45 protein-coding genes and 2 pseudogenes are annotated in these 50,633 nt (G+C 44.1%); 28 read left to right on the top strand and 19 right to left on the bottom strand.

From position 1 onward, the window contains the following. A partial coding sequence (locus NTW12_01725; GenBank protein ID MCX5845071.1) for a PAS domain S-box protein occupies positions 1-1,155 on the bottom strand: 1,155 nt, incomplete at its 3' end. A gap of 319 nt (positions 1,156-1,474) precedes the next feature. Between NTW12_01725 and NTW12_01730 the strand changes: the two genes are divergently transcribed. Next, a complete protein-coding gene (locus NTW12_01730) occupies positions 1,475-2,293 on the top strand; it encodes a metallophosphoesterase (protein ID MCX5845072.1) in 819 nt (272 codons plus the stop codon). 2 nt (positions 2,294-2,295) lie between these two features. Then, positions 2,296-3,114 (top strand): DUF1460 domain-containing protein, encoded by an 819-nt coding sequence (locus tag NTW12_01735; protein MCX5845073.1) that lies wholly within the window; start codon positions 2,296-2,298, stop codon positions 3,112-3,114. On the opposite strand, the gene NTW12_01740 is transcribed toward NTW12_01735, so the two are convergent. Genes NTW12_01740 through NTW12_01750 form a run of 3 tightly spaced genes read right to left on the bottom strand, consistent with a single transcriptional unit; the run spans position 3,071 to position 6,113 of the window. Further along, positions 3,071-3,619 (bottom strand): M15 family metallopeptidase, encoded by a 549-nt coding sequence (locus NTW12_01740; protein MCX5845074.1) that lies wholly within the window; start codon positions 3,617-3,619, stop codon positions 3,071-3,073. The genes NTW12_01735 and NTW12_01740 overlap by 44 nt on opposite strands. A 6-nt stretch (positions 3,620-3,625) precedes the next feature. Further along, entirely contained in the window at positions 3,626-4,630 is a 1,005-nt protein-coding gene (locus NTW12_01745; GenBank protein MCX5845075.1) for a DUF4922 domain-containing protein, read from the bottom strand. 4 nt (positions 4,631-4,634) lie between these two features. Continuing rightward, the gene (locus tag NTW12_01750; GenBank protein ID MCX5845076.1) at positions 4,635-6,113 is read right to left on the bottom strand and encodes a glycosyltransferase family A protein; all 1,479 of its coding nucleotides are present in this window, start codon (positions 6,111-6,113) and stop codon (positions 4,635-4,637) included. A 221-nt stretch (positions 6,114-6,334) separates the two neighbouring features. Here NTW12_01750 and NTW12_01755 point away from each other — a divergent pair, with 221 nt between their 5' ends. The 4 genes from NTW12_01755 (at position 6,335) to aat (ending at position 10,072) form a co-directional block, all read left to right on the top strand. Continuing rightward, complete coding sequence (locus NTW12_01755; protein MCX5845077.1) at positions 6,335-6,544, top strand: dodecin family protein; 210 nt, start codon at positions 6,335-6,337, stop codon at positions 6,542-6,544. A 213-nt stretch (positions 6,545-6,757) separates the two neighbouring features. Continuing rightward, a complete protein-coding gene (locus tag NTW12_01760) occupies positions 6,758-7,054 on the top strand; it encodes an ATP-dependent Clp protease adaptor ClpS (protein MCX5845078.1) in 297 nt (98 codons plus the stop codon). Between the two features lie 16 nt (positions 7,055-7,070). After that, a complete protein-coding gene (gene clpA / locus NTW12_01765; GenBank protein MCX5845079.1) occupies positions 7,071-9,338 on the top strand; it encodes an ATP-dependent Clp protease ATP-binding subunit ClpA in 2,268 nt (755 codons plus the stop codon). A gap of 41 nt (positions 9,339-9,379) precedes the next feature. Next, positions 9,380-10,072: a leucyl/phenylalanyl-tRNA--protein transferase gene (aat, locus tag NTW12_01770; GenBank protein ID MCX5845080.1), complete on the top strand. Its 693-nt coding sequence runs from the start codon at positions 9,380-9,382 to the stop codon at positions 10,070-10,072. Here the strand turns inward: aat and NTW12_01775 are convergent. From NTW12_01775 to menA, 6 genes are all read right to left on the bottom strand, one after another. After that, positions 10,065-11,255 carry a nucleoside-diphosphate kinase gene (locus NTW12_01775; GenBank protein ID MCX5845081.1) on the bottom strand — a complete coding sequence of 397 codons (1,191 nt, stop codon included), beginning with the start codon at positions 11,253-11,255 and terminating at the stop codon, positions 10,065-10,067. The genes aat and NTW12_01775 overlap by 8 nt on opposite strands. Before the next feature lie 248 nt (positions 11,256-11,503). Next, the gene (locus NTW12_01780; GenBank protein MCX5845082.1) at positions 11,504-12,520 is read right to left on the bottom strand and encodes a phosphotransferase; all 1,017 of its coding nucleotides are present in this window, start codon (positions 12,518-12,520) and stop codon (positions 11,504-11,506) included. Between the two features lie 127 nt (positions 12,521-12,647). Then, positions 12,648-13,373, bottom strand: a complete 726-nt coding sequence (locus NTW12_01785; GenBank protein ID MCX5845083.1) for a nucleotidyltransferase family protein — start codon at positions 13,371-13,373, stop codon at positions 12,648-12,650. Between the two features lie 10 nt (positions 13,374-13,383). Next, positions 13,384-14,718: a SpoIID/LytB domain-containing protein gene (locus NTW12_01790; protein MCX5845084.1), complete on the bottom strand. Its 1,335-nt coding sequence runs from the start codon at positions 14,716-14,718 to the stop codon at positions 13,384-13,386. Positions 14,719-14,830: 112 nt separating this feature from the next. Continuing rightward, positions 14,831-15,202: a DUF2784 domain-containing protein gene (locus NTW12_01795; GenBank protein ID MCX5845085.1), complete on the bottom strand. Its 372-nt coding sequence runs from the start codon at positions 15,200-15,202 to the stop codon at positions 14,831-14,833. A gap of 282 nt (positions 15,203-15,484) precedes the next feature. Next, positions 15,485-16,381, bottom strand: coding sequence for a 1,4-dihydroxy-2-naphthoate octaprenyltransferase (gene menA / locus NTW12_01800; GenBank protein MCX5845086.1), 897 nt, complete (start codon positions 16,379-16,381; stop codon positions 15,485-15,487). A gap of 314 nt (positions 16,382-16,695) precedes the next feature. Between menA and NTW12_01805 the strand changes: the two genes are divergently transcribed. Both NTW12_01805 and NTW12_01810 read left to right on the top strand, forming a co-directional pair. Next, the gene (locus NTW12_01805) at positions 16,696-17,298 is read left to right on the top strand and encodes a flavin reductase family protein (protein ID MCX5845087.1); all 603 of its coding nucleotides are present in this window, start codon (positions 16,696-16,698) and stop codon (positions 17,296-17,298) included. A gap of 299 nt (positions 17,299-17,597) precedes the next feature. Beyond that, positions 17,598-18,851 (top strand): DEAD/DEAH box helicase, encoded by a 1,254-nt coding sequence (locus NTW12_01810; GenBank protein ID MCX5845088.1) that lies wholly within the window; start codon positions 17,598-17,600, stop codon positions 18,849-18,851. A 155-nt stretch (positions 18,852-19,006) separates the two neighbouring features. On the opposite strand, the gene nadB is transcribed toward NTW12_01810, so the two are convergent. Beyond that, positions 19,007-20,638 (bottom strand): L-aspartate oxidase, encoded by a 1,632-nt coding sequence (nadB, locus tag NTW12_01815; protein MCX5845089.1) that lies wholly within the window; start codon positions 20,636-20,638, stop codon positions 19,007-19,009. A gap of 115 nt (positions 20,639-20,753) precedes the next feature. On the opposite strand from nadB, the gene tsaD reads away from it, so the two are divergent. The 7 genes from tsaD (at position 20,754) to ahcY (ending at position 27,663) form a co-directional block, all read left to right on the top strand. Beyond that, on the top strand, positions 20,754-21,773 hold the full coding sequence (gene tsaD / locus NTW12_01820) for a tRNA (adenosine(37)-N6)-threonylcarbamoyltransferase complex transferase subunit TsaD (GenBank protein ID MCX5845090.1): 1,020 nt from the start codon (positions 20,754-20,756) through the stop codon (positions 21,771-21,773). Between the two features lie 51 nt (positions 21,774-21,824). Continuing rightward, a complete protein-coding gene (gene rsmA / locus NTW12_01825; GenBank protein MCX5845091.1) occupies positions 21,825-22,676 on the top strand; it encodes a 16S rRNA (adenine(1518)-N(6)/adenine(1519)-N(6))-dimethyltransferase RsmA in 852 nt (283 codons plus the stop codon). Between the two features lie 149 nt (positions 22,677-22,825). Further along, the gene (gene panC / locus NTW12_01830; GenBank protein MCX5845092.1) at positions 22,826-23,683 is read left to right on the top strand and encodes a pantoate--beta-alanine ligase; all 858 of its coding nucleotides are present in this window, start codon (positions 22,826-22,828) and stop codon (positions 23,681-23,683) included. 48 nt (positions 23,684-23,731) lie between these two features. After that, positions 23,732-24,088 (top strand): aspartate 1-decarboxylase, encoded by a 357-nt coding sequence (locus tag NTW12_01835; protein ID MCX5845093.1) that lies wholly within the window; start codon positions 23,732-23,734, stop codon positions 24,086-24,088. Positions 24,089-24,226: 138 nt separating this feature from the next. Continuing rightward, on the top strand, positions 24,227-24,895 hold the full coding sequence (locus NTW12_01840; GenBank protein MCX5845094.1) for a DUF502 domain-containing protein: 669 nt from the start codon (positions 24,227-24,229) through the stop codon (positions 24,893-24,895). Between the two features lie 21 nt (positions 24,896-24,916). Next, positions 24,917-26,095: a methionine adenosyltransferase gene (gene metK, locus NTW12_01845; GenBank protein MCX5845095.1), complete on the top strand. Its 1,179-nt coding sequence runs from the start codon at positions 24,917-24,919 to the stop codon at positions 26,093-26,095. Between the two features lie 152 nt (positions 26,096-26,247). Beyond that, the gene (gene ahcY / locus NTW12_01850; protein MCX5845096.1) at positions 26,248-27,663 is read left to right on the top strand and encodes an adenosylhomocysteinase; all 1,416 of its coding nucleotides are present in this window, start codon (positions 26,248-26,250) and stop codon (positions 27,661-27,663) included. A gap of 39 nt (positions 27,664-27,702) precedes the next feature. On the opposite strand, the gene lptG is transcribed toward ahcY, so the two are convergent. Together lptG and lptF are read right to left on the bottom strand one after the other, a co-directional pair. Next, positions 27,703-28,785, bottom strand: a complete 1,083-nt coding sequence (gene lptG / locus NTW12_01855) for an LPS export ABC transporter permease LptG (GenBank protein MCX5845097.1) — start codon at positions 28,783-28,785, stop codon at positions 27,703-27,705. 3 nt (positions 28,786-28,788) lie between these two features. After that, entirely contained in the window at positions 28,789-29,961 is a 1,173-nt protein-coding gene (gene lptF, locus NTW12_01860; protein MCX5845098.1) for an LPS export ABC transporter permease LptF, read from the bottom strand. Positions 29,962-30,006: 45 nt separating this feature from the next. Between lptF and NTW12_01865 the strand changes: the two genes are divergently transcribed. The 6 genes and pseudogenes from NTW12_01865 (at position 30,007) to NTW12_01890 (ending at position 34,662) form a co-directional block, all read left to right on the top strand. Beyond that, complete coding sequence (locus tag NTW12_01865) at positions 30,007-30,138, top strand: hypothetical protein (GenBank protein ID MCX5845099.1); 132 nt, start codon at positions 30,007-30,009, stop codon at positions 30,136-30,138. Positions 30,139-30,397: 259 nt separating this feature from the next. Beyond that, on the top strand, positions 30,398-31,051 hold the full coding sequence (locus tag NTW12_01870) for a histidinol phosphate phosphatase domain-containing protein (protein ID MCX5845100.1): 654 nt from the start codon (positions 30,398-30,400) through the stop codon (positions 31,049-31,051). Between the two features lie 27 nt (positions 31,052-31,078). Next, the gene (locus NTW12_01875; GenBank protein MCX5845101.1) at positions 31,079-32,356 is read left to right on the top strand and encodes a glycosyltransferase family 4 protein; all 1,278 of its coding nucleotides are present in this window, start codon (positions 31,079-31,081) and stop codon (positions 32,354-32,356) included. Further along, positions 32,334-33,041: a methyltransferase domain-containing protein gene (locus tag NTW12_01880; GenBank protein MCX5845102.1), complete on the top strand. Its 708-nt coding sequence runs from the start codon at positions 32,334-32,336 to the stop codon at positions 33,039-33,041. The genes NTW12_01875 and NTW12_01880 overlap by 23 nt, the downstream gene beginning before the upstream one ends. 1 nt (position 33,042) lies before the next feature. Further along, positions 33,043-34,113: a phenyltransferase domain-containing protein gene (locus NTW12_01885; protein ID MCX5845103.1), complete on the top strand. Its 1,071-nt coding sequence runs from the start codon at positions 33,043-33,045 to the stop codon at positions 34,111-34,113. A gap of 432 nt (positions 34,114-34,545) precedes the next feature. After that, positions 34,546-34,662 (top strand): annotated as a pseudogene (locus NTW12_01890) (DapH/DapD/GlmU-related protein). A gap of 224 nt (positions 34,663-34,886) precedes the next feature. Here NTW12_01890 and NTW12_01895 read toward each other — a convergent pair. Beyond that, positions 34,887-35,555, bottom strand: a complete 669-nt coding sequence (locus NTW12_01895) for a class I SAM-dependent methyltransferase (protein MCX5845104.1) — start codon at positions 35,553-35,555, stop codon at positions 34,887-34,889. 233 nt (positions 35,556-35,788) lie between these two features. Here NTW12_01895 and NTW12_01900 point away from each other — a divergent pair, with 233 nt between their 5' ends. Genes NTW12_01900 through NTW12_01910 form a run of 3 tightly spaced genes read left to right on the top strand, consistent with a single transcriptional unit; the run spans position 35,789 to position 40,283 of the window. Further along, a complete protein-coding gene (locus tag NTW12_01900; GenBank protein MCX5845105.1) occupies positions 35,789-37,879 on the top strand; it encodes a ribonucleoside triphosphate reductase in 2,091 nt (696 codons plus the stop codon). A gap of 18 nt (positions 37,880-37,897) precedes the next feature. Beyond that, positions 37,898-38,572: an anaerobic ribonucleoside-triphosphate reductase activating protein gene (locus NTW12_01905; protein ID MCX5845106.1), complete on the top strand. Its 675-nt coding sequence runs from the start codon at positions 37,898-37,900 to the stop codon at positions 38,570-38,572. 40 nt (positions 38,573-38,612) lie between these two features. Beyond that, positions 38,613-40,283, top strand: a complete 1,671-nt coding sequence (locus NTW12_01910; GenBank protein MCX5845107.1) for a GAF domain-containing protein — start codon at positions 38,613-38,615, stop codon at positions 40,281-40,283. 55 nt (positions 40,284-40,338) lie between these two features. Here NTW12_01910 and NTW12_01915 read toward each other — a convergent pair whose 3' ends face one another. Further along, positions 40,339-41,739 carry a M48 family metalloprotease gene (locus NTW12_01915; protein ID MCX5845108.1) on the bottom strand — a complete coding sequence of 467 codons (1,401 nt, stop codon included), beginning with the start codon at positions 41,737-41,739 and terminating at the stop codon, positions 40,339-40,341. A 291-nt stretch (positions 41,740-42,030) separates the two neighbouring features. On the opposite strand from NTW12_01915, the gene cmk reads away from it, so the two are divergent. From cmk to NTW12_01935, 4 genes are all read left to right on the top strand, one after another. Beyond that, the gene (cmk, locus tag NTW12_01920; GenBank protein ID MCX5845109.1) at positions 42,031-42,720 is read left to right on the top strand and encodes a (d)CMP kinase; all 690 of its coding nucleotides are present in this window, start codon (positions 42,031-42,033) and stop codon (positions 42,718-42,720) included. A gap of 199 nt (positions 42,721-42,919) precedes the next feature. Further along, the gene (locus tag NTW12_01925) at positions 42,920-44,674 is read left to right on the top strand and encodes a 30S ribosomal protein S1 (GenBank protein MCX5845110.1); all 1,755 of its coding nucleotides are present in this window, start codon (positions 42,920-42,922) and stop codon (positions 44,672-44,674) included. A gap of 9 nt (positions 44,675-44,683) precedes the next feature. Further along, a complete protein-coding gene (gene sppA, locus NTW12_01930; GenBank protein ID MCX5845111.1) occupies positions 44,684-45,583 on the top strand; it encodes a signal peptide peptidase SppA in 900 nt (299 codons plus the stop codon). Positions 45,584-45,597: 14 nt separating this feature from the next. Beyond that, positions 45,598-45,882, top strand: a complete 285-nt coding sequence (locus NTW12_01935; GenBank protein MCX5845112.1) for an integration host factor subunit beta — start codon at positions 45,598-45,600, stop codon at positions 45,880-45,882. 9 nt (positions 45,883-45,891) lie between these two features. Here the strand turns inward: NTW12_01935 and NTW12_01940 are convergent. The 4 genes and pseudogenes from NTW12_01940 to NTW12_01955 form a co-directional block, all read right to left on the bottom strand. Then, a pseudogene (locus NTW12_01940) lies at positions 45,892-46,041 on the bottom strand (hypothetical protein). Positions 46,042-46,336: 295 nt separating this feature from the next. Continuing rightward, complete coding sequence (locus tag NTW12_01945; GenBank protein ID MCX5845113.1) at positions 46,337-47,644, bottom strand: ribonuclease H-like domain-containing protein; 1,308 nt, start codon at positions 47,642-47,644, stop codon at positions 46,337-46,339. Next, on the bottom strand, positions 47,641-50,013 hold the full coding sequence (locus tag NTW12_01950; protein ID MCX5845114.1) for a DEAD/DEAH box helicase: 2,373 nt from the start codon (positions 50,011-50,013) through the stop codon (positions 47,641-47,643). The genes NTW12_01945 and NTW12_01950 overlap by 4 nt, the downstream gene beginning before the upstream one ends. Positions 50,014-50,485: 472 nt before the next feature. Next, positions 50,486-50,633 (bottom strand): DUF6125 family protein (locus NTW12_01955; protein ID MCX5845115.1); only part of this gene is annotated, 148 nt, incomplete at its 5' end.

A 50,633-nucleotide genomic window follows, 5' to 3' on the forward strand; every position in this document is an offset into this window, starting at 1 on the left:
CAGTTCCGGGAAAAAGTCCGTCGCCTCATATGCCTCATCCAACAAGCGGGACTTCATATACTTTTCAAAATACCATTGAGGAATCGCTTCCAGCGCCTGATCCACCAGCAGGTCAGCCATGCACGGCCTCTCCTTGCCGTAGAATGCCCTCCAATAATGTGTTGTGCCGATGACTTCTTCAGGCTTGATACCACTGAGCTCTTCCAATGCCTTGTTCCAGTAGAGCACCCTGTGGTCCTTCCCGATTACAAAGGTAGGAAGGGGGGAACCCTGAATAACGTTGTACAGTCGCTGTTCGCTTTCCTGGAGTTTTTCCTCTATCTGTTTACGGTCAGTGATATCCTTTGAAACAACAGTTACAGCTACTGTTTTTCCTTCTGTACTTTTAACAGGACTGAATGTCCGGAGAAAATACCTTCTGTCTCTTTCACTTTCATGCTCATGCTGGATAAATGTGCCGGTGTCGAATACATGTTCCACATACTGGGTAAATTCACACGCGTCGTCCTCTGAATGAACCTCACTATACGTTCTCCCTACTACTTGATCCCAGGGAAGACCAAACCTTTCTAAGTGTCTTTCATTCATAAACAGATACTTGCAATCTCTATCTACAAGGTACATTGAATCTGCAGATGATGCCAGGGATCGATATTTCTCCTCAGATTCTCGCAATGCCTCCTCCGTCCGCTTACGTTCGGTTATATTCCTGGCAATCTCAAGACAGGAAACAATTTTCCCGCCGGCGTCTCTGATGGTGTTCGCTGTATTTTCCCAGATGGTAAGTTCTCCGGTCGGCATTATTACTCTTCTTTCGGATGTATGGGCTTTACCGTCTCTGTATGCCATTTTCACCGGACATCCGTCACAAATTGTATCGTTACCTTCGTAGACCCGGTAACATTTTTCCCCCAGTCGGTCTCCGAAAGCGTTCTTCAATACCTCATTTTGATAGATGATATTATAATCTAAATCCTGGATGCTTACACCGGATACCATTGCATCTATAATGGACTGGAGTTTTTCCTTCTCCGCGTACAGTTCTTCTTCCGCCCGCCTGTGCCTCCATTCTCCCGCGTTCAATTCTGAAACAAGCTGGCGCATTTCTTCAAGTTCTTTTATGAGCTGCCTTTTTGTCTTATATTTATCTTTCATCATACATCTCTTTAAGAGAAGCGATTGAATGCTTAAATTATACACTATTTTTAGAATTTTTGTTAATGGTGATTTGTAAATTATTTTCTGAAGGGCTGCTAACTCTTTTTGATAGGTTTTGCAGTTATAAAGGTAATAATTTACAGCAGTTTTATCAGTGGTACAAAATTTTATGTTTGTATGTCCTTTCACTTGTGACTTTATATGATGACATGATAGAATCAATCTAAAGAAGGATTATCAGGCATTTTTATATCGATAACTTTTAAATAATAGCAAACTTTAAGATTATGATCGTTCCTCAATATTTTAAAGAATTATGAAAATCGTTGCAACCGGTGACATCCATTACGACCTGATACGGAACCAGACGGAACAAGAGGCATTCCTTCAATTTATAAAAAGCATGGAAGCTGAAAAACCGGATGTCCTTGTACTGGCGGGCGATACGGTGGGGTTTGGCTCCCCGAAACTGGAAGAATGTTTGAATTATTTCAGAACAATTGCACCAGTGCGACTTGCAGTTTTCGGAAACCACGAATACTGGAGCCATGAAGGTGGTACGATCAGTCATCTTGAATTCATGAAAAACAGAATCAAGGGATGCGGCTTTCAACTCCTGGATGAGAATCCGGAGATTATCGATGATATCGGTTTTGCGGGCAATTGCTCCTGGTATGATTATTCTTTTGCTCCCAAAGAACTTCCACCACGTTCATCATACGAAAAAAAGATATTTGGCGGGCATATTATCTGGAATGATGTCCGTTTTATCAGGCTTGGCAAAACGGACAGTGACTATATGAATGAACTCCTGAAAAAGCTGAAGGAAGATATACGGACGCTTGAATCAGAGGTGGATCAGATTGTTGTCGTTACCCATCACATCGGTTTTGTGGAAATGTTAACATTATTGGACGATTTTCCCGGATTGAATTTCTGCAATGCCTTTATGGGCAGTTATAGACTTGGAGACATGCTCTTACTACATCCCAAGGTAAGATACCACATATGTGCACACACTCACGTTCAGAAAGTGGTAAAAAAAGAACATCTGATTTCGATCAACCCGGGTTCGACGTATGATGAAAAAAAATATCTCACTATGGTAATACCTGAGGATAATGCGGAGGTTTAATAGTGATTTATCGTTCAGCAGATCGTATTATTTATGACGACCTGATTGATTCTGCCTGTCGGAAATGGAAGAGAGCACAATCAATCAGTGAACTGATGCTCAATGTGGGAAAATATTTTCTTGGGTTTCCTTATGTGAGCAATACACTTGAAATTGAAAGTGAGGAGAGCCTTGTCATAAACTTAAGGGGATTCGATTGTTTCACCTTTATCGAAAATGTTGTGGTGCTGGCAAGGCAGATCAGGGAGGAAATATTCACCTTCGAGGACTATGCTGCCGAGTTGGAAAAAATCCGTTACCGCAATGGTATAGTAAACGGATATTCTTCGCGCCTTCATTATTTTTCAGATTGGCTCTTCGATAATGAACGTAAAGGGGTTGTCAAGGATATTACCGGGGAAAAGGGAGGGGAACCTTTTTTAAAAGAAATCAATTTTATGACGATGCATCGGGATGATTATACCGGGTTGAGCACTGATGGATCGTTCCGGGATATGAAGACTGTTGAAATGAACCTGTCCGGCAGGTCGCTGTCCTATATTAAAAAAGCTGAATTAAGACGGTTCGAGAATGGAATTGAGAACGGGGATCTTATCGCCGTTACTACCGGTATCGAGGGATTGGATGTCGTACATGTCGGTCTGGCTGTCCGCATCGGGAGAAGGATTCATCTTTTACATGCATCGAAAATCGAGAAGATGATTGTTCTTTCCGTTACCACTTTGTATCAGTATCTCTCCAGAAGAAAAATGATGACCGGAATTATGGTTGGGCGGGTTAATCCGGTTTGTCAAAATGATGATAATCTATTGATGGCCTGAAATATCCTCCCCACCGCCATCCCCGATTAAGGAATTCCCTCACAATGGAATGGGTTTCGGAAAGAGTTCCTGATCTTTCCGGATCATAGATTGCATCTGGCGGATCAATCCGTCCGTTTTCGTATATGACGGGATTCAGATACGGATTAATATCTACAGCCTTTCCATACGCGTGGTGTGATAACCTTTCCGTGCCCGAAACGAAGCGGTAGTTAAAGGCGGAGGAGTTGTTATCTGCCATTGACATGTCGTCCGACCAATCGTATTTCACAATCGGGACCACCCGGGCTATGGGGAATTTTAACCGTTCGATTATCTCGAAAATCTCGATCACCTCTTTTTCTACACCCCTGTGAACGACAAGTTGCCCCTGGTGTAATCGACCATCGAAAGCCCGGTAGCATACAGTGATAAGGCATAAGGAATCGATAACCTCCTTGGGTGCTTTTGTGCCAAAAACGGCTTCCTCAAAGGTCATACTACTGTCGATTATGGGAATATTCATAAGGCTTTAAAGTGATACGGCTTCAATTGCTTTTTGAATCGTTTCGGGGTCCACGGAAATTTCTTTGTAAATGTTCTGAATCAGCTCATGATCGATGGCGATAAAATCTTTTTCTATCGGGGTTATAATAACCCCTCCCATATCCACCAATCCCGGCGAGATCAGTATCCGTTCACTCCCCGGTAAAAAATAGACGTCGGGACGATGCTTGCGTCGCGGGAAAATCACGACTTGCCATGCATTTCTGTTATATGAGCACAGGAGATTCAGCATCGGCTCATCGGGTGTTGACAGGACACTTTTCAGCGCCGAAATAACGTTCATTAAAGCGGTACTGACGGCGCCATAATTATTTCCTTCAATAATAATAATTTCCCGCCCCACGTTTTTTACTCTCAAGAGGGATATGCCATCTCCACGTTTCATGAGAATCCGTTTGTCGCTGTCCTGAATTTCTTTCTCGATCGGCAGTACCCCGACCGGAGCTGCCTGAATATGCATGTGGTCCGGTGCGGAAGCCCCGCTTTGTGGTCCGTTGTAATATATGTTGAAATCCGGACCGAAATCCTTTGCCAATGACAAAAATGCCGGAAGGGCGCCTTCTGAAGACTGGGGAATATGTCTGATGTGGGAAACTGTAAAATGCTTCGGAAATATCGGATAAGGGTTGCAGAGTATAATAAAATCATGCCGGTATACAATACACCGTTGCGCATCAGGGAGATTTTCGAGACATAGGAAGCATGGCCTTTTATTAATGGATTTTTTATCAACCGGCGCCGCAGTGCTGATAATCCTTGCCGGATTGAACTGGAGCTTTACCGAAAATCCACTGCAACGGAGCTCACGCACACGTATATTGCCCATGGCAATATATCCATGGGAGAGTTCTTGCCACGAAGTTTTCTGCTGTGTGAGCAGTTCGAGGCAAAGGGCAGCTAGTGACGGTTCGGAAGCATTACTGTTGAATGATGTAAAAATTCTTTGTTTCAGCAGGTTGTCGATCAGCATGGTCTTATTTCGCAATCAACTTTTGACGCGCCATGATCTCGATCGTACGAATCTTGTCTTTGAACGCATCATTACGATTAATCTTCTCAATGGACAGTGCGGCGTCGGTATTTCCCTCCCATCGGCGGCAAAAATAGATACTCTCATAAATTCTGCCTATCCGATACTCTCGTGACAGCCGCAGGGCTATCGCATAGTCTTCTCCATAGCCGACATTCAGGAATCCGATAGCGCGAAGAAGCTCAGTGTCAAATGCTCTCGGGGCTCCCAGGCCGTTGATGCGCAACGCATTATTGCGTCCGTTGGCGTCGGTCCATTCCCTGTGGTCGATTAAACCGGGTGGTATTTGCTCCAGCAATTCATTAACGAGCGTATAAGATCCGGTAACCATTGCAAAGTCGCCGTTTCGGAATACGTTGATGATCTTCTGCAACGTCTCAGGACTGCTGTACAAATCGTCTGAGTCTAACTGAACGGCGTAGCGACCGCAAAATTCCGAAAAGACCGCCTCGTTCCAGCACCCTCCGATACTGAGATCGAATCGTGATGGAATGATATGCTTGAGTGCGGGATAACGTTGAGAGAGCTCAACCAGGATTGGTGTTGTGCCATCCGTGGAGTGGTTATCAACAACAATAACATTGAACGGAAAGTTCGTCTCCTGAGACAGAGCACTTTGTACCGCGTTCGTGATTGTTCTTAAACGGTTACGTACCGGAATTACCACACTTGCCTCGACAGGGAATTTGTGCTCTGAGACGGGTACCTTCTTAAAGTACGGTTCGAGGCAGGCGCCGATGTTTTTTAAATGCCGTGTAACAACCTCCTCCATTTCTTTTTGTACGGCTTGGTTGCGGGGGTCGGCATAATCGAACAGGCTTTCACGTGACGATCCCTCTTTGCCCGTTTCGTCTATTTCACCCTTTGTGTAGAGAAATTCCTGAATATGAAAAAGTCGGTGTTCAATGGAGAGCTTCAATCGGAGGTCATATAAACCGGCGTGTTTTACCTCCGGTATGGCGCCGTATTTATTGAATACTCGGATAACTGCGGGGATAGAAAAAAGGATTACAGACCCGAAGTCAAATGCATCACGGATGCTTCCCGATTGATAGTCATTCAGGGGATGTTCAATAAGTTCTCCATTTTTCTTTTCCAAATAGTCACAATAGACCATACCTGCATCTGTCAATTCCGCTACATCGATAAAACGTTCCAGGGCGCCGGGTGTAATATGAATTTCCTGAGATTGAGTGAGTATGAAGAGAAAATCTGTGCTGATTTTTTCGATAAGTTTATTGAGCGCCTTGCCCGAAGTCAGGGATTCGGCTTGCATGCCTTCACATTTCGGCCATGGTGACTTGAATGACGAGTCATGGAGAACGATAACTTTGTCAATCAAGGGTGATTCCATCAAGGGTTGAATCATCCCTGTAAAATATGACTTCGCACTGAACGGAATAACGGCGGTTATCTTGCCCATGGGTTATCTCCTAAAAGCGTATCCTGATTATATCCGCGATAAGTACTATCTTTCTCACCCGTTTCATAGGTATCATTTTTTAACACAGAAATTAATGGATACAAAGATAAAGTTTTTGCCTTATGAACTTACTTGACAAATAGTATCGTTATGCTATCCTTCTTCAAAGTGAGGTGAGGTTAACACGTTTAACACGGTCAAGAGAAAGGAGGGGGCATAGTATGTCAGTATACAAAATTATTGAAATTGTTGGAACAAGTCCCAAATCATGGGAAGATGCTGCCCAGGTCGCCCTGACAACCTCTTCAAAGTCACTCGAAGATTTGAGAGTTGCGGAGGTTGTAAAGCTGGACGTTACCGTTGAAGATGGGAAAATAACGTCCTTCAGGGTAAGACTCAATATCTCATTCAAGTACAAAGAAGGTGCATAGACGGATTGTGTTCACTATAAAATAACATTAAAAAGGCAGAGGGGTCGAAAGACCCCTCTTTATCTTTGATAACACTTCATCATCTACTGCCACAAATAACCCCATTGACAGACTGTCTTCCTTGTCTTATATTATTCAACAAAAGAGTGAATAGAAAACTGCTGATTTACAGTTTGGGAAATTTATATGCCGAAGTACCCTGATCCCGATTCAATGAATGATAGAGATATCAAGCTAGAACCCGACACTGTTCTGCAAGAGCCAAAGATGTATCGGGTTATACTTTATAATGATCATTATACCACGATGGACTTTGTGATAGAAATACTCATGGTTGTGTTCCACAAGCCGGCTGCGGAAGCGACCAAGATCATGCTTGATGTCCATAAAAAAGGGGCGGGTATGTGCGGGGTGTATACGTATGATATTGCCTCCACCAAAGTGGCTCATGTCCATAGCATGGCGAAGAGGAGAGAATTTCCTCTAAAGTGTTCATTGGAGGAGGCCTGACCATCGGGGAAATACTATGAAAATAAGTGAAAGTCTCAATCAAATTATCATGGCCGCTTATGCTGAAGCCAATACGCGGTCTCATGAATTTGTGACACCGGAACACCTTCTGTACGCCGCACTTTTCTTTGATGATGGGGCCGAAATCATCCAAAGATGCGGTGGCGATCCGGAGCATTTAAAAAGAGTATTATCAAAGCATCTCCGAGAGAGCAATCCCGTTGTGGGTGACGCCCAGTCCGTCCAGTCACTGGGATTTCAAAATGTTCTGGAGAGGGCTGTATGGCATACAACCTCAGCACAGAAGAATATCGTGGAATTAGGAGATGTTCTCGTTTCCATTTTTGATGAAAGAGAATCCCATGCCTCATTTTTCCTGAGAAAAGAAGGTGTTACTCGACTTGCTTTGCTTAATTATATCTCTCACGGTGTTTCCATATTACCTGAAGCGACGGATACGCAAAAGCAGGATAGCAAAAGGGATGAAGGTGAATCTGAACAGCCCTCCAGGGAAAAGGATTCAGAGCAAAACAAGATATTAAAGGCATTCACGACTGAACTGACGGCCAAGGCGAGGGCCGGCGAGATAGATCCCCTGATTGGGAGAGAGGATATTCTTGAAAGGACCATTCAGGTGCTGTGCCGGCGATTCAAGAATAACCCGGTACATGTCGGCGAGCCTGGTGTAGGGAAAACGGCTATTACCGAAGGACTTGCGCAGCTCATTGACGATGGAAAGGTTCCGAAACGCCTGAAGGGTTCAAAGATTTATGCCCTGGACATGGGTGCGATCATAGCCGGTACAAGATTCCGGGGAGACTTTGAAGAGCGTATGAAACGGGTGATTGCGGAACTTCAGAAACAGGAAAAGGCAATACTCTTCATTGATGAGATTCATAATATTGTCGGTGCAGGGGCTGTTTCCGGAGGTTCCCTGGATGCGTCCAATATCCTGAAGCCCTCACTGGCTTCGGGAAAGCTCCGATGTATTGGTTCCACAACATACGATGAATACCGTAAATATTTTGAGAAAGATGGAGCCCTGTCCCGCAGGTTCCAGAAAATTGAAGTATCCGAGCCTACAACAGATGAAACCTTCAAGATTCTGCAGGGTCTCAAGAATAAATACGAAGAATATCATCGTGTGTCATATACCGAAGAGGCCCTTCGGGCGGCTGCGGAATTATCCGATAAATATATCAATGACCGCAGGTTGCCGGACAAGGCGATCGATGTGATTGATGAGGCAGGCGCTCTCGCCAATATGAAGGATGCTGATGAATCTACGGAAAAGATTATTAATAACCATGACATTGAGGCGATCGTTGCAAAGATCGCCCGGATTCCTGAGAGAAACGTTTCTTCCTCCGATCTTGACAAGCTGAAGGATCTGGAGACAAGTCTGAAGGGGAGGATCTTTGGGCAGGATCAGGCGATTGATTTTGTGGTAGAGGCAATCAAGCGTTCACGGGTAGGGTTCCGTGAACCTCATAAACCCATTGCCTCTCTTTTGTTTGTGGGGCCGACGGGTGTGGGTAAAACTGAGCTGGCTCGCCAGCTTGCTGATACTCTCGGAGTGCCGCTCAACCGTTATGATATGAGTGAATACCAGGAGAAGCACACCGTGGCAAAGTTTGTGGGGGCGCCTCCGGGCTATGTGGGTTACGAAGAAGGTGGACTCCTTACAGAGGCTATAAGGAAGAACCCGCATTCTGTCCTGCTCCTCGATGAAATCGAGAAGGCCCATACTGATATATTCAACACCCTCCTTCAGGTTATGGACTATGCAACACTGACGGATAACAGCGGAAGAAAAGCGGATTTCCGCAATGTGGTTGTCCTCATGACATCGAATGCGGGAGCGCGTGAGATGGGCAGGCAAACTATCGGATTCGAGGCCAAGACCATCAACCGGGATGCAGTATTTACGGCGGTGGAGCGAATCTTTTCCCCCGAGTTCAGAAACCGACTCGATGGCGTAGTAAATTTCAACGGCCTGACCCATGAAGTGGTTCTCTTGATTGTCAAAAAGGCCATCGGTGAATTTTCAGTTCAGTTGCAGGAGAAAAATGTATCACTGCAGGTTACCGACCAGTGTTATGATTGGCTTGGCCGTAAAGGTTATTCTGAGGAGTTCGGGGCAAGAGAGATTGCCCGGCTCATCCAGGACAAGATAAAACGGTTCTTTGTGGATGAGGTGCTTTTCGGGAAACTGCATAAGGGCGGCACTGCTCTTGCGGATATTGAAAATGATGATGTGGCTTTGCGGGTCATTGAAGGGTAATCATAGTATCCCCTGCCTTTTAAAAAGATATCAACTATCTCATGCCTATTTTTCGACTGGGTGACGAAACCACATTTCCCCCCGTGCACCTTGCATCGGAGAGCGGGATTCTTGCCATCGGCGGCGACCTTTCACCCGGCAGGCTTCTGGAGGCTTATCGCCAGGGGATTTTCCCATGGTATTCCGATGGTGATCCCATTATCTGGTGGTCTCCCAATCAGCGATTCGTATTGTTCCTGGAGGAACTCAAGGTTTCCCGGAGTATGCAGAAGGTATTACGGAAGAACATTTTCAGGGTTACCTATGATCATAACTTCCGTAAAGTAGTCACATTGTGTCAAAAACCGAGGCGGAAACAGAAAGGGACATGGATTACGGATGATATGCTTGAGGCGTATTGTTTTTTACACCAACTGGGGTTTGCTCATTCTGCGGAGGTCTGGTACGGGGAAGAACTCGTCGGCGGTATCTACGGTGTGTCTCTTGGCAGGTGTTTTTTCGGCGAGTCTATGTTTTCGCTCATGAGTAACGCGTCAAAAGCGGCGCTGATCAATTTGGTTTACAAGTTAAAAGAAGTGAAGTTTGAATTCTTAGACTGCCAGGTATATACAGCTCATATGGAAAACATGGGTGCGCGCTATGTTCATCGGAGTGAGTTTATTGACCTGCTCAAAAAAGGATTACAGCATGAGACCCTTCGAGGGAACTGGGAGTACATGCCCGAGTTCAGCTGACAAAAGCCGAACTACTGCCACCATCCTTCAGCCAGTTGAGGATTATTTCCTTGCAGTCGTCACCAGTGTTTTCATAGAGGCCTATAATCTTTCGTTCACGGATGGCGCTCGGGATTGAGTCGGAGGCATGTGCGGCATTCTGGAGGATGTTCTGTCCAAAATCAGAACGAATGGTGCCTGCCTCTGCCTGTGCCGGATCAGTCACACCCAGGCGTTCACGGATTTGTATAACCGCGTTGGGGCCTCGGTACAGAAGCGCCAGCGATCGGTGCATGCCGGGTTTATTGCGGTCACCGGGAGATACCCTGGTCGGATCAACGCCGGTCATATATTTGACAATTAACGAAAACTCGTGCGCGGCGTTCTTATTAGCGATAATGTCGGCCATGGCATTGTATTCTTCAGAGCCTATCTTGAAATCAAAGAGCCCGCTGATCCCTTCACTGATTTTATCCGCGATCCGGAACTTAAGTTTTTTCTTGAACTCATCACGGAGAGCTCCATAGAACTCCTCACCCTGGGCGGCGCTCATCCGAATCACACGGGCGCCAACGAGTCGTAGTCCTGTCTTGGAAAACATGTCGATCATGTTGCCGGGTCGAACCGAATGCTTGAAAAAATTGTCCGGCTTCAAAATTACCAGTGTTGTTTCCCCTTCAGCACACTCATCGTAGATACCGGAGTCGTTGAATCCAAGCCGTGCGAACATCTCCAAATTACTTTTCGCATATTCAGGATTCGTCGGTACCAATACCGCCGGTTCGAAGTATCGGACGGTTCCATCAGGGGTGGTAATATAGTCGCAATAAGTTCCCCGGATGGTTCCGCGAATGGCCTCTGATTCCGCCTCTGTTGTAAGCTTGCCGACAACTTCGTAGATCCGCTCCACGGCATTTTTACCCTCAAACAAAAGGAACAGGCACCGGTTCGCCTGACCGAGGATATTTTCATGTCTGAGGTTCTGATCTATGTAATCGATGAGCGCGTTTTCTACTTTGGGATTAATACTGAGACTCTTAACACGTTTTATATATTCATCGACTAATTCATCGGATGGTCGCATCATCCGAATACCGACAAGATCGCAGCCGGAAAACGACATGAGGCGCGCAATAATATTTCCTGTCCGTGACTTGATGAGGCTATAAGGGGTGATGAGCACATATGTTAATTCGGTTGACATGTAAATTATCCTTTATATTACGGGAGCTTATATTTATGTAAATTCCGGTTATCAGTAATATGTCTGTAATACAGAATCAAAGAAATATTCCCTATTTCAAAGTTATATAGAACGAGAATAGCTGTGTGTCAACGATAAAGAACTTACAATATAGTACCTTATTCCTTTTCAGGTACCCACCCGCCGGTTGTGAAAAAAATTCACAGATCGATAAAATACTATCTTAAAGATGCTTTGTCTGAGGCATATTATCGAATTGATTGTCTGCTTTTCAGAGTGTCCTGACACCTCAAGGCAAGATTTCTCAGTAGTGGGAGTCGGTATGTTCTGGTGGCGGCATCAAGGAGATTTGCAATAGCGTTGGGGATGTGCGAGAGGAATTCTGAAAGGTCACGTTTCAATCCTAAGAATCCATAAGCGCCGAGAGCCTGCATGAGGCGCTGTGCCGATGCCTCCCGAAATTTCTCCTGAAACTCACTCCAGTCATCCCGATCCCAACGCTGGTAGTAACACTGAAGCAGCTCCATCCGTTCACCCTCTGTCAGAGAAACATAAGGATCATAGAGGAGTGATCCCAGGTCATAAAACAAATTGCCGAAGCGCATACCCTGGAAGTCTATAAATACCGGTTCGCCTTTGCAAATCATAATATTCCGGGACTGAAGGTCTCGATGCACAAGTGTGGGTTTTATGTTCTCAAGCCGGTCAGATAAGTCCCTCAATTCATCTTCTAGTTTTTCCCCTTCAGTTAAACTTAACTTGATACCGCAAACCGCCCGAACAAAGTTTTCACAGAAATAATTTCGCTCCCATCGGTAAAGATCCGGACCGAATCCCTCCATCAGGGGAACCTTTTCCGAAGGGAAATCCTCTGCCGGAAAGGAATGGAGTCTGTACGTAATGGCCAGGGTTTTGCGGTAATATGCGCTTCTTGTCGACCATGATTCATGCCGAAAAGACCAAAGATCCACATCTCCCAGGTCTTCCATGACAATGAAGCCCCTTGCAGGATCATGAGCCGCGATCCGGGGCGCCGGTACATCGATCTCCCGGAGGAACTCCGCAATTGCTGCGTAGTAGTTGTTCTCCTCATGATCCCTGTCGTACTGCATAAAGATAACAGAACCATTATTTCCATAACGGACTCTCTGGAACGATCTGCTCGATCCGCCTCCTGTCACTGGCGCCATTTGGACGGTAATCGATTTTCCAAGACCCAGTGTCTGACGTACAAAGGGGAGTATTTCATGGTGTAGGTATTTCATATTATTCCGAAAATAACTTTTTATTCCCCCTTTGGAAAAGGGGGGAAGGGGGGATTTTTTTACAATCCCATTTGAAAAATCCCCCTCAATCCCCTTTTATAAAAGGGGAGCTTGGCATGAAGGTTTACTAAGATTCTTGTCCTGATAGCAAAGCATTCATTTTTTCATATTCCGCCACTGAACCGATATCGTACCAACGTCCTTCGTCAATAAGCACCCCTGCCACCGATCCTGGTTGTTCTCGGATCATCTCAATAAAAATGGGGATGACCGATTCCACTCGACCGGCTTTCAGGCGATTGAGAAAACATTTTTCCACGATATAGATGCCCGTAAAGAGGCAGCTCCTGACGCCCGGGTCGCCCAGGGTGTGTCTCAAGTCGCATATCTGACCGCGGGCATTCAGATTAACATTTAGAAGCGAGCCGCTGCTCCTCAATGCCAGAGTGACTTCCTGTTTCTCTGTATAATGTGTATCGATGAGACGTTGCAATGGCAGGTCCGTAATGGTGTCGCCGTTGTAAATCAGGATCGTTTCGTCATTGTCAAGGAGATCTTCAATGTTCTTAATTCCCCCGGCGGTATCCAGAAGCACCGGTTCGTGACGGAAGATGATGGGCACACTACACCACTGCTGATCCGGGAATATCTGATGATACACGTCTGCGCAATGGTGGGTGTTGATGATGAACCGTTTGATACCCGCCGATGTCAGGTGATCCATGGCATAGGTGATGATCGGACGCCCACCGACAGGCAACAGAGGTTTCGGACAGTTATTGGTCAGGGGGCGGAGACGCTTTCCCAGTCCTGCACCCAGGATAAAAGCGGTTTTAATAGGTGACATTTTCATCGATGGTTTTTCAATATAATTTCTTCAGTTCTGCACTGCAAAAATAGTGTTTTAAAATGGATTCTGCTTGTGATCCTTTCAAAGCCATTACTGCCGCCCCAATCTGACATAGGCCGACACCGTGTCCCCAACCGGCGCCATTCAGGATAAAGCGAATTGGAAGCCCGGAGGAATCACGCTCAACAGAAACAATGAAGGCGCTGCTGTAGAGATGGCTCCGGGAAAGCCAGCGTCGAATATTGAGTTCCTTGCCTATGGTGAGAGTCTTTTTTGATCCCTTGATTTTCAGCCGCATAATCCTGCCTGACGGACCCCGCTCAAGAGGAGCGAGATTCCGGAGATTACCGAAATCCATTCCCGATTTCTCCCGGATGATATCTTCCAGTTCATTACGTGTATACACCACCTTCCACCGGAAGAAATCCGTGGTTTCCTGATCGAAGGAGGGGAGAATCCGCCGCAGGATGTTCCCATCTGTCGTATAACAATATGCTTCAGGATTTGAGAGAATCCATCGCTTGGCTTCGGCTTCCGTGCGAATCGGGTTGTGAAGAATGGCAGAATCGGAAACAGAGGTAAGGTACGGAATTGGCGTATTCTCCCAGGTGTTCTCGAAATTGTCCGTCAGACCGCCGCAGGCTTTATGGTAGCGGGCATCGCAAACCTCGCTGTTATGGACAAGAAATGTACCGCGTGTTGCGTCAACGGCATCCCGGGCGTTTCCTGATATTAATCGGGTAACACCTTGATACCGCTGGCAATGATCGTCCGCACAAACGTCAAAAAGCGTGTGGTCGACTCTATCGTACCAGCGGATACGCTCATCCATGTGCTGGTCCGACCCGGGCGATACCGTATCGGCGCCTTTTACCTTTCGGGCGCGGCTCAGCATGGCCATGAGCCAGCTTCGCGATGTTATCGCGTGGGCCTTCAGAAATTCCAGCGGAGCTTCAGCGCTCATTTCTGACGAAATGACGCTTGCCAGGTAATCTTCTAAAAGGATTTCATTGATGGCAACCAGCGTTTCATCTTTATCAAAAATCAGTCTCAGATCTCCCCGGAACGTCTGTTCCTGTTTCCTTTCCCAGTGGAAATGAACACCGATTGTCACATCAAAGAGGGTGAAGGTGGAATCATTCAAAGGAGTACATCGGATTTCCTTTTGCCGTGCTACCTCGCTGCCGGCGGCATCGTAAAGAATAATATGACACTCTGCAACGCGGACAGTAAATCCTCCATCGAGCAGCCGGTCATTATCAAGGCGATATGGGCCGTTAAAACACCCGTCGACTTTCCTGCATTGCTCGATGATGCCTACTTTTATCTTTGGTTCTTCTGTCATCATACTGTTTTGTCTTGCACCATGCACGCCCATATCAGAAACAGGGTGATAATTCAATGTTTAACCCTTGCTTAGCTGCGACATGGGAACATCTACACTCAGTGTCATTACTCTCTTAATATTTAAACCGGACCGGCCTGAACCAGAACGAGAGCAAAACGACGACAAGAAAAATGATTGTCGCACAGGTTATTTTTTCAAGGGTTAAATCCTCAACATAAATAAGTTTTTCTATGGTATGTATCATGAATTGACCGGGGTAGACCTGGCCGGACGCGCCTTTCGATTTGAGGTAAGCTTCAAGGTACGTCAGGGGGCAGATGGTGCGGGTAAGTTGCATGACAACCATGCCAATCAGTGCCGTCAGATGAATAACCCGCCATTTTGGGAGATTCAAAATGAGGAATAACGGAAATCCCAGGATCACAAAGGCAATCCACAAAAAATGAATGAAGATTACAAAATCAGCCGCTATTCTGTATAACATATCATGCCTGTCATTATCTCTATCGGGTAACAAATATCTTCACTTTTCACTAGTATAGCAAAATATTCGAAGTTATTTAAGAAAATGTATCAGTATGAAATTCTGTGAAAAAACATGACTCCTCCATGTGTACGCGAAAGGAATAATTGAAGATGCAAAGGTGTTTCTCAGGAATAAAGGCGGATGATAAGCACAGAAAAATAAACTTGCCTCAGCATTTTCCCCAGGCCACCCCGAAGGTAAATGCCCGACAGGCGCCGATAAGCAGGATGGCGGCGAAAATCACAGAATAAACTGTGTTTCAAGAAAAATAGCCAGGATGAGAAGAATACCGAAAACGGTGTCAAACTGGGCCGTCAAAGCATCAGCCATATCGGGGATCTTCTCATTGAAGGTTTTTAAAAGACTTACAGCTTTGGGAAGGGAGAGAAAGATCAGCAGTCCCCAGAGGCTCATAATTCCCGTGATAATCATGCCGAGGACATAGGCATAGGCCAGCACGATGAGTCCCGCAAAAAGGGTGTAGCTTTTGCGGCTTCCCAGCATGATGCTTACGGTTTTCACTTTATGGCGTGAATCATAGGCGATATCTCTCATATTGTTGGCAAAGAGAACAAGGGCGACAAGAACCCCGAAGGGAATAGAGATATAGAGAGCCTTCATTGAAAGTGCCTGGCGCTGAACCGCATAAGCTCCTTCAATCATGAGAGGACCCCACATCATAAAGACTGCAAATTCACCGAGGGCGCGATACTTGAACTTAACGGGACCAGCAGTGTAGCAGATGCTTGTAAAAAGTCCGATGATGCCGATCCAGAGAACATGCCATGAACGGACAATGGCTATTGTCAAACCGATAGCAACGGTTAAAACAAGAAGGATGACGGCTTCCCCTAAGACTTGGCGAGGTGTAAGCATCCCGGATAAGATGGGCTGGGGACGATATTTGGCTGTTGGCGAGTCCTCTTGGTCGATCCCGTAGAGGGTGTCAAAGTAATCGTTGATGAGATTGGCCGTGGCGTGGAAAAGGGTAATGCCGATGGCGGTTATGGCAAACCAGGCCCAGGACACAGATCCCTCTTCAGCAGCCAGAAGCGTTCCTACGGAAACGGAAATTAAGGACATGGTGAATGACCATGGACGGGTTGCGATAACATACTTTTTGATATGGTTTAACATACATTAATTTCCAAATCTTTTTTAGTAATTCGCTGAGCAATCTAATTAAAAAGGGCAGTGATGTCAAGTTTATTTGGGCGATGCGATCATCAAAACCCCATATGTTGTGGTCAAACTCCTCTTGACACTCAAAATCCTTCTTCATATACTCCCACCGTGAAAAAGCAATACCTCATCAAAGATTGGCAAAATTCAAGACACGTTAGCAACTCGTTGATAAGACCGGGTGCTGCCCCCTCTTCTATTGACTGCATCGCAATCATGAACCATAATGGAGTATCTCTGACCGTACGCAGACAAGAGGAAATCATACCATGGTGAAGAGCGAGCGCATCAAAAAACAATCCTGGAAACCCGGAAACGTGCTATGGCCCGTTCCGGTGGTTTTGGTAAGTTGCGGCGGGACGCAGGACTGGAAACCGAACCTGATCACGATTGCCTGGGCGGGAAGTGTGTGCAGTGATCCGCCCATGCTGTCGATATCCGTCCGTCCCGAACGGTATTCTCATGCAATTATCCAGGCCACGCATGAGTTTGTGGTGAATATCCCCTCCCCGCGGCAGGCGAAGGCGGTGGACTGGTGCGGGACGGTTTCCGGCCGTAATGTGGACAAGTTCGCCGATACGGGGTTAACGCCGGCGAAGGCATTGAAAGTGCAGTGTCCGATCATTACGGAGTGTTTGCTCAACATCGAATGCCGGGTGCAAAAATGCCTGAAACTGGGTTCGCACACGATGTTTGTGGCGGAGGTGGTTGCCGTGCAGGTTTCTTCCACACTTCTCGACACGAAGGGACGACTCCGTTTGGAGAAAGGCAGCTTGCTCGCGTTTGCACACGGTCAATATTTCGAACTTGGCCGCTGCCTGGGCCATTATGGCTTTTCCGTGCGGAAGCACCCTCGCCAAACCCGTCGCTGATTTCAAATCCTTGTCAGGTGCCGGTATTTGATCCGATGCGGCTGGCGTGCCGCCACGTGTTCGCACATCCCGAACCGGGGAGAGCAGATGGTGCGTTATTACGGATACTACAGCAACGTCTCCCGGGGGAAACGGCAGACCCATATTTTGTGGTCAATATTCCATTGACACACAAGATCCTTCTCCATATACTCCCACCGTGAAACTCAATACCTTATCAATTCAATTTCGCACTCTCCCAAATGACCACTTGCTGTTCCTTACCGAAAATCGGATCCGTTTCCATACATTGAGGGATTATGAAGTTTGAGAAATACCCTATTTCAGAAGAAGTAAAACAAAACCTGTTGCAACTCGGTTTCAAGAGGCCGACGGATATCCAGTTCAAATCCATTCCATCCATAATGAAGGGCGAAGACGTTCTTGCCATCGCCCAGACGGGAACGGGTAAAACGGCGGCATTTGCGATTCCTCTCATCGATCGAATCCACAGGGACAAAAACAGTAAACGCTCCCCCGGCATCAAATGTATGGTTATGGTTCCGACCCGCGAACTGGCTCTGCAGATTGGCGACGTTTTTGCAAGTATTTCAAAGCATACGAAAGTAAAAACGTTTCCCCTGGTAGGCGGTGTCGAGCAGGATGCGCAGATTAAAAAGCTTCAGGACGGCATCGATATTCTGATTACCACTCCGGGAAGGATGTTTGATCTCATCCATCAGGGGTATATTCAACTGGACAGGATCGATACCCTTGTCCTTGATGAAGCCGACCATATGCTTGACCTGGGCTTTATAGAGGATATCAAAGCAGTAAAAAGGAGACTCACGCGAAAGCACCAGACCCTTTTTTTCTCGGCAACTATCAATCAGGAGATCAAAAAGCTTGCATTTTCCCAGGTGAAAAGCTCTGCCATACGCATTCAGATATCGCCGGAAGACCCTGTCTCAAAAAATGTTTCTCACGCGGTCATGTTTGTGGAAATGGATGACAAGCGATTTTTTCTGGAAAGATTTGTAAAGGAAAATCCTGACAGCAGGATCATTGTCTTTGTGAGAACCCGGGTGCGGGCTGAACGCGTCGCAAAAGCACTGGCGAGAGTCGATATTCCTTCGCTGACCATTCATGGTGAAAAGGATCAGGATGAAAGATCCGCTGTGATGAAGAAGTTCAAGGCGTGTGAATGCAATCTGTTGATTGCCACGGACATAAGTGCCCGGGGAATTGATATTCCCGATGTCAACTATGTCATCAACTATGATTTGCCCGAAAAGCCGGAGAACTATGTCCATAGAGTGGGAAGGACCGGACGGGGCGTCAACAAGGGCGTTGCCATTTCCTTCTGCAGCGAAGAGGAGAAAGAGCGCCTTGAGGAGATTCATCAGTTTTTAAATAAAGAAATTGAAGTGATGAAAATCGGTAAAAAAGATTACGTCCGTACGCTTGGTCTTCCCAAAAAGGAACCCGATGTTCAGTCGCTGATCGAGGATCATGAGGCATGGCTGAAGACAAAAAAGCGGAAGAAGCCCAAAAGTAACGGAACACGGCGTTAACTGATGGTACATATTACGGACGTCGATTGTTTTTCATTAATATCAATAAGAAAATCAGATTATATTACGTATAGCAATAAATTATGGATAATCTTTCGGTAAAATCAAGGCATGGATCGGTAGGTGGACGTGCCATGCTCAGGGGTTGAACGTGATCAAGATATTTCTTTACCGGGTTCTTGGTCCTTTGAAATAATGGAGTCTTTTAACCATAATATGTCATCTTTTTCCGGATAATCGATGTTATAGTGAAGACCCCTGCTTTCCTTTCTCATCATGGCACAATGAATAATGAGTTTCGAGACTGTTGCGATATTTCTCAGTTCGATTAAATCCCTCGTTATAATGAAATTTCTGTAGTATTCATCGATTTCACGGCTTACCAGGCAGATTCTCCGATACGCACGATCCAACCGTTTATTGGATCTTACGATGCCCACATAGTTCCACATTAGTCTTCTGATTTCATCCCAGTTGTGGGCTACGACAATAGATTCATCACTTTCCGTGGCGCCTCTTGGATCCCATGCGGGGATGGAGATCGGATCGTCTTTTGTTGCATGAAAAATCTCCGATATTTTAACGAATGACCGATGGGCAAAGACCACTGCTTCCAAAAGCGAGTTGCTCGCAAGGCGGTTGGCGCCATGGAGCCCGGTGCAGGAGACCTCGCCGCAGGCGAAGAGGCGTTCAATATTTGTTTCTCCGAAATTATTTACAAGTGCGCCTCCACACTGGTAGTGAGCAGCAGGAACGACGGGTATCGGATCTTTTGTGATATCTACACCGAACTCGAGGCACTTGTTGTAAATATTGGGAAATCGACTGATAAGAAAGTCATGGTCTTTGTGAGTGATGTCGATCAAAACGTATTCATCCCCTGATTTTTTCAGTTCCGTGTCGATAGCCTTGGCGACAATGTCCCTCGGTGCAAGGCTTTTCATCGGATGATATTTATCCATGAACGGAGAGCCGTTTTTTAATCTCAGAATCCCTCCCTCACCCCGGACAGCTTCACTAATCAGATATGATTTGGCTTCCGGGTGATAGAGGCAGGTTGGATGAAACTGGATGAATTCCATATTGGCAATGAGGGCTCCTGCCCTGTATGCCATGGCAATGCCGTCGCCTGTGGCGATATCCGGATTTGTTGTAATGAGATACACTTTCCCGGTGCCCCCGGTAGCCAGAATGGTAAATTTTGCTTTAAAGGTATGAATTTCGTTACGTTCAGTATCGAGAATATACGCACCGAGACACTTACCCCGGGGGTCGTTTTTTCGATTCAGGATGGTGGATTCCAATATAAGATCGATGCCGATGTGGTTTTCATAAATTGTTATATTTCTTTTTAAGCTCGCTTTCTCATGAAGGGCACGCTCTATTTCCCGGCCTGTCAGGTCTTTTGCATGAAGCACCCGCCGCATGGAATGTCCGCCTTCCCGGCCGAGGTCGTAGGGGGTGGTATTGCTATTTTCCGCTTTTGTAAATTCAACTCCCCACTGCATAAGTTCCTTAATTCTTTCTGGACCATCCATAACAACGAATCTTACGACATCCTCCTTACAAAGGCCGGCTCCACAGACAAGGGTATCGTTAATATGATAGTCAAAGCGGTCCTCTTTATCAAAAACCGCCGCTATCCCGCCTTGAGCCAGATTTGTGTTTGATTCTGATTTATCTTTTTTTGTTACAATGGCTACGGTTCCAAGATCTGCTGCTTTAATGGCAAAGCTTAATCCTGCAATGCCGCTTCCTAATACCAAAAAGTCTGTCGTAAATTCCATGATTTGCTGTTCCTCTGAATATTCTCTAATCTTCGAAAGTTGTTTACAAAGGCAATGTGTTTCTATATATAATTCCCGTCTATTTGTAAAAAGAAATTGTTCCGAGGATGAATATATGCTGGTTTTGGGAATAGAGTCCTCCTGTGATGAGACGGCAGCAGCAGTACTGAGGGATGGACAATTCCTTCAGTCCAATGTTATCGCTTCTCAGGTAGATTTGCATAGGATTTATGGCGGTGTTGTGCCGGAGATAGCGTCACGTAAACATATGGAAATGATCATACCGGTCATATTTCAGGCGCTCAACGATGCGCAGGTAACGTTACGTGACATTGAAGGGATAGCGGTAACCAGGGGGCCGGGATTGGTTGGTTCTCTCCTTGTGGGTTTATCAGTGGCCAAAGCTATTGCGTTTGCCTTAGATATACCATTTGTCGGTGTGAACCATCTCGAGGGCCATATTGCATCCATCTTCCTCAGCGATAATCCTCCAGCGTTTCCCTTCATAGCCCTTGTAGTTTCCGGTGGGCATACGAACGTTTACCGTGTAAATGAATTTCAGAATTTTACACTGCTGGGTCAAACGAGGGACGATGCCGCAGGTGAGGCTTTTGACAAAGCGGCAAAACTTCTCAATATAGGCTATCCTGGCGGCGCCGTAATTGATCAATTGGCAAAAAAGGGAAATAGAGAGTGGATACAATTTCCCAGAGCCATGAAGGACAGTATGGATTTTAGTTTCAGTGGTCTGAAAACATCTCTATTGGTCCACATCAAAAAAAGAGGGCGTCCGTTTACTGAAGACGAACTGCCGGATGTGGCTGCCAGTTATCAAGAGGCTATCATTGATGTCCTTGTAGAAAAAACCCTCAGAGCTGCTCAAATCAACTCCCTATCAAGGGTCGTTGTTTGCGGCGGGGTTGCTGCAAACAGTGGATTGAGAGCCAGATTTACCAGAGAATCAAAACGCAAAGGGATTGATGTATACGTTCCGCCTCCTGTGTTTTGTACCGACAATGCGGCTATGATTGCCGTTGTTGGTGAGAATCTTTTGACAAGAGGTGTCAGAGACTCTTTAGATCTGAATGCAGTTTCCAGATGGCCAATAGACTCCCTTAACAATAATAAGGCATGATTCATCCATTTCATAATTTCAAAAGCTCTAAGGTCTATCGGAAAAACAGGTATGACGACAATTAGAAAAATCCTTAGAGATCACGGTATCAGACCTCTCAAGCGTTTAGGACAGTCGTTTCTTGAGGATATAAATGTCATAAATAAGATAATCAGTATATCCAATATCCAGGAAGATGATACCGTTGTTGAGATAGGTGCGGGTGTGGGGATCATGACGGAACTGATAGCCGAAAAGGTTCGAAAGGTCATCGCCCTCGAAATCGACCCGAGAATGGTCGGTATTTTGAGAGAAAGACTGGCGGGCTATCATCAGGTGGATGTTATCAAGGGCGATGTTCTCAAGTATGATTTTTCTTCAGTGGGTCATGAATTACTATCGCGGAAAATAAAGGTTGTCGGGAATATTCCGTACAACATTTCGTCACAGATATTATTTCATTTATTAGCTTACCGACAACATATCTCATCTATGATCCTCATGTTCCAAAAAGAACTGGCAGACCGGCTCATCGCATCTCCGGGGACAAAGGAGTATGGGATACCGACGGTTTTGGTTTCCATGTATACGGAATGCTTTCGTGAAATGGTAATCCCTCGCAGCTGTTTTTATCCTGAGCCAAAGGTAACTTCATCTGTCATGAAAATAATAATTCGAGAAAAGCCGTTAATGGATTTAAATGATCATGACTTTTTCGTCAAAATTGTGAAGATAGCTTTTTCGAAAAGAAGGAAAACCCTGTTAAATAATCTCAGAAGTTCGCCTTTGTTGGGATATACAGAAAGAGAAGTTGTTACAGCACTGAAGAAATCAGACATCGATGGCGTGAGAAGGGGTGAGACACTGACAGCTGAAGAACTCGGAAAATTAAGTAATGCCCTTTATTCAAGAGAAATACCTTGACAACTTCCGGTTCTTTTGGTAAGAGCGCTCATCTGCTTGGATCCGGCTACGGACTGAGACGGAAGGTTTGGTAAGGTGTATAAACACGGGTTAATTATAAAGCCTCTCGTCTTTGACGTAGGGGCTTTTTTTATGGGTATGGGGAAAAGATGAAGATCATATGTTCCGTAAGAGAGATGCAGTCATTTTCCGAATCCTTGAGGAATAGAGGACAAAAAATAGCCTTCGTTCCTACAATGGGTTATTTTCACGATGGCCATTTGAGTTTGATGAGAGAGGGAAAGCTGCGGGGCGACTGTGTGGCAATCAGCATTTACGTAAACCCGACGCAGTTCGGTCCAAGTGAGGATTTTGAAAGGTATCCAAGAGATTTTGAAAGGGATAAAGCCCTTGCTGAAGGGGTTGGTGTGGATGTTGTTTTCTATCCTGAGAATAAAGAGATGTACCCTGAACATTATCAGACTTATGTTAATGTTGAGAAGGTAACGGAGAATCTCTGCGGAATCTCGAGGCCCGGACATTTCCAAGGTGTTACAACTGTTTGTGCAAAACTTTTCAACATTGTAAAACCCCATTATGCACTATTCGGCAAGAAGGACTTCCAGCAACTTTCAGCCATTAAGAGGATGGTACAGGACCTTAATATGGATCTCGAGATTATCGGTATGCCAATAGTGAGAGAAACCGATGGTCTGGCTATGAGTTCACGAAATGTGTATATCAAGGAAAATGAGAGGAATTCGGCTCTTAGTCTGAGTCGTTCTTTGAAGTTAGCCAAACAGATGTATGACAGAGGAGAAAGGGATGCTTTCAGGATACTGGATGAGGTCAAAATATTTATAGAAGGACACCCCTATGCCAGGATTGATTACGCGAAGATATGCGATACGACGACCCTGAAAGATAGTGAACGTCTGGAGGGGGAATCCGTTTTAGCCCTTGCTGTGATGATTAGCAAAACGAGACTGATAGATAATTACGTATTCGGGGATGTACTTCATCTGTAACGTTTACTGACAAGTAATATTTTTCACAAGGAGAAAGGTAATCACACCATGCAAAGGTTTATGCTCAAATCAAAACTGCACAGGGCGGTAGTGACCGATGCTAACCTCCATTATGAAGGCAGTATCACGATTGACGAAAAGCTGATGAATGCCGCTGATATACTGCCTTATGAGAAAGTGAATATATATAATGTTTCCAATGGAGAGAGGTTCTCGACGTACGCGATAAAGGGTGACCAAAATTCGGGTGTTATATGTCTGAACGGAGCGGCGGCATGGAAAGCAAAAAAGGGTGACATTATCATTATTGCATGCTATGCGCTTCTTGATGATGGTGATGTTAAGAAGTGGCATCCCAAATGTGTCTTTCTGGATGATAAAAATGGGATAAAGAAATTAAAATAGTATTCGTTTAAGAAATCAATCTTATATGGGGCGGGGTGTCGATGCACCTTGCCCCTTTATATTTTAAATAGCGGTTGATAACAGTTCACCTTTTTGTTATGTACACGCAGATTAAGACAGTCTAAAGGTTATTCATCATTGAAAAAAAAACTGAAGCAGATTTTTTTAACGGGTCTTGCCGTTACAATTCCGATAGGATTAACACTTTATATCCTTTTCTTTCTCATAGATATCATGGATGGTCTCCTGAAGATTATCCCCGTCAGGTATCATCCTGATACGTTACTTGGTATTCATATTCCCGGTCTTGGAATTATTGTAACTCTGGCCTTGATCACCATCGCCGGTCTTGTCACGACAAGCTATGTTGGTTATAAGATTGTCCAATCAGGAGAAGACCTCGTTGATAGGATACCGTTTGTGAGGAATATTTACCAGGCTATCAAGAAGATCTCTGACAGCATGTTCATGGATAAGAGAAGCAGCTTTAAAAAGGTTGTACTGGTGGAGTTTCCCAGGAAAGGAGTATATACTATCGGATTTGTGACAGGTGTACCAAGCGGGGAGATTCGTAAAAAGGCGGGACAGAACTGTATCAGTGTATTTTTGCCGACAACGCCCAATCCGACATCGGGGTATCTCATTATCGTGCCGGAAGATGAATTGGTTCCCATGGATATGTCTGTAGAGGAAGCATTGACATTCATCATTTCTGTCGGTATCGTGACTCCATCAGACCGTCCGAAAAGGAGAGAGAAATTGCACCACGAAGGGAATCACATTGATGAATTGAAATCAACTGAATAAAGAATAAAAAGGAGCAACCATATGCTAATAACATCGGAAAGTGTAAAAGTTGGACATCCGGACGTTGTATGCGATTCGATAGCGGCAAATATCATTGCCGCAATTATTGATGAAGAACATAAAATTGGGATGAACGTGGATAACATGCCTCATTGCGGCATCGAGATTTTCCTGGGGAAGGGTCTCTGTATCGTCGGTGGAGAGGTTGCCACCCGTGTTTATGTAGATGTTGAGAAGATCATACGGGATACGGTCCTTAGAATAGGTTATTGCGATTATAGTCTTGGTCTCAATGGAAATTCGATGGGGATTCTCAATACGATTATTGAACAATCTCCTGATATCAATATAGGTACACGGGCTGACATGGGTAAATACAAGGAAATCGGCGCCGGGGATCAGGGGATTATCTATGGATTTGCCTGCGATGAGACGCCGGAATTGCTTCCCCTTCCGTATGTACTGGCTACCAAGATGATGAGAGCCTTTGAGATGTGCGCAAATCCAATATTCGCGCCGGATGGTAAAGGTCAGATAACGGTAGAATATAGTGATGAGGGTGTTCCCTTGCGTGTGGCGACAGTTCTCATGTCCAATGCAGTCGATTACCGTCAAGTTCCTGAAGGTGCAAAAGCCGGTGTAGAACCTCAGGCAAGGCATATTGCTATGGAATGCCTCAAAGACTGGGTGGATGAGAATACCGAATTCCTTTTCAATCCCACAGGGGAATGGCAGGCTATTAATTCATGCAGCGCCGCTGATTCAGGCGTGACGGGCCGTAAGCTTGTTGTTCAGCTTTATGGCGGATATCCGGGCGCTCAAATTGGAGGCGGTTCAATCGTCAATAAATCGCCGGAAAAAGTCGATTGTTCAGCGGTTCTGGGAACCCGCTATGTTGCAAAGAATATTGTCGCCGCAGGTCTTGCAAAGAAGTGTTCCATTCAAATAGCTTATGCCATCGGCATTGCGAGGCCTATTTCCATTTATGTGAATACTTTTGGTACGGGAATAATTTCCAACAACAAGCTCAATGCAATTATTAAAGAATACTTTGACTTATCTCCCAGGGGGATGATTGAAAAATTGGGTCTCCTCAATGGTAATATTTACAGAAAACTGCCAAGGACGTTATTTATGGATGATTATATTTGGGAAAAGACAGATATGGTAGAAGAATTGAAACTGGCTGCAAGCGCATAAGGTCAGCGAAGGACAAAACAATGTTAAAACAAACGACAAATCGGCAATCAAAAAAAAATGATATGAAAACCGGGCAAATCGCCGGATCCATTCCCGCGGCAAGCCGCGAAGGACTTCCTTTACAAACTCGAAGTGGGGGCAACGTAAAATTTATGGAGATTGACAAGAAGTTAAGATATAAAATTGCCGACATCACTCTTGCCGGTTGGGGGCGTAAGGAGATCGAACTCTCCGAAAATGAGATGCCCGGTCTTATGGCTATACGAAAAAAATATGGCCCCAAGAAACCATTAAAGGGGCTTAAGGTTATGGGCAGTCTCCATATGACAATCCAAACGGCAATGCTCATAGAGACATTGAAAGAGCTTGGCGCCGATCTCAGATGGGCATCGTGCAATATTTTTTCGACCCAGGATCACGCTGCTGCCGCTATCGCAAAAGCAGGGACCGCCGCTGTTTTTGCCTGGAAGGGAGAGACGCTTGAAGAGTACTGGTGGTGTACGGAGCAGGCTCTGACATGGCCGGATGGAACTGGCCCTGATTTGATTGTCGATGACGGTGGTGACGCAACACTTTGCATTCATCAGGGCGTCAAGGTGGAAAAAGATCCTTCACTACTTGAGAGGAAATGCGATCATAAAGAGTTTCAGATCATCATGGATCGCTTAAGACATGCCCTGAAGCGAGATCCCCAGCATTGGCATCGGGTAGCTGCAAGTATCCGCGGCGTTTCGGAAGAGACAACCACGGGTGTTCATCGGCTTTACCAAATGGCGCAATCCGGGGAACTTCTCTTTCCTGCAATTAATGTAAATGATTCGGTAACCAAGTCAAAATTCGATAATCTCTATGGCTGCCGGGAATCCCTTGCTGACGGCATCAAGCGGGCGACGGATATCATGGTTGCTGGGAAGGTGGTCGTAATCTGCGGATATGGTGATGTCGGTAAAGGCAGCGCCCAGTCTATGCGCGGTTTTGGCGCCCGCGTCATCATCACCGAGATCGATCCGATCTGTGCCCTCCAGGCTGCCATGGAGGGCTATGAGGTAAAGACCCTGGAAGATGTCGTTTCAAAAGGGGATATTTTTGTATCAGCTACCGGCTGCTGCAATGTCATTACGGGCAGACATATGGAAAAGATGAAAAATGAAGCGATTGTCTGCAATATCGGGCATTTTGATAGTGAAATAGACATGCAGTACTTGGAAAACAACAAGGATTGTAAGAAAGAGAATATCAAACCCCAGGTCGATAAATGGACACTCAAATCGGGGCGTTCCATCATAGTCCTTGCGGAAGGGAGGTTGGTAAACCTCGGCTGCGCAACGGGCCATCCCGGCTTTGTCATGAGTAACAGCTTTACGAATCAGTGCCTTGCACAGATTGAACTTGCAAAAGGGAAATACAAACCCGGTGTATATACATTGCCGAAAAAACTTGATGAAGAAGTTGCGAGACTCCATTTAGGAAGGCTTGGCGCTAAATTATCAAAATTGACCAAGGAACAGGCTGAATATCTTTGTGTTCCTGTACATGGGCCTTTTAAGCCGGATTATTACCGGTACTAATTAGGGGTCCGGGGTCAGGGAACAGGGAAACCTGACCCCTCACGTTTTAACCCGGAGGAACATAATAGCGGAGGCTATGCCCCAGATAATATTTGCAAACCATGCTGATAGAATAGGAGGTATTGTTCCGGAACGTCCCAGAGACAGAGCGAAGGCATGGACAATCCAGTAGGAGAATCCGATGATAATGCCGACTCCGATACTCTGCATGACACCGCCGCTTCGCTCGGTTTTCATGAGAGAAAATGAAATACCAATAGTGACAAGTATGACGCTGACAAAGGTAAACGCGATTTTTCCATGCATATCAACAAGATATCGTGTAGCATCATATCCTTCAGATTGAATCTTTCTTATATATTTTCTGAGCTCCGCATACCCCATTTTTTCGGCTTCGATTTGGACTACACTGAAATCTGATGGCTGCTCCGGAAGGTCTATTACTTTCGTTGAAACATATTCAAGAGATGGGAATTCTTCTGCAGTAAAATGAGTGATTAAAAGGTTGTAAAAGACCCATTGACCATCTTTCCACTCGGCTTTTTCGGCATCGATACGCATCTTCATAGTGAAGTTTTTGTCTAAGTAATTTATTGTAATTCCTTGCAGTGTGTTCGTTTTTGGATCGAACATCTTGAAATTGTAAATACCGCTTTTCCCCCTGTACCAGAGCTGGTTCTGTTTGAAAGTTCCCGCAGGCTCCCTTTTTTGTACCTCTACTAACTTGATATGGTCTGCCTTTTGATTACTTAAAGGTGTAATGAATTCAGAGATGAGAAAGGCGAAGATACAGATTGCGGCAGTTGTAATGATCACGGGCAATGACGTTCTGTAGAGACTGATCCCGTTTGCCTTCATGGCAACGATTTCGCAGTTTTTCGAGAGGGAGCTAAAGGTTATAAGAGAAGCGAGCAATACAGAAACCGGAATAGCCTGTGAAATCATCATCGGGATCCTGAAAAAGAAGTAATATACCATCTGTTGCGGGGAGGCATTATTACTCAGGAACATCCTGATGCGTTCAAAAAAATCAACGATAAGAAAAAGCGAAATGAACAATGCAAGGATGAAAACGCATAACCTGCAGAATTCTTTAGTTATATAACGATCCAATATGGTCATGATTCAATGACCTTTACCTTTAACGAGTATCCTTTTTACATTATTCCAAAATGACTGGATATTGACTGGCCTGTCTTTTCCGGCCATTATCAGAAGATAGATTCCAATCGAGCCAAGAATAATATTCGGAGCCCACGTTCCAATAAAAGGCGAAAGCCTGCCGGTTTCTACGAGGGCATCGCCGCCAAGGCGGAGGATGTAATAAATAAAGACTGTAAAGAGACCCACGGTGAACCCTCTCGATTTTACCGCTCTGTGTGATCTGATTCCTAAAGGAATTCCCAGAATACCAAAAACAATGCATGAAAGAGGGGTAGTAATTGTTTTATGAAATTCAATGGCTATTTCCCTGATTGCTGCTTCTTCTAATCCGGCCGTTTTTAGTTTTTCAGCAAGTTCCCGGATGGTAAGCTCGGTGCTGTCTTTCGTTTTAAGTTTCTTTTCTTCAGCGATAGACGATTCAATGTCGAGATTTACGTCATACACACTGAAATCCATTTTTCGATAATTCCTCAGGTTTGTATCGACGATGTGTGTACTGCCGTTTTCGAGTCTCAAAGTTACACTCATCAGTTGAGGATCTGATAAAAGATAAGCTTTCTCCGCAATAATGGTGCTCGGCTCCTTACTGATTCTTGTATCCGAGATGATGACTCCTTCCATGTAATTGCCGTGAACAGGAATATTTTCAGCATAAAGGAGGATGCCCTTGAAGTCATCGTTGAATACTTTTTCTTTTATACCTATGCTGGCCTTTTTCTTTGCGATAGTAAAAAGTAAATTTTTCGTGGTAAATTTACTGTGGGGAACTAAAAAGAGGCTTGTAAAAGATGTCATGATGAAGGCGATTAACGACAAAAAGGCAACCGGGGCGATGAGTTTGTATAAACTTATACCGGATGCCTTTAAAATGGTAATTTCATTGTCGCCGGATAGCCTGCCCAATCCTATCAGAATCGATATTAAAAGCGATATGGGAATGGTTAAAATCAAGAACGACGGTGTCAACAAGAGAAAGAGTTTTGATATGTCAATGAAACTTACCCCTTTATTGACCATTAAGTCCATTAGCTGAAGAATTTTTCCCATAAGAAGGACAAAGGTCAAAACAAAAATGATTATGAAAAACGGATAAGAAATTTCCCGCAGAATGTATCGATTGATAATTTTATTCATAATTATAAAGATATACTTGAAATTTATTCTGAGGTTAAGACTACCATGGATTTGAAGAAGTTTGTCAAGAAAAAGATGGAAGGCTATCTATTTTTTGAGGGACACTTCACAAATGTTTCTGCGAAGCTTTTCTCGTACAAAGTCATTCCCGCGCAGATCGATGCCTCAGGTGTATAGGGAATGATTCCCAAGGTTAAGAATTTCTTTAGATTAATCCATATCTTTGTTGACCTTGAGTGGTAAATCTGGTAATTGCATGGCCTCTGATAGCAGGATCATTTGATGAGCTTAAAAACATGCACTCTTTCTGTAATTCCCACGGAAGTGGGAAGGCATGATTCAAAATAATGGAATCCCACCTGCGCGGGAATGACAAGGGGGAAGCGGGAATGACAAAGGAGGGCGGGAATTACATTTGTGTGAGAGGTGATATACTGTGATTGATCTACATAGCCATTCCATATTCAGTGACGGAGAACTGATTCCTTCTGAGCTCGCGAGGAGGGCCATGGTCGCAGGATATCGTGCCATCGCCATAACCGATCATGGTGACCAATCCAATATCGATTTCATTATTCCCCGACTTGTAAAGGTCTGTCAAAAATTGACGGATGCCTATGCCATACAGGTGATTCCGGGTATAGAAATTACCCATGTCCCCCCCGAATACATTTTCGAGCTTGCTCTTGAAGCCAGAAAGCATGGCGCTAAGATCGTTGTGGTGCATGGCGAAACGATTGTTGAGCCGGTTATTTCCGGGACTAATATGGCCGCCCTTCAGTCTTCTATTGATATCCTTGCACATCCCGGACTGATTACGGAAGAGGAATCGTTATTGGCAGCAGAAAATTCGATATATCTGGAAATTACAACAAGAAAAGGACACTCTCTAACGAATGGACATGTGGCAAGGGTAGCCCGCCGCACGAAAGCACCTCTCATTTTAAACAACGACAGTCATTCGCCCCGTGATCTTGTCCATAAGGAAATGGCACGTAAGATAGCCCTTGGAGCAGGCTTGACTGAGAAAGAAACGGGCATTATGTTCCATAATTCGGAACTTCTTCTTAAGAAAGCATCAAAGAAATAATGCGGTCTAATGGCACGTGGGATACGTATGAGGCCTGTATCGATTAAAAAAAAGTGCCATACAGAACCATTGAAGATATGTCTGCTGACCTATCGTGGCAATCCAACGTGCGGAGGTCAGGGTGTATACATAAAGTATCTCAGCAGGGCCCTTCGAGATATCGGACACCATGTTGATGTGATTTCAGGGCCGCCATATCCTGAATTAGCGGAAAAGATAACCCTCCATAAACTTCCCGGTCTTGATCTTTACAATCCGGAGCATCTGTTTAAGGTACAGGAAATCCGGGACCTGAAATCACCGGTAAACCTTCTGGAGTATTGCATCATGTGTCTGGGAGGTTTTCCTGAACCGCTTACCTTCGGTTCGAGGGTATATCGTTATTTTCGAAAAATATTGCCGGATTATGACATTGTTCATGATAATCAATGTCTTTCCTACGGTATTCAGAGAATAGCCCGTTCAGGCTATCCTACGGTAGCTACCATTCATCACCCCATCACCGTAGATCGGGATGTTGAAATGAACTTTGCAAAAACGTGGCGGGCGAAGCTGAAAGTCAGAAGGTGGTACTCATTTATAGGGATGCAAATGCGTGTATCACGATGTCTCGCGTCAATAATTACCGTTTCAGAGTGTTCAAAACAGGATATCAGCAAGACTTTTAAAATACCTGATCATAAATTTCGTGTCGTTCCCAATGGGATCAATACAGACTTTTTTTATCCCCTTCCTCAAATCAAGCGCTCAAGGAACCAGATACTGGTGACAAATAGTGCCGACAGCCCTTTGAAGGGTCTCGACTACTTGCTGCATGCAGTTGCCTTGGTAAAGAAAAAGCGGAATGTCAAACTTACCGTTGTTGGTACACCGAAAGAAAACGGGAAGATTAAGCATCTCGTTAAGATACTGGGGATTCATGAATGTGTGACGTTTACCGGCAGAATCCGAAATGAGGATTTTGCGCGCTATTATGCTGAAGCCGCAATGGCAGTTATTCCTTCTCTTTACGAAGGATTCGGCATGCCCGCAGGCGAGGCTATGGCATGTGGTGTTCCGGTAATCAGCACATCGGGTGGTGCACTGCCTGAGGTTGTTGGCGATGCCGGGATTATTGTTCCACCGGCGGATACACAGGCGTTAGAAAAAGCAATTCTTTCGCTGCTTGATGATCAGGAGAAATGTTATCGACTTGGCCAGGCCGGGCTTGAACGTGTGAGGAAATCATTTACCTGGCATCACGCTGCAAATAGTACGGTCGATGTATACAGGGAAGCAATCGATGCTGACGGTGGACATAAATAAATTGAATTTAAAACCGGGAAGTCGCGTTCTGGATGCCGGTTGCGGCGCCGGTCGTCATCTCTGCGAAGCATTTCGATCTGATGGTATCGATGTTATCGGTATTGATCTGAATTGGGAGGATCTTTGCAAGGCAAGGAGTTTTTTATGCCTGATGAATAATGAGTCAAGCGGCTCATGGATGACAGCCATGGCCAATGTGACCAGGTTGCCTTTCAAAGACGGAGTATTTGATGCAGTTATTTGTTCAGAGGTACTTGAACACATTCCCGATAATAAGGGCGCCATTGCTGAACTTGTCAGGGTGTTGAAGCCTGGAAGGGATCTGGCTGTGAGTGTACCGCGTTTTTTGCCGGAAAGAATATGCTGGGCTCTTTCAAAAAGTTACCACCAGGAACCCGGTGGCCATATCAGGATTTACAAAAAGAAAGCATTACAGCGCATTTTTGAAAATGCAGGTACGAAATGCTGGAAGATCAGTTACAGGCATGCCCTGCATGCGCCATACTGGTGGATTAAATGTCTTGTTGGCCACAAGAATGAAAAATCGCGGATTATTAATCTGTACAGGAAGTTTCTTGAGTGGGAAATCATCGAGCATCCTCCTTGGATTCGTGTACTGGACGAACTCCTGAACCCTGTCATTGCAAAAAGTGTAGTTTTCTATTTCAAAAAAGAAGGAAATTGATATGAAGCCTTATGTTTCGCAAAGTATCCTGGAATCTCCCATTGATGTTGAAGCGATGGCCTCATTTATTGCCGGAGTGCAAAAAGAAAATGGTGAAATTCCATGGTCAATAGGCGGAAAAACGAATCCGTGGGACCATGTTGAGAGCGCCATGGGGTTGAGTATTGGCGGCCGTTTAGCTGATGCAGAAAGGGCCTATGAATGGATGATGAGAACGCAACTGAAAGATGGTAGCTGGTGGGCGGTATGTCGTGATGGTATTCCGGAAGATAAAACAAAAGATACCAATATATCGTCGTATATTGCAGTAGGTGTGTTCCATCATTACTTGATAAGCGGTGATACATCCTGTCTCAAGTCAATGTGGCAGGCAGTTAAGGCCGGTATTGATTATGCGATCAGCATGCAACAGCCTACAGGCGTAATTTACTGGGCAAAAAATGGAGATGGTATCGTAGACCCGATGGCTCTTTTAACAGCATCGAGTTCCGTGTATATGAGTATAAAGTCTGCTCTTGCCATTGCCTTTCAACTTGGGAAAAAGAGGCCTGACTGGGAAGATGCTCTTAAAAAGCTTGGAAGTGTCATCAAAAATCGACCTCATCTCTTTAACATGATGAAAGCACGCTTCTCGATGGACTGGTATTATCCAGTTCTCTGTGGCGCTGTTTCAGGATTAGATGCCAGGGTAAGGATTGATAAATCATGGGATAAATTTGTCGTTCCCGGCTGGGGGGTGCGCTGTGTTTCAGATAGACCATGGACGACGATTGCGGAAACCTCGGAACTTGTCTTGACTCTTGCCGCAATAGGAGAACATGAAAGAGCAAAAATGGTTTTTAACTGGATACGGGATAAGAAGTATGACGATGGATCTTACTGGATGGGTGTTACTTTTCCTGATTCGGTCGTATGGCCGGAAGAAAAAACATCATGGACTGCGGCGGCCGTACTTATTGCCTATGATGCCCTTAATTACTTAACACCTGCCTGTTGTATATTTAATCACCGTTTCTGGACACAATCAGAATACCAGTCATTAATTTCTCCTCAAAGTCATTCTTTTTCCTAGAGGGGATATAAGGGGTAAGACTCATTGCGAAGAGATCATCGTCCATATTTCATCAAGCGCCTGGATATTACATTTCAGCAGTGGTATGCAAACCTTTTTTTACGCCCCCAATTTGAATATTTGGGCAAGGGAACTCTGTTTCTGGGACCACGGTATGTGGAAGTATTCGGATGGCCAATAGTATTGGGTGATTATACGAATGTCGTTGCTATCCCCGACAAAAGGGTCAGGTTGACTGTCTGGTCGAATATTAAAGAAAAGGGCAGTATCCAAATCGGGAGATATTGCTTGATCTGTCCCGGCGTAAGGATCAGTTCTGCCACACGCATCACCATTGGTGACAGCTGTATGATGGCGCAGGGAGTGTATATAACCGATTCTGACTGGCATGACATATATGATCGCAACATGTCCATTGGACAAACGGAAGCAGTCAGAATAGGGAGTAATGTATGGATCGGAGATAGCGCAATCATATGCAAGGGTGTAACTATAGGAGATAACAGCATCATTGGAGCAGGCGCCGTCGTGGTGAAAAATATTCCGCCTGATGTCATTGCTGCCGGAAATCCCGCAATCGTTGTCAAAAAGCTTGATCCTTCACATTCCATTACAACACGTGCAGATTGGTTTGCAAATCCGGAATGCCTGGTTGCACAGTTTGATGAGATTGATCGAAACATCCTTAAAGGAAATACAATCGTCGGGTGGTTAAGATCAATACTCTTTCCCAAGAAAGGGGACTAAATTCGCGTTGTGGGTATAGTGCAACCCTATTTGAATTCGTACCATTTCGACAGGGCCTTTTGCGTTATTGTTCCGCACGTGGTACGTTTCAGTACGCCAAGCGTATTGACCATTGGTAATTCCTCAAAAAGGCCGGAAGACAGGGCAAGATTGTAAATACAATATGGGGCTTGACCGCCTTTTGTTGGATCGTGGGAAATATCATGAATTACAAGATATCCACCGGGAAGCAGATGAGACGCCCAGCTATTATAGTCGATAAATGCTGCCTCAAATGTGTGACCGCCATCAATAAAGATCATGCCAAGGGGGGTTGACCAGCATCGGGAAACAGTTTCTGACTTGGCAACGATAGGAATAACTGTATCTTCCAGCGAGAGATCACGGATTACTCTTCTGAATATTCTGAATGTGTCGATCAAACCGGTCTCATGGTCAATGAGATCCGGATCAAAATATTCCTGACCGGATTGCTGTTCTTCAGATCCTCTGTGATGGTCAATAGAGAAAAGGACACCCCCATTTTTTTTACAGCCCATTCCGATATATGCAGCAGATTTTCCACAATAGCTTCCAATCTCCAGGCAGGGGCCTAATTTGCTCGCTTCTCCTGACAGTTTATAAAGATGGAATGCTTCCTCATTCGAAAGGAAACCCTTAAAAACAAACGTTTGTAAATTTTCAATAGTCGTCATGAGTCTCATGCCTCGTCTACGGTAAGGTTTATATGTTGATAGCATTGTGCCATTTTAAAATTCATATACGTATCGTCATAGTATTGCAAGGAATTGCAAATATAAAAAAACCTCACTTTTTGACTTGATTATATCAATATATAGTAGTATTGTATCTTGCTACCCCAACATATTGGGTAAAATAATTGCGCTGAGATATAACTTTCACTATGCAAACAAGGAGGGGTGTTCTCATGCATGGAAAGATAAAAAAAAGGGATGACCGATTAGTAAAATTCAATGCGGAAAAGATAACCAATGCCATTGCGAAGGCCGGAGCTGCAACGGGTGAGTTTGATGGTGATGGAACTATAGCAAGGAAACTCACGATAAAAGTTCTTAATTTAGCAGAAAAACTCTTCGACGATAAAGTAATAACGGTGGAAGAAATTCAGGACATCGTTGAAGAGGTGCTTTTATCTTCTCCTTACCGCCGAACCGCTAAGGCTTATATCATATATAGAGATCAGCATGCCAGATTAAGGGAAATTACCAATAAAATGGAGGTTGATTTAGTTGATCAGTATCTGAAGAAGAAAGACTGGAAAATTAATGAGAACAGCAATATGGATTATTCCTTGCAGGGTTTGAATAACTATATATCTTCCGAAGTCAGCAAGGTGTACTGGTTAAACGAGATTTATTCACCGGAAATTAGGAAGGCCCACACGGATGGTGATTTCCATATCCATGATTTAAGCCTTCTTTCCGTTTATTGTGTTGGTTGGGATTTGTATGATCTTCTTATGCAGGGCTTCAGAGGTGTGTCCGGGAAAGTTGAAAGCAAACCGGCTAAGCACCTTCGCAGTGCTCTGGGACAGGTTGTCAATTTCTTTTATACCCTTCAGGGAGAAGCAGCCGGAGCCCAGGCCTTCTCAAATTTTGATACCCTTCTTGCACCTTTCATAAGATACGACGGTTTGACTTATAATGAAATTAAACAGGCTTTACAGGAATTTATTTTTAATATTAACGTTCCGACAAGGGTAGGTTTTCAGACACCATTTACCAACGTCACCTTAGATGTAAAGGTGCCAAAATACTATGCTAATCAAAATGTCATTATCGGTGGTAAACCACAGCAGGAGACATTCAGCGATTTTCAGAATGAGATGAATCTCTTCAACAAAGCGTTTCTTCAGGTGATGGCTGATGGTGACGCCAAGGGCAGGGTATTCACTTTTCCAATTCCAACATACAACGTGACAAAGGAATTCAACTGGGAAGACCGTAATCTTGATGGCCTATGGGAAATGACGGCTAAGTATGGGGTGCCCTATTTTTCTAATTTTATAAATTCAGATATGAATCCGGAAGATGCGAGGAGCATGTGCTGTAGACTTCGCATTGATAATAGAGAATTGGAGAAAAGAGGCGGGGGGCTTTTTGGTTCCAATCCTTTAACGGGCTCTATCGGCGTGATTACAATGAATATGCCGAGAATAGGTTACCTTTCTAAGACAGAAGATGAATTTATAGAACGGCTGAAAAGATTAATGAGCATTGCGAAGGATAGTTTGGAAACAAAGAGAAAAGTCCTTGAAAAATTTACAGAAGGAAACCTCTATCCTTATACGAAATATTATTTAAGAGATGTAAAGAAGCGTTTTAACGAATACTGGAAGAATCACTTTTCAACTATCGGGCTCGTTGGCATGAATGAAGCCTGCCATAATTTTCTTGGTAAAAATATTGCTACCCAGGAAGGACAGATGTTCACCCTGCGCGTATTGGATTTTATGAGAAAAAGCCTTTTGGAATTTCAAAAAGAAACGGGGAATAACTATAATCTTGAATCGACGCCTGCTGAAGGTACATCGTACCGTCTTGCAAAAATTGATCGGACGAAATATCCTGATATAATCAGCGCCAATCAGAGTGGAAACATTAAAGGGGAACCATTTTATACAAACTCGACACAACTTCCTGTGAACTTTACGGACGATATATTTGAAGCGCTCGATATTCAGGATGAGATTCAGGCAAAATACACGGGGGGGACGGTTTTCCATACATATGCAGGTGAAAGAATACAAGATCCGACTTCTGTAAAAGCGCTTGTAAAAAAAATATGCACCAATTATCATTTGCCCTACCTTACATTCACGCCCACTTTTAGCGTCTGTCCCTCTCATGGATATTTAAACGGCGAGATGAAAACATGTCCAATATGTCAGGAATCTTGTGAAGTATATTCTCGTGTAGTTGGTTATCTGCGACCTATAAAACAGTGGAATTTGGGGAAGCAGGAAGAATTTAGGGAGAGGAGGGTTTTCAGTTTTTAAAAGATGAAAATTGGGGGCTTGCAGAAAGTATCATTAATTGAATATCCGGGTAAAATCTGTGCAATTATATTTACACAGGGCTGTAATTTTAATTGCCCCTATTGCTATAATGCAGAATTGGTAGATCCCAATCTCTACCGAGAATGCCTGCCGGAAGATGAGATATTTTCATTTTTAGCAAAGCGTAAGGGGAAGCTTGATGCGGTGACGATCACGGGAGGCGAACCGACAATACAACCCGACTTGATTGAGTTTGTAAAGTATGTTAGAAAAATCGGGTATTTAATTAAAATAGATACAAACGGTTCTTATCCTAAGGTAATAGAAAAACTCATTAGCAAAAAACTGGTGGACTACATTGCCATGGATCTAAAAGGACCCTTGAGTAAATACAGGATCGTGACGAGGTCACAAATTAATGAGGATGAAATCAAACAGAGTATAGAAATAATTATGAAATCAGGAATACCGTATGAATTCCGCACAACTATCCTGAAACAATTACTTGATGAAAATGATATTTTAGAAATTGGGAATTTAATTAAAGGTGCAAGCCTTTACATATTGCAGCAGTTTGTTCCTACAAAAACACTTGATAAAAATTTTCACAATTATGAGGCATATACACTGGAGGAAATGCACTCTTTTAGGGATAAACTTAAGAAAGACGTATCGGTTGCCTTTGTTCGATAAATCGAAATAAGCAATGATACGGTGATCCTAATATCATAATATGGATAAAGATAAAGAAACAAGCCCCATTTATTATACCGACGGCGATCAAATTAATGAACTGCTGAGCAAGCTGGTATCAGAAGTAAAGGGCTTTACAGAGAAACAGCTCGATCAAATCAGAAGGTTGAATCAGATAGGAACAGCTCTGTCAGCTGAAAGGAACCTCGACAGGCTATTAGAAATGATCGTCGATGAAGCGAGGGAATTTACCAACGCCGATGGCGGCACTCTGTATATTATGTCTGATGACGAAAATGAACTCCATTTTGCAATAGTACAGAACACTTCATTAAATGTCCGTATGGGAGGAACGGGTGGAAAGATTACATGGCCACCGGTAAAGTTAAAGAATCCGGATGGAAGTCCCAATCATGCGAATGTCTCTGCATACGCTGCATTTACACATAAAGTCGTTAATATTTCTGATGTTTATCATGCGGAGGGGTTTAATTTTGAAGGCACAAGAAAATTCGATGCTGATACGGGGTATCGCTCCAGATCCATGCTTGTTGTGCCCATGCGGAATCATGAAAATGATATTATCGGCGTTCTCCAGTTATTGAATGCTCAAATGCCGATAACGAAGGAGGTTATTTCATTTTCACTTGAAAATCAGAAAATGACGGAATCTCTGGCATCCCAGGCAGCAGTTGCCATCTCCAATAATCGACTTATCCATGATCTGGAAGAACTGTTAGAGTCCTTTATCAAATCTATCGCTATGGCGATTGATGAGAAATCTCCTTATACGGGAGGTCATGTTCGTCGGGTTTCTGAATTGACAATGACCATTGCGGGAAAGATAAACGAAGCCAAAGAAGGACCATATGCCGGCATTTACTTTAACGAAGACAAATTGAAGGAGCTTCACATCTCGGCATGGCTTCATGATGTGGGTAAGATAACTACCCCGGAATTCATTATTGATAAGGCAAGAAAACTTGAAACAATTTATGACAGGATTGGAAACTTAAAGGTACGTTTTGAGGTTCTCAAAAGGGACTATGTTATTGCAGAACTGAAGAAAGGAAATATACAAAAAGGGGAAAAAGGTCCAGAAATAGCAATTAACGATTATGATAAATGCGCTAAAGATTTTGAAGCAGATTATGAATTCCTCGTAGATGTTAACACGGGAAGCAAATTCATGGACGAAAAGATGCTTGAACGGCTGAAGAGCATAGCTGCAAGACAATTGAGCTTTGATGGAGATTTTCAAAATCTGCTGAGCGATGATGAAATTTATTATCTTAGTATTCCTATGGGAACACTTACAAACGAAGAGAAAGAAATCATCAAAAATCACGTAACTGTTACCCACAAAATGCTTTCTCATCTTCCTTTTCCAAAAAAATTAAAAAATGTTTCCTATTATGCATCAGCTCACCATGAGAAAATCGATGGCGCCGGTTATCCATTGGGATTAAAAGGCGACCAGATTCCCCTCCAGGCCCGTATTATAGCATTGGCGGATATATTCGATGCATTAACAGCGAAAGACAGGCCGTACAAGAAAGAAAAAACCCTGTCGGAAGCAATAAAGATAATGGGATATATGGTGAAGGACAAACATATCGATGCGGATCTGTTCGAGCTTTTTATCAAGGAGCGAATTTATCTGGATTACGCAAGGAGAGAATTGACACCACACCAGATTGATATTGTTTAATTGTAAGAATTCGGACTTGAGTTGATAGTTTGATAGAGAAGGGACAAGTTATTTCTTAACGTTTAATAGATTTGATCTCATTTTCAATTTCCTGAGATTTATCAGAGTATTTGGGATAATATCTCAATGCTTCCTTGAAGTGAAAAAGGGCGCTATCCATCTTTTTTTTCTTTTTGAAATAGATTCCGAAATTGTAATGTGAATCGCCAGGGTTGTTTGTCTTCCCATAAGCCATAGCAATACTATAAAAAATATCTGCATCATCAATTTTCTTTTTTTCGAGTATTTTGTAAAGGTTCAATGCTGATACATAATCGCCCTGTAACTCGTACGACCTTCCAAGATAGAGCACTGTATCTAAATCGTCTTCATTAAGAGTTAAGGCCCTACGAAGTAAGACAACTGCTTCGGATGTCCTCCCGAGTTTGAAATAGGCAATTCCAAGATCTCGTGTGATGTCTCCGTCATTAGGAGACAGGCTTAAGGCTTTGAGAAAGTTAGCGAGAGATTCGACAGTTTGCCCGAGTCTGTCCTGTATCACGGCAATTCCATAAAGTGCATCAACGTCGTTTTGGTTCTTCTGTAATTCATTTTTGAAATATTTAAGACTCACGTCGAGATTTTTTTCCCCAAACATCAGGAGGGCTTGTATCCTTTTAAAATTTCCAATAATACTTTTTGCACCTTTATGAGTATATGTAGTTTGCAGAAGAGCGTCGATGTAGGTGATTCTTTCATCTGTCCCCGGATGGGTGAGAAAGTAGGACGGAATACTATTTGAGTAAAACTCATATCTCCTCATTATTTTTAACATATCTAACATGGCTTTACTGTCATATCCCGCACTGGCAACATAATACATACCAAGCCTGTCCGCCTCTTCTTCATGTTCACGGCTGTATTTAAGATTTAAGCTCGTGGCTGCTGCTAATGAAAAGCTCATTACAGCGGCAGAAAGGTCTCCTCCGCCGCCAAGAAATGCACCGGCGAGAATGGCAGCGAGTGTAGCAATTCCTACCTTCTGAGATTTTTCAATGATACTGGCAATATGCCTGGCATTTACATGAGCTATTTCGTGCGCCAGTACGGCGGAAAGCTCACTTTCAGTTTCGACCATGTTGATTAAGCCTCTGTTGACGTAGACATAACCTCCAGGAGTCGCAAAGGCATTTATTGCGGAGCTTTTAATAACAGAGAATCGATAATCGAAAGGTGCCTTCTGACTATGCGAAAGCACCTTATTCCCGAGTTCATTGATATACATGTTTATCTTTTGATCATGGATCAGAACGTTACTTTTTTCCAGTTTTTCGTAAAATTCTTTTCCGAGTTTTTTTTCATCTTCAAGGGTAAAAGATGCGTGTGCCAATCCTGTATTTTGAAATAATGAACTAAGAATAACAAAAACTAATAATATTAAAGTATTTATTCTTCTAAAAGTATCGAATTTATTCAAATGTAAACCTCAATATTTTTAAGCCGGTTTTACCTAATAGGTATTTTCCCCCGGGGTAATTTTCATTTTTATGATTTAATAATGATGCTTTCAAATGTTACGATCACCTTATTATTCATATCATTTATTTCAATCCATTGTAATATATAAAATATGCAACGTTTAATGTACGTTTACCTTTAATATTGTTAAGGTATGATCATTATGTTATAGCAATTCAGTCTGAAATTGAGCCATGTAAGAGCCACTTGTACGTATGGAGGATAAAAGAATGAATGAAATGGGAATTCAATGATGAAAAAAGGACTGGTTATTACAATCGACGGACCTGCCGGTGCAGGTAAAAGTACGATCAGCAAGGTTCTCGCAAATAAAATGTCCTATATTTATCTCGATACAGGTGCGCTGTATAGAGCAGTTGCCTATAAAATTATCAATGATGGGATTTCGCCGGATAATCCAAAAGAGCTTTCAGATTTGTGTCATCGAATAAAGATTTATCTTCGAAATGTGGATGGAAATTTGAATGTATTTATCGATAGTGAAAATGTGACTAAAAAGATAAGGAGTGAGGAAGTGGGCCTTCTTGCGTCAAAAGTATCTGCAATTTCCATCGTAAGAAGCACACTTTTATCGATTCAGCGGGAGGCAGGCGAAAAAGGAGGTATAGTCGCCGAGGGTAGAGACATGGGGACAGTAGTATTTCCAGATGCTGATTGTAAATTTTATCTTGATGCAGGCGAGGGAGAAAGAGTTAGAAGGCGTTACAATGAATTGCTAACGCGAGGAAACAGAGCTGACTATCGGGAAATTGAAAGAGATTTAATAGTGAGGGACAGGCAAGATCGAGAAAGAGAAATAGCTCCTTTAAAGGCTTCTCAAGATGCAATTATCGTAGACTCTTCAAATATGAGCATTTTTGAAGTCGTCGATACGATGATGTCAGTAATTAAAAGCCGCTTGGGGGAAAAATTCAACTGAGTAAGCAGTTGTAATATCTATAAGTGAAGTGTATTTTACTATTCATCAACTTTGATTTGTATAACGATCAGAAATAAAAAAAGCTCTATCGAGCGTTAATGTAGTTTCATTTGAATTTGCTTGATATTTCATAACCAGTATGTTACGTCACCATGTGCTTGAAAAAGTATTTTTATAAAATTCAGGGGGTAATGGTTTAATGGTTAACGGTAATAACTTAATAGCTGATGAAAATCATGAAGGTAAGCAAGTAAATGAAAAAGTTTCAGCCGGTGGTAAAGAAGAGGATATCGGTTTCAGAGAATTGTATGAACAGAGTCTGCAGAGCGTGCAGCTTGGTGAAATAGTTATCGGAAAGGTTGTCCAAATAAACAGTGATGTCGTTATGGTTGATGTGGGCTGGAAGACGGAAGGTTACATTCCAGCCAGAGAATTGAAAGATGATGAAGGGAATATCCCCCTTGCTGTCGGTGATCAAGTAGAAGTCCTGGTTGACAGAAGAGACTCGGATGGTAATCTGGTCTTGTCGAGGGATAAGGCTTTAAAAATTAAAATATGGGATGATGTAAAAAATGCCTGCGAGCATAATACCCCCGTCAAAGGTATAGTTATAGAAAGAGTTAAGGGTGGGCTGTCCGTCGATATTGGAATTTTGGCTTTCCTGCCCGGTTCGCAGGTTGATGTTCGTCCGGTAAGAGATCTTGATAAATATGTAGGACAAACATTGATGTTCAATGTTCTTAAATATGACAGGAAGAGAAACAATGTCGTATTATCGAGGAGATCGATATTAGAACATGAAAGGATAGAGGCTAAGAGAGAGACCCTTGAGGGCATTGATGAAGGAAAGATTATGGAAGGGGTCATTAAGAATATAACCGATTATGGACTTTTCATTGATTTGGGGGGCATTGATGGCCTACTTCATGTGACAGACATATCATGGGGAAGGATTGCACGACCATCTGATAATTTTTCCAAAGGTGACAAGATAACGGTGAAAGTCCTTTCTTTTGACAGAGAGAAAGAAAGGGTTTCCCTTGGTTTGAAACAACTGACGGATAATCCGTGGGAGAATATTAGCGAAAAATATCCAGTTGGATCTATCGTTGAAGGCAAAGTAGTAAACCTTACGGATTACGGAGTCTTTGTAGAACTGGAACCGGGAGTGGAAGGCCTTGTCCATATCACGGAGATGTTCTGGACAAGAGAGATTAAGCATCCATCTAAGGTTTTATCCATGGGTGAAAATGTTAAAGTCATGGTTTTAGATGTAAATCCTGAGGCAAAGCGCGTTTCCCTTGGATTGAAACAAACAGCGGAGAATCCGTGGGAAGCACTGAAACAAAAATATCCCGAGGGGAGCCTTGTTAAGGGCGTAATCAGGAATATTACGAACTTTGGTTTTTTCGTCGGTATTGAAGAAGGTATAGATGGTCTTGTTCACGTATCTGATATTTCCTGGAAGCAAAATATTAAACATCCTTCGGAATTGTTTAAAAAGGGCCAGGAAATTGAGGCTATGGTTTTGAATATTGATGTAGAAAACGAAAAATTTTCTCTCGGAATCAAGCAGGTGGATAAGAACCCCTGGGATGAAAATAATTTTAAGTATGCAACAGGATCAATCATTAAAGGAAAGGTAACTAACGTCACAGACTTCGGTATTTTTGTAGAACTCGAGGAAGGTGTAGAAGGCTTGGTTCATATTTCAGAATTAAGTCAAAAAAGGGTAAAATCTGCATCAGAAATATATGCAGTTGGCGATACTGTATCGGCAATAGTTAAAAGCGTTGACTTGCTGAATAGAAGAATCAGGTTGAGCATAAAGGACTACGAATCAGCATCTGAGGGATATTCGGTGACTCAGTACATTAACAACAAGGAGAATATTGGTTCAAATCTTGGGAAGGTCATGGCAGATGTGAAAATTGCGGACACTGAGAAAGGATAACATCAAACCATGAGAAAACACCCGGTCTTATTAGGGATATTTCTTTTGTTTCTTGTTGGTGCGGCATTTTTTCTGCTGGTATATGCTTTAGGGTCCGTAACTGAAGATAAACAATCATTTTCGCTTAACAATAAAGTGGGTGTTGTAAAAATAGAAGGGTTCATTGGCGATACACACGATGTTGTAGAACAGATGAATCAATTTGGTAAAGACGACAGTATTAAAGCAGTTATTCTGAGAATTGATTCCCCGGGTGGCGGCGTTGCTTCCTCACAGGAGATATACCAAGCCGTAAATGACCTAAAAAAGAAGAAAAAGGTTGTAGCCTCTATGGGCTCTGTCGCAGCATCAGGGGGTTATATGGTGGCGTGTGCCACAGATAAGATTGTAGCCAACCCTGGTACTCTTACCGGTAGTATTTCTGCAGTTATGCACTTTGCTAACGTTGAGGAGCTATTAAAAAAGGTGGGTCTTAAGGCGTCGGTTGTTAAAAGTGGGAAATTTAAAGACATAGGATCGCCGGTAAGGGAAATGACGCCCGATGAAAAGGCGTTACTCCAAGACTTGGTTGATGATATCTCCGATCAATTTATTGAGATGGTTTCCAAGGATAGGAACATTCCCAAAGAAAATGTGAGAAAGATCGCTGATGGAAGGGTTTTTACGGGCAGGCAGGCGCATAAATTGGGTCTTGTCGATTATTTAGGCGACATGGGGTATGCTGTAACACTTGCAGGTGAAATGGCAGGGATCAAGGGGAAACCCGATATCGTATATCCAAAGAAGAAAGGATTAAAATTCTGGGATTATTTTTTTCGGGAGATGTTTATCGCACTTGAGGGACAAATAAAGGGTAAGGTAGAGCATCTCAACGGTATTTTGTATCTCTCACCGATTGTGAGTTATTAGTAAAGATTACAATCATGACGAAAAAAGAGTTAATTAAACGGGTTCAAAAAAAAATAGAGGAATATCCCCCCAAAGATATATCATACGCAGTTCACTTGGTATTCGACGCAATGATTCGAGCCCTAAAAAGAAATGAACGGATAGAAATCAGGGGCTTCGGAAATATTACGGTCAGACGCAGACGATCGATACTGGGAAGAAATCCGAAAACATCTGATGTCATACGCCTTCCGGAGAGAAAGGTACCTTTTTTTAAGGTTGGTAAAGAACTCCATGACATGATTAATGGATGCAAGTAAACTGTGCAATTACGAAAAATCCATTTCATTGTCGGGAGAAGCAAAGTCTTTTAATTGTTCTCTTCTCTTTTTATGCTGTAGTTTCTTAAGCGCTTTCGCTTCTATTTGTCTTATTCTCTCACGGGTTACCCCCATCATTTCACCTACTTCTTCAAGAGTAAACGGCCCATAATTACAGGCAACCCATGTACAATTTAAAAAAGCATCATTTTTAAGCCGCCATTCACATGTTGTATCCTGGCAAACATCTGATATCAAATGGCCCTTTTTTTTACATCTGTAAGTGTTGATCAATTTAATAGACCCCTCTCCCTAACGCCTTGATTGCACGTTTAAGCTTACTAAGATGACAAAATGGGTATTATAAAAATAACGCTCTATTATATTCCTTTATTATCAATTTGTCAATAACCAATAGAATAAAAAGTTTACGTAATTTCCGTGGTTTATTGATCTATTCAGTTTCAGTATAACCTGCGCGACTTTTAAGGCGATTAAGACGATGAACAAGTGAGTTTCTTTCTTCACTTGTTTTTAATCCTGATAGTATGAGGGTTTTGCTGACTATATCAATAGCTTTTTTATAATCGTGTTTCCTGTGTTCGTACCATTTGGCCAGCTCTGCTGCGGCAAAATAGTTGCCGGGATCATCCAGGAGCATCATTTCCCATATGCAAACAGCATCATGCCAGCTACCGGATCGTTTGTGAATCAGGGAAAGTATCCTTCTTGCCTCAAAGGCGATAGACGGATTTTCCGAGTTTATTAACGATTCCAGGAGAATCCTGGCACCTGCTTTGTCTCGGCGATCAAGAAGGAGCCTTGAAACCGCTAAAATATCTAAATGTTCGGCACTTGTGATGTCGCGATCAAATTTTAACATTTCTGCAAGGTGAACCGAGAGGGTCGCCATGGAGATTACATCAAGACGGTTGTGTTCAAAGACATCCAGCATAAACCGGGCATCACGGTTTCTCAGCCAGTCGAAGTAACGCTGGGGAATTTCACTGCCTGGAATATCCCCGCTGCGGCGGAAACCGAGTATCTCATTTTCGATGGTGATCAGACGATTGTTATCCAGACGATGTCCAAGAAGGCGACGTGACGGGTGGAGTAAGTCAAGATGGGGCATGCTGGATAGTTTGTCAGGAAGGCGGTTCAGGATAAAGCGTGTGGATAGCAGGCCGACATCAAATGCCTTGCCGTTAAAGGTTACGATGAAGTTCTTTTTTCCGGCCAATTCCAGCAAAAAGCTCAAAGAGGCGCGCTCCTCCGAAAAGTCACGGGCGAATATTTGCCTTGTAACAAATGTTTCATTTTCAAACCAGCCAAGGCCGATAAGAAAAGCAAGCGTGCCGGTACCGCCGGATAATCCGGTGGTTTCCGTATCGAGGAATAAAGCATCGGTATAATTAAATGAGGCCAGATCAGGGTTATTGGCAAGGAGCGCTACGGCATTCATATCAAGAGTAGAAATTTCACCGATGCAGCGGCATCCGTGGTATGAGGAACCGGTGAGAGAGCGGTCGGCGACAAAAAAATTGCCGTGGGTATTTTCGAACTCATCCCCCTGTATTAAATCCTTCAACGTAAAGGCACTATCACATAACACAGTGGATGGTGAAACGGTTGGAGCCGGCCTCCGCGAGGTAATGGCCTCTATGCGCCTGCGCAGTTCGCTGATCTCATCAGCACGTGTCGATTCTTTTTTCCCTGGAGCGTCGTCGCCGGTCAGGCGTTGCAAGCGTTTGAGTGTGCTCATGTTTTATCAATAATCAAATCAAGAATAGCCAGAACTGTTTCTTTAGCCGCGGGTCCTACCTCAAGTGTAGGCCCTACACAGCTTGGACAGCCGTGGATGCAAGGACAGCTCCGAATCAGAGCCAAGGCTGAGGCTAAAAGGCGCTCATGCTCTTCGTAGAGAAGCTCGGAAAAGCCGATCCCCCCTGGATAGGCGTCAAAAATAAACACAGTCGGGTCAAAAGCATCAACCATGACAGTGGTTGCATCCGTTGCATTTTTCGAAGAAGTCGTAATGGACCGCGATCCTGCTCCGTGACGGACAAACCATTCACCGCTCTTATCACCAATACATCTGTCAATATCGTGCGCATCGGACATCAGCAACATGGAAGCGAGGTAATGAAGTCCATACGCGAGACCGGACAGGCCGTCAATGATTTCCGACTGCGTGTACGGCATCAGGTTCAGCATATCTCTGGGAATAGTAAACCAGTAGCTCGTCGTATGCATGTCTTTCTCCGGGAGCGTCACATCGCCGTAACCCAGGTTCTCCGAGGTATAAAATTTTATCTTTTTATACCCGACAACCTTTCGTACCACCTGTACCTCACCGTGTTCAACGATTAATTTTTGCCGGTGCTTTTTCGTGAAACTGTCGATAACGCGCACGTTTGTATAGGTCATGGCATCGGTGTAATAATCGACATCGACTTTATGGACATAAGCCGTATTTCGTTCGAGGTCCAGCTTATCTACATGGTACTGCTGGGATTCAACCATATAGATGGCATCATCGTGAACCGTGGAAAAGGCGCTGTCCCAGTCAACTTCGGCAATAACTTTATGCGAGCCTGCTTCCGTCGTATCAACCACGACGACGTTTTCAGGGTTGATGCTTCGGAGGCTGACCTCATCGGCAGGGTAGCTCTCCGCCGTCCAGTGCCACCGGTCATCAACTCTGTGGAGCACGCCTTTTTCTTCCAGATAGTTGAGGAGTTCCTCCAGATTTTCGCTTCCGAAATGTTCTCCCTTTTCGAAGGGAAGTTCAAAGGCAGCACTCTTCAGGTGGTGAAGTAGTATGAGGAGGTTATCGGGATTGATGCGGCAGTGTTCCGGTGACCGGGAAAAGAAGTAATCAGGGTTTTCGACGATGAACTGGTCCATGGGGCTGCTACGGGCAATGAGTATGGCAAGACTATGCCCCATCCGCCTCCCGGCCCTCCCGGCCTGCTGCCAGGTGCTGGCGATGGAGCCCGGATAACCGACCATGATACAGGATTCCAAGTCTCCGATATCGATTCCCAGTTCCAGGGCGTTTGTACTCACAACACCCATTACCTCGCGGTTGCGAAGGCCCTCTTCGATCTGCCGGCGCAGATTCGGCAGGTAACCGCCACGGTAGCCTGTGACAAAATGTGTGTCAACGGGTTTTCCCCTGGCAAAATGATCCTTGAGATATTTTGTAAGTATCTCGACATTCAGGCGGCTGGTGGTAAAGACGATGGTCTGGATACCGTTTGTGATAAGTTCGGTTGCCAGAATTCTTGCCGGCGTCATCGCGGACTGACGAATTCCCAGTTCACGATTGACGATGGGCGGGTTGTACAGAATAAACGTTTTTGACGCCGTCGGGGCGCCGCTCTGGTCGATCAGTTCTACCGGCCGTTCGAGCAGGCGTTCGGCATGTTCCTTCGGGTTGGCAACCGTTGCGGAACAGCAGATAAAAATAGGTTCCTGGCCGTAAAAGCGGCAGATTCTTACAAGCCGCCGCATCACGTTCGTGAGATGTGAGCCAAAAATGCCTCGATAAACGTGCAGCTCATCGATTACGACAAATTTGAGATTGGCAAACAGCTTCTGCCACTTGGTGTGGTGCGGGAGTATCCCCGCGTGAAGCATATCGGGGTTCGTAACCACCACGTGGCCCTGCTTGCGGATAGCCTGGCGGGCGTCGTCTGGCGTGTCTCCGTCGTATGTATAGGTCTTGATGTCGGCCTTTAAATCGGTAATGAGACCGTGCACCTCGTGCATCTGATCCTGGGCGAGGGCCTTTGTGGGAAATATATAGAGGGCGCGCGTCTCCGGTTCTTCAAGGATTCTGTTCAGAACCGGAAGATTATAGCATAGGGTCTTCCCGCTTGCGGTCGGGGTGACCAGCACCACATCAAGGCCTTTCTTTACGAGGTTGACCGCCTCAGCCTGGTGGCTGTAAAGCTGATCGACCCCCCTTTTTTTAAGGATGGATTGAAGCCGGGGGTTAACCCAATCGGGGAAGGGTGCAAACCGGCCCTCAAAAGCGGGGAGTATTTTCAACGCCCGGACGTTTTCCATGAAACGCCGGTTGTTTTCGAATCGGGACAGCAATTCCTTGATGGTCAAAGTGGGCATAAGTTAATGGATAATATTTACGGTAAAAATGTCATTTCGACTGACGAGAAAAATATTAAATGACGTCATTCAACCGAACAATATGGGTTTGACACCTTTAAAGGTTTTCCTTATTACCCTCTATCATATTTTGCCGCCATCTTTCACTATTTTTCGTGAATTCGGCCTCCCTTTTATTCACTATTTCTTAAAAAGATCATCAAGCGTTTTCCGTGCTGAATCGGTACCTTCTTTCGTTTTTCCCTGGGAAGAGCTATCCTTAAAGCTGAAATAATCACAGAAATTACTGCGATCCTTGTCAAGTACCCTGTCTGCCTGGGATTCCCGGCAATGATTGTATGATCGAAAATCATAGAAACGGCAGTTAAGACAGCATCGGAGATCGGATTGACAAAAAGGGCAAACGTCTTTCCTGCCGACTATTTTATCAACCTTAATCTCTTTTTTGCATTTATGGCACGTCTTCATAGTTTTACTTTAAGGTAAACCGCCACCGGCAGAAGGCATTATCCGGATGTGGATCGGGAGGCGCAAAAAGGCATTCAACCTGTATTCTATCATCGATAATTCCGGCGAAATTCTCAAACTCGCCCCGGTGCATCTCCTTGCAGGAAAACTCA

The sequence above is a fragment of the Deltaproteobacteria bacterium genome (genome assembly GCA_026388545.1).
In the GTDB taxonomy this organism is placed as follows: Bacteria; Desulfobacterota; Syntrophia; order Syntrophales; family UBA2185; genus JAPLJS01.

Coding starts and splice junctions, on each gene's coding strand:
- NTW12_01730 (MCX5845072.1), top strand. CDS start 1,475: ATGAAAATCGTTGCAACCGGTGACATCCATTACGACCTGATACGGAAC.
- NTW12_01740 (MCX5845074.1), bottom strand. CDS start 3,619: ATGAATATTCCCATAATCGACAGTAGTATGACCTTTGAGGAAGCCGTT.
- NTW12_01745 (MCX5845075.1), bottom strand. CDS start 4,630: ATGCTGATCGACAACCTGCTGAAACAAAGAATTTTTACATCATTCAAC.
- NTW12_01750 (MCX5845076.1), bottom strand. CDS start 6,113: ATGGGCAAGATAACCGCCGTTATTCCGTTCAGTGCGAAGTCATATTTT.
- NTW12_01755 (MCX5845077.1), top strand. CDS start 6,335: ATGTCAGTATACAAAATTATTGAAATTGTTGGAACAAGTCCCAAATCA.
- NTW12_01760 (MCX5845078.1), top strand. CDS start 6,758: ATGAATGATAGAGATATCAAGCTAGAACCCGACACTGTTCTGCAAGAG.
- clpA (MCX5845079.1), top strand. CDS start 7,071: ATGAAAATAAGTGAAAGTCTCAATCAAATTATCATGGCCGCTTATGCT.
- aat (MCX5845080.1), top strand. CDS start 9,380: ATGCCTATTTTTCGACTGGGTGACGAAACCACATTTCCCCCCGTGCAC.
- NTW12_01775 (MCX5845081.1), bottom strand. CDS start 11,255: ATGTCAACCGAATTAACATATGTGCTCATCACCCCTTATAGCCTCATC.
- NTW12_01780 (MCX5845082.1), bottom strand. CDS start 12,520: ATGAAATACCTACACCATGAAATACTCCCCTTTGTACGTCAGACACTG.
- NTW12_01785 (MCX5845083.1), bottom strand. CDS start 13,373: ATGAAAATGTCACCTATTAAAACCGCTTTTATCCTGGGTGCAGGACTG.
- NTW12_01790 (MCX5845084.1), bottom strand. CDS start 14,718: ATGATGACAGAAGAACCAAAGATAAAAGTAGGCATCATCGAGCAATGC.
- NTW12_01795 (MCX5845085.1), bottom strand. CDS start 15,202: ATGTTATACAGAATAGCGGCTGATTTTGTAATCTTCATTCATTTTTTG.
- menA (MCX5845086.1), bottom strand. CDS start 16,381: ATGTTAAACCATATCAAAAAGTATGTTATCGCAACCCGTCCATGGTCA.
- NTW12_01805 (MCX5845087.1), top strand. CDS start 16,696: ATGGTGAAGAGCGAGCGCATCAAAAAACAATCCTGGAAACCCGGAAAC.
- NTW12_01810 (MCX5845088.1), top strand. CDS start 17,598: ATGAAGTTTGAGAAATACCCTATTTCAGAAGAAGTAAAACAAAACCTG.
- nadB (MCX5845089.1), bottom strand. CDS start 20,638: ATGGAATTTACGACAGACTTTTTGGTATTAGGAAGCGGCATTGCAGGA.
- tsaD (MCX5845090.1), top strand. CDS start 20,754: ATGCTGGTTTTGGGAATAGAGTCCTCCTGTGATGAGACGGCAGCAGCA.
- rsmA (MCX5845091.1), top strand. CDS start 21,825: ATGACGACAATTAGAAAAATCCTTAGAGATCACGGTATCAGACCTCTC.
- panC (MCX5845092.1), top strand. CDS start 22,826: ATGAAGATCATATGTTCCGTAAGAGAGATGCAGTCATTTTCCGAATCC.
- NTW12_01835 (MCX5845093.1), top strand. CDS start 23,732: ATGCAAAGGTTTATGCTCAAATCAAAACTGCACAGGGCGGTAGTGACC.
- metK (MCX5845095.1), top strand. CDS start 24,917: ATGCTAATAACATCGGAAAGTGTAAAAGTTGGACATCCGGACGTTGTA.
- ahcY (MCX5845096.1), top strand. CDS start 26,248: ATGGAGATTGACAAGAAGTTAAGATATAAAATTGCCGACATCACTCTT.
- lptG (MCX5845097.1), bottom strand. CDS start 28,785: ATGACCATATTGGATCGTTATATAACTAAAGAATTCTGCAGGTTATGC.
- lptF (MCX5845098.1), bottom strand. CDS start 29,961: ATGAATAAAATTATCAATCGATACATTCTGCGGGAAATTTCTTATCCG.
- NTW12_01865 (MCX5845099.1), top strand. CDS start 30,007: ATGGATTTGAAGAAGTTTGTCAAGAAAAAGATGGAAGGCTATCTATTT.
- NTW12_01875 (MCX5845101.1), top strand. CDS start 31,079: ATGAGGCCTGTATCGATTAAAAAAAAGTGCCATACAGAACCATTGAAG.
- NTW12_01880 (MCX5845102.1), top strand. CDS start 32,334: ATGCTGACGGTGGACATAAATAAATTGAATTTAAAACCGGGAAGTCGC.
- NTW12_01885 (MCX5845103.1), top strand. CDS start 33,043: ATGAAGCCTTATGTTTCGCAAAGTATCCTGGAATCTCCCATTGATGTT.
- NTW12_01895 (MCX5845104.1), bottom strand. CDS start 35,555: ATGACGACTATTGAAAATTTACAAACGTTTGTTTTTAAGGGTTTCCTT.
- NTW12_01900 (MCX5845105.1), top strand. CDS start 35,789: ATGCATGGAAAGATAAAAAAAAGGGATGACCGATTAGTAAAATTCAAT.
- NTW12_01910 (MCX5845107.1), top strand. CDS start 38,613: ATGGATAAAGATAAAGAAACAAGCCCCATTTATTATACCGACGGCGAT.
- cmk (MCX5845109.1), top strand. CDS start 42,031: ATGATGAAAAAAGGACTGGTTATTACAATCGACGGACCTGCCGGTGCA.
- NTW12_01925 (MCX5845110.1), top strand. CDS start 42,920: ATGGTTAACGGTAATAACTTAATAGCTGATGAAAATCATGAAGGTAAG.
- sppA (MCX5845111.1), top strand. CDS start 44,684: ATGAGAAAACACCCGGTCTTATTAGGGATATTTCTTTTGTTTCTTGTT.
- NTW12_01935 (MCX5845112.1), top strand. CDS start 45,598: ATGACGAAAAAAGAGTTAATTAAACGGGTTCAAAAAAAAATAGAGGAA.
- NTW12_01945 (MCX5845113.1), bottom strand. CDS start 47,644: ATGAGCACACTCAAACGCTTGCAACGCCTGACCGGCGACGACGCTCCA.
- NTW12_01950 (MCX5845114.1), bottom strand. CDS start 50,013: ATGCCCACTTTGACCATCAAGGAATTGCTGTCCCGATTCGAAAACAAC.